At 72.6% G+C, this 57,671-nt stretch carries 42 protein-coding genes and 1 tRNA gene (1 of these 43 running past the window's edge); 9 read left to right on the top strand and 34 right to left on the bottom strand.

The annotated features are described in order from the left end of the window. The 9 genes from E1287_RS16305 to E1287_RS16265 all read right to left on the bottom strand — a co-directional run. Nucleotides 1–1,281: the 5' portion of an aldehyde dehydrogenase family protein gene (locus E1287_RS16305; protein WP_131965797.1), read on the bottom strand. 183 nt of this gene lie to the left of the window's left edge; 1,281 of the gene's 1,464 nt are visible here — the first part of the coding sequence; the start codon lies at nucleotides 1,279–1,281; the stop codon falls past the left edge of the window. Further along, complete coding sequence (locus E1287_RS16300; RefSeq protein ID WP_131965796.1) at nucleotides 1,278–2,699, bottom strand: MmgE/PrpD family protein; 1,422 nt, start codon at nucleotides 2,697–2,699, stop codon at nucleotides 1,278–1,280. The genes E1287_RS16305 and E1287_RS16300 overlap by 4 nt, the downstream gene beginning before the upstream one ends. Beyond that, complete coding sequence (locus tag E1287_RS16295) at nucleotides 2,699–4,456, bottom strand: thiamine pyrophosphate-binding protein (protein ID WP_243719074.1); 1,758 nt, start codon at nucleotides 4,454–4,456, stop codon at nucleotides 2,699–2,701. The genes E1287_RS16300 and E1287_RS16295 overlap by 1 nt, the downstream gene beginning before the upstream one ends. 71 nt (nucleotides 4,457–4,527) lie before the next feature. After that, nucleotides 4,528–5,964, bottom strand: coding sequence for an MmgE/PrpD family protein (locus E1287_RS16290; RefSeq protein ID WP_131965794.1), 1,437 nt, complete (start codon nucleotides 5,962–5,964; stop codon nucleotides 4,528–4,530). Between the two features lie 2 nt (nucleotides 5,965–5,966). Then, nucleotides 5,967–7,592, bottom strand: a complete 1,626-nt coding sequence (locus E1287_RS16285) for a hydantoinase B/oxoprolinase family protein (RefSeq protein WP_165969031.1) — start codon at nucleotides 7,590–7,592, stop codon at nucleotides 5,967–5,969. Between the two features lie 2 nt (nucleotides 7,593–7,594). Then, nucleotides 7,595–9,676 carry a hydantoinase/oxoprolinase family protein gene (locus E1287_RS16280; RefSeq protein WP_131965792.1) on the bottom strand — a complete coding sequence of 694 codons (2,082 nt, stop codon included), beginning with the start codon at nucleotides 9,674–9,676 and terminating at the stop codon, nucleotides 7,595–7,597. Then, entirely contained in the window at nucleotides 9,673–11,046 is a 1,374-nt protein-coding gene (locus E1287_RS16275; RefSeq protein ID WP_131965791.1) for an MmgE/PrpD family protein, read from the bottom strand. Before E1287_RS16275 ends, E1287_RS16280 begins: the two co-directional genes overlap by 4 nt. After that, a complete protein-coding gene (locus tag E1287_RS16270) occupies nucleotides 11,043–12,185 on the bottom strand; it encodes an acyl-CoA dehydrogenase (protein WP_131965790.1) in 1,143 nt (380 codons plus the stop codon). Before E1287_RS16270 ends, E1287_RS16275 begins: the two co-directional genes overlap by 4 nt. Continuing rightward, nucleotides 12,170–14,278 (bottom strand): acetate--CoA ligase family protein, encoded by a 2,109-nt coding sequence (locus E1287_RS16265; protein ID WP_165969030.1) that lies wholly within the window; start codon nucleotides 14,276–14,278, stop codon nucleotides 12,170–12,172. Before E1287_RS16265 ends, E1287_RS16270 begins: the two co-directional genes overlap by 16 nt. A 202-nt stretch (nucleotides 14,279–14,480) precedes the next feature. Between E1287_RS16265 and E1287_RS16260 the strand changes: the two genes are divergently transcribed. Beyond that, nucleotides 14,481–15,158 carry a GntR family transcriptional regulator gene (locus E1287_RS16260; protein ID WP_131965788.1) on the top strand — a complete coding sequence of 226 codons (678 nt, stop codon included), beginning with the start codon at nucleotides 14,481–14,483 and terminating at the stop codon, nucleotides 15,156–15,158. Between the two features lie 72 nt (nucleotides 15,159–15,230). Here the strand turns inward: E1287_RS16260 and E1287_RS16255 are convergent, their stop codons facing one another. The 10 genes from E1287_RS16255 to E1287_RS16215 all read right to left on the bottom strand — a co-directional run bounded on the left by E1287_RS16255 (nucleotide 15,231) and on the right by E1287_RS16215 (nucleotide 27,297). Next, the gene (locus E1287_RS16255; protein WP_131965787.1) at nucleotides 15,231–16,328 is read right to left on the bottom strand and encodes an extracellular solute-binding protein; all 1,098 of its coding nucleotides are present in this window, start codon (nucleotides 16,326–16,328) and stop codon (nucleotides 15,231–15,233) included. Then, nucleotides 16,325–17,488 (bottom strand): ABC transporter ATP-binding protein, encoded by a 1,164-nt coding sequence (locus tag E1287_RS16250; RefSeq protein WP_131965786.1) that lies wholly within the window; start codon nucleotides 17,486–17,488, stop codon nucleotides 16,325–16,327. The genes E1287_RS16255 and E1287_RS16250 overlap by 4 nt, the downstream gene beginning before the upstream one ends. 34 nt (nucleotides 17,489–17,522) lie before the next feature. Continuing rightward, complete coding sequence (locus tag E1287_RS16245) at nucleotides 17,523–19,280, bottom strand: iron ABC transporter permease (RefSeq protein WP_165969029.1); 1,758 nt, start codon at nucleotides 19,278–19,280, stop codon at nucleotides 17,523–17,525. Further along, entirely contained in the window at nucleotides 19,277–19,525 is a 249-nt protein-coding gene (locus E1287_RS43740; RefSeq protein WP_165969028.1) for a type II toxin-antitoxin system HicB family antitoxin, read from the bottom strand. The genes E1287_RS16245 and E1287_RS43740 overlap by 4 nt, the downstream gene beginning before the upstream one ends. Nucleotides 19,526–19,556: 31 nt before the next feature. Next, nucleotides 19,557–20,876: a Rieske 2Fe-2S domain-containing protein gene (locus E1287_RS16240; RefSeq protein ID WP_131965784.1), complete on the bottom strand. Its 1,320-nt coding sequence runs from the start codon at nucleotides 20,874–20,876 to the stop codon at nucleotides 19,557–19,559. 144 nt (nucleotides 20,877–21,020) lie between these two features. After that, on the bottom strand, nucleotides 21,021–23,123 hold the full coding sequence (locus E1287_RS16235) for a xanthine dehydrogenase family protein molybdopterin-binding subunit (protein ID WP_131965783.1): 2,103 nt from the start codon (nucleotides 23,121–23,123) through the stop codon (nucleotides 21,021–21,023). Next, the gene (locus tag E1287_RS16230) at nucleotides 23,120–24,106 is read right to left on the bottom strand and encodes a xanthine dehydrogenase family protein subunit M (protein WP_131965782.1); all 987 of its coding nucleotides are present in this window, start codon (nucleotides 24,104–24,106) and stop codon (nucleotides 23,120–23,122) included. Before E1287_RS16230 ends, E1287_RS16235 begins: the two co-directional genes overlap by 4 nt. A 73-nt stretch (nucleotides 24,107–24,179) precedes the next feature. After that, a complete protein-coding gene (locus E1287_RS16225; RefSeq protein ID WP_131965781.1) occupies nucleotides 24,180–24,686 on the bottom strand; it encodes a 2Fe-2S iron-sulfur cluster-binding protein in 507 nt (168 codons plus the stop codon). Nucleotides 24,687–24,706: 20 nt separating this feature from the next. Next, nucleotides 24,707–26,470: a selenocysteine-specific translation elongation factor gene (gene selB / locus E1287_RS16220; RefSeq protein ID WP_131965780.1), complete on the bottom strand. Its 1,764-nt coding sequence runs from the start codon at nucleotides 26,468–26,470 to the stop codon at nucleotides 24,707–24,709. Between the two features lie 29 nt (nucleotides 26,471–26,499). After that, nucleotides 26,500–27,297 (bottom strand): IclR family transcriptional regulator C-terminal domain-containing protein, encoded by a 798-nt coding sequence (locus tag E1287_RS16215; RefSeq protein WP_131965779.1) that lies wholly within the window; start codon nucleotides 27,295–27,297, stop codon nucleotides 26,500–26,502. 192 nt (nucleotides 27,298–27,489) lie between these two features. On the opposite strand from E1287_RS16215, the gene E1287_RS16210 reads away from it, so the two are divergent. The 3 genes from E1287_RS16210 (at nucleotide 27,490) to E1287_RS16200 (ending at nucleotide 30,498) form a co-directional block, all read left to right on the top strand. Continuing rightward, nucleotides 27,490–27,780: a hypothetical protein gene (locus tag E1287_RS16210; protein ID WP_131965778.1), complete on the top strand. Its 291-nt coding sequence runs from the start codon at nucleotides 27,490–27,492 to the stop codon at nucleotides 27,778–27,780. A gap of 99 nt (nucleotides 27,781–27,879) precedes the next feature. Beyond that, nucleotides 27,880–29,160, top strand: a complete 1,281-nt coding sequence (locus E1287_RS16205) for a hypothetical protein (RefSeq protein WP_131965777.1) — start codon at nucleotides 27,880–27,882, stop codon at nucleotides 29,158–29,160. 51 nt (nucleotides 29,161–29,211) lie between these two features. Continuing rightward, entirely contained in the window at nucleotides 29,212–30,498 is a 1,287-nt protein-coding gene (locus E1287_RS16200) for an extracellular solute-binding protein (protein WP_131965776.1), read from the top strand. Between the two features lie 82 nt (nucleotides 30,499–30,580). On the opposite strand, the gene E1287_RS16195 is transcribed toward E1287_RS16200, so the two are convergent. The 10 genes from E1287_RS16195 to E1287_RS16150 all read right to left on the bottom strand — a co-directional run bounded on the left by E1287_RS16195 (nucleotide 30,581) and on the right by E1287_RS16150 (nucleotide 39,312). Further along, nucleotides 30,581–31,852 (bottom strand): hypothetical protein, encoded by a 1,272-nt coding sequence (locus E1287_RS16195; protein WP_131965775.1) that lies wholly within the window; start codon nucleotides 31,850–31,852, stop codon nucleotides 30,581–30,583. Nucleotides 31,853–31,921: 69 nt separating this feature from the next. Continuing rightward, the gene (locus E1287_RS16190; protein WP_131965774.1) at nucleotides 31,922–32,206 is read right to left on the bottom strand and encodes a hypothetical protein; all 285 of its coding nucleotides are present in this window, start codon (nucleotides 32,204–32,206) and stop codon (nucleotides 31,922–31,924) included. Continuing rightward, a complete protein-coding gene (locus E1287_RS16185) occupies nucleotides 32,203–33,171 on the bottom strand; it encodes an FAD-dependent oxidoreductase (RefSeq protein ID WP_131965773.1) in 969 nt (322 codons plus the stop codon). Before E1287_RS16185 ends, E1287_RS16190 begins: the two co-directional genes overlap by 4 nt. After that, nucleotides 33,168–34,367: a sn-glycerol-3-phosphate ABC transporter ATP-binding protein UgpC gene (ugpC, locus tag E1287_RS16180; RefSeq protein WP_131965772.1), complete on the bottom strand. Its 1,200-nt coding sequence runs from the start codon at nucleotides 34,365–34,367 to the stop codon at nucleotides 33,168–33,170. The genes E1287_RS16185 and ugpC overlap by 4 nt, the downstream gene beginning before the upstream one ends. 2 nt (nucleotides 34,368–34,369) lie before the next feature. Beyond that, nucleotides 34,370–35,167 carry a carbohydrate ABC transporter permease gene (locus E1287_RS16175; protein ID WP_243719072.1) on the bottom strand — a complete coding sequence of 266 codons (798 nt, stop codon included), beginning with the start codon at nucleotides 35,165–35,167 and terminating at the stop codon, nucleotides 34,370–34,372. A gap of 48 nt (nucleotides 35,168–35,215) precedes the next feature. Next, complete coding sequence (locus E1287_RS16170; RefSeq protein WP_131965770.1) at nucleotides 35,216–36,208, bottom strand: sugar ABC transporter permease; 993 nt, start codon at nucleotides 36,206–36,208, stop codon at nucleotides 35,216–35,218. Then, on the bottom strand, nucleotides 36,205–37,485 hold the full coding sequence (locus E1287_RS16165; RefSeq protein ID WP_131965769.1) for an extracellular solute-binding protein: 1,281 nt from the start codon (nucleotides 37,483–37,485) through the stop codon (nucleotides 36,205–36,207). Before E1287_RS16165 ends, E1287_RS16170 begins: the two co-directional genes overlap by 4 nt. Nucleotides 37,486–37,532: 47 nt before the next feature. Continuing rightward, on the bottom strand, nucleotides 37,533–38,759 hold the full coding sequence (locus E1287_RS16160) for a hypothetical protein (protein WP_131965768.1): 1,227 nt from the start codon (nucleotides 38,757–38,759) through the stop codon (nucleotides 37,533–37,535). Between the two features lie 150 nt (nucleotides 38,760–38,909). After that, nucleotides 38,910–39,200: a hypothetical protein gene (locus tag E1287_RS16155; protein WP_131965767.1), complete on the bottom strand. Its 291-nt coding sequence runs from the start codon at nucleotides 39,198–39,200 to the stop codon at nucleotides 38,910–38,912. A 16-nt stretch (nucleotides 39,201–39,216) separates the two neighbouring features. Beyond that, a tRNA-Sec gene (locus E1287_RS16150) sits at nucleotides 39,217–39,312 on the bottom strand. A 120-nt stretch (nucleotides 39,313–39,432) separates the two neighbouring features. Between E1287_RS16150 and E1287_RS16145 the strand changes: the two genes are divergently transcribed. Then, complete coding sequence (locus E1287_RS16145; RefSeq protein ID WP_165969026.1) at nucleotides 39,433–40,890, top strand: MDR family MFS transporter; 1,458 nt, start codon at nucleotides 39,433–39,435, stop codon at nucleotides 40,888–40,890. On the opposite strand, the gene E1287_RS16140 is transcribed toward E1287_RS16145, so the two are convergent. Next, the gene (locus E1287_RS16140) at nucleotides 40,887–41,963 is read right to left on the bottom strand and encodes a permease (protein ID WP_131965765.1); all 1,077 of its coding nucleotides are present in this window, start codon (nucleotides 41,961–41,963) and stop codon (nucleotides 40,887–40,889) included. The genes E1287_RS16145 and E1287_RS16140 overlap by 4 nt on opposite strands. 68 nt (nucleotides 41,964–42,031) lie before the next feature. Next, complete coding sequence (gene selD / locus E1287_RS16135) at nucleotides 42,032–43,024, bottom strand: selenide, water dikinase SelD (RefSeq protein ID WP_131965764.1); 993 nt, start codon at nucleotides 43,022–43,024, stop codon at nucleotides 42,032–42,034. Between the two features lie 486 nt (nucleotides 43,025–43,510). On the opposite strand from selD, the gene E1287_RS16130 reads away from it, so the two are divergent. Both E1287_RS16130 and E1287_RS16125 read left to right on the top strand, forming a co-directional pair. After that, complete coding sequence (locus E1287_RS16130; RefSeq protein WP_131965763.1) at nucleotides 43,511–46,603, top strand: BTAD domain-containing putative transcriptional regulator; 3,093 nt, start codon at nucleotides 43,511–43,513, stop codon at nucleotides 46,601–46,603. Nucleotides 46,604–47,339: 736 nt separating this feature from the next. After that, the gene (locus tag E1287_RS16125) at nucleotides 47,340–50,147 is read left to right on the top strand and encodes a LuxR family transcriptional regulator (protein WP_207934246.1); all 2,808 of its coding nucleotides are present in this window, start codon (nucleotides 47,340–47,342) and stop codon (nucleotides 50,145–50,147) included. Nucleotides 50,148–50,242: 95 nt separating this feature from the next. Here E1287_RS16125 and E1287_RS16120 read toward each other — a convergent pair whose 3' ends face one another. Genes E1287_RS16120 through E1287_RS16110 form a run of 3 tightly spaced genes read right to left on the bottom strand, consistent with a single transcriptional unit; the run spans nucleotide 50,243 to nucleotide 52,742 of the window. After that, nucleotides 50,243–50,944: a thioesterase domain-containing protein gene (locus tag E1287_RS16120; RefSeq protein ID WP_131965762.1), complete on the bottom strand. Its 702-nt coding sequence runs from the start codon at nucleotides 50,942–50,944 to the stop codon at nucleotides 50,243–50,245. 40 nt (nucleotides 50,945–50,984) lie between these two features. Further along, nucleotides 50,985–51,188, bottom strand: a complete 204-nt coding sequence (locus E1287_RS16115) for an acyl-CoA carboxylase epsilon subunit (RefSeq protein ID WP_131965761.1) — start codon at nucleotides 51,186–51,188, stop codon at nucleotides 50,985–50,987. 9 nt (nucleotides 51,189–51,197) lie between these two features. After that, nucleotides 51,198–52,742 (bottom strand): acyl-CoA carboxylase subunit beta, encoded by a 1,545-nt coding sequence (locus tag E1287_RS16110; protein ID WP_243719070.1) that lies wholly within the window; start codon nucleotides 52,740–52,742, stop codon nucleotides 51,198–51,200. A 298-nt stretch (nucleotides 52,743–53,040) separates the two neighbouring features. Here E1287_RS16110 and E1287_RS16105 point away from each other — a divergent pair, with 298 nt between their 5' ends. Beyond that, nucleotides 53,041–53,802 (top strand): thioesterase II family protein, encoded by a 762-nt coding sequence (locus tag E1287_RS16105; RefSeq protein WP_131965759.1) that lies wholly within the window; start codon nucleotides 53,041–53,043, stop codon nucleotides 53,800–53,802. A 94-nt stretch (nucleotides 53,803–53,896) separates the two neighbouring features. Next, nucleotides 53,897–57,671 (top strand): type I polyketide synthase (locus E1287_RS45650; RefSeq protein ID WP_131965758.1); only part of this gene is annotated, 3,775 nt, incomplete at its 3' end.

The raw sequence follows: 57,671 nt of genomic DNA, 5'->3' as shown, positions 1-57,671 counted from the left end.
GTCGCGGGTGTAGATGCCGGCGGCTAGGCCGTAGTCGGTGCCGTTGGCGATTTCGAGCGCCTCGTCTTCGGTGGTGAAGGGGAGGACGCAGACGACTGGGCCGAATATCTCTTCGTTGGCTATCCGCATGTTTGGGCTTACGTCCGTGAACACCGTGGGCTGGACGAAGTAGCCGCGGGCCAGGTCGCTGTCTGTGTAGCGGCCTCCGCCGGTCACGGTGGTGGCGCCCTCGCGGCTGCCGGTGTCGATGTAGCCGAGGACGCGGTCTAGTTGGGTTTGGGAGATCAGCGGGCCCAGCATTGGGTCGCGCATGCCTGGGCCGACGGTCACCTTGGCGAGGGCGACGGCTACGCGGTCTAGCACGTCGTCTAGGGCGTCGGTGTGGACGAGTAGGCGGGTCGCGGCGGAGCAGATTTGGCCTGCGTTGTGGGTCATGGTGCGCAGGACGCTGGCGGCGACGGCGTCCATGTCGGCGTCGGGAAAGACGATGTTGGCTGATTTGCCGCCCAGTTCCAGGCCGACGGGGACGATGCGGTCGGCGGCCGTTTTGGCAACTAGGCGTCCTGTTTCGACTGAGCCGGTGAAGGAGATGCGGCGAATGAGCGGGTGCTCGACCAGGGCCTGGCCTGCTTCTTCGCCTAGGCCGGTGACGACGTTGAGGATGCCGGGTGGGAGGCCTGCCTCCAGGGCCAGTTTGCCTAGGCGGACGGCGGTTAGCGGCGTCTCCTCGGCCGGTTTGAGCACCACTGCATTGCCGACCGTCAGGGCGGGGGCGGCGGCGCGGGCGGCCTGGTTCAGTGGGGCGTTCCACGGGACGATGACGCCCACCACGCCGTACGGCTCCTTGGTGGTGACGGCCATGTGGTCGGCATCGAGGGGGAGGTGGCTGCCTTCGATCTTGTCGCAGATGCCCGCGTAGTACTCGAAGTAGCGGGCCGCGAGTTCGACGTCCCGTTTGCCCTGGCTGATCGGCTTACCGGAGTCGAGGGTCTCCAGCATTGCGAGCTGGTCTATGTCGTCCAGGAGGAGGCGGCCTAGGTGGGCGAGGGCGCGGCCTCGCTCGTGGGGTTTGCGGCGCGACCATTCCGGTGCTCGGTATGCCTGGTGGGCGGAGGTCACGGCGGCGTCCACGTCGGGGGCGGTGCCGCGGGGGACCTCGGCCAGCGGCTCGCCGGTGGACGGGTCGTAGGTGGTCAGCCACTCACCCGACCAGGCGGGGACGGCCTGGCCAGCGATGATCATGTTGTGGCGGTCGGGGACGACGGCCTGCGTGGCACTCATCTCGGGCTCCCTGGGGCGAAGGCGTCGACGTCGGCCATGGCGGCGGCGAACTCCGCGAGGGACGGGGCCGTCGCCAGACCGCGGAGGGCGTTCAGGAGCCGGTCGGTCTCCTTCGCGCCGGTCGCGGCCCGGGCGCAGTCGCGGAACTTGGCGGCGATGTCGTCTGGGGACATCGGGTTGCCGGGGCTTCCGACGTTGTGGCGGAGGTGTTCCTCGTGGCGGGTGCCGTCGTTCAGTTCGACGCGGACGCCACCGGGGAACGCGGCCGGGTATTCGGCGTACTCCACGACCTCGTAGTCGACGCGGCGGGCCACGTCCAGGACGGCGGGGTCGGACAGGCGCCCGGCGCGGAAGCCGTCCACGCCGAGTGCGCCGTCCACGACCGTGAGGGCCAGGACGAAGGGAAGGCTGAAGCGCGCGTCGTAGATGGTGCGTGGTGTGTGCTTGTCCGCTAGGGGCTCGCAGACCAGGTGCAGGTAGGCGGAGGGGACCAGTGCGGTGAATCGGCGGACGTCTTCGGGATCGAGGGCCAGGCGGTCGCGGAGTGCGCGCCAGGCGTCGACGCTGGCGTGGGTGCAGTGACCGGCCGGATAGGGCTTGGTGGAGACGTCGGTTCCCGTCCATTGCCGGCCGAGGTCGGTTAGGGCGTCATCCTTTACTTCCACGGCGGCGAACGCCTTGAGGAGACCGGACGGGCCTTCCAAGACGGTGGCCGGGCCGGTGGCGCCGTGCCGGGCGAGTTTCGCGGCGGTGACCGCGCCCTTGGCGGCCCAGCCGGGATGCATCTGCTTGGCGTCGGAGCCGTCCGAGAAGAACTCCATCAGGCCCGAGGCCATGCTCCCGGCGAGGCCGGCGGCGCTGACGGCCTCCGGCATCGGGAGGTTGAGGAGCCGGGCCGCGACCGCGGTGGCCGGAATGATTCCTAGGACGGACGTCGGGTGAAAGCCGCGTTGCTGGAGTGGCTTGCCCGGCGCCAGGGCGCCCAGGCGGGCGGCGAGTTCGTAGCCGATGGCGGCAGCGGCCAGGACGTCCCGGCCGGACGCGCCTGTCTCCTCGCCGAGTGCGAGTGCGGTAGGGACGATCACCACGCTCGGATGGATCATCGAGGCGGTGTGCGTGTCGTCGTAGTCCATGCCGTGCGCGAGCATGCCGTTGGCGAAGCAGGCGTCGGCGGCGCGGGACCGCCGTCCGCCCGAACCCCAGATCGAGGCGGGGCCGGGCGCGGGTTCCGCCAGTGTCAGTCGCGTGGCGGCCGTCGCGCCGAGTCCGAGGCCGGCGCTGGCCAGGGCCACGCCGACCGTGTCGGTGAAGCGGAGCGACGTCCATTCGAGCAGTTCGTCGGGGACGTCGCCGGACGGGAAATCGAGGGCGAAGTCGAGCATCCGCTCGGACAGAGTCGGTTCCCGGGGGCCGCCCATCAGACGGGTGGGTGCGCTAGGCCGCGCTCGGCGAAGTCGGACGGGTACCGGTAGTGGACGGCCCGGTAGCCCTCGCTCTCCGGGTCGATGTCCACGTCGATGACCGTGGGGGCGCCGCTGCCCAGGGCCTTGCGGAGCGCGTCCTTGATCTCGCCGGGCGCGCGGACGCGGATGCCCTGGGCGCCCATCACCCGGGCCCAGTCCGCGAAGTCGATCTCGTGCCGCTTCCCGTCGCCGATGTCGACGTAGTCGGTCAGCGAGTGGCGGCCGTAGATCTTCAGCATCTGCTCGCGCTCGATCTGGAGCGTGCCGTTGCTGAGCACGACCACGACGATCGGGACGGCCTGTTCGACGGCCGTGAGCAGGGCCGAGCCGGTCATCGTGAACGACCCGTCGCCGAGGACGGCGATGGTGGGCTGGTCGGGGCGGGCCAGCGCGGCGCCCACCGCGCCCGGGAGCGTCCAGCCCATGCGGTGGAAGAAGCCGGAGTGGATGTAGTGGCGGCTCAGGGCGCGCAGGAACGGCGGGCCGAAGGAGAGGGAGTGGCCGGTGTCGAACAGGACGGTGGCGTCCGGGGCCTGTTCGGCGACCACGTCCGATAGGTCGGAGAACACGCGCGCGTAGCCCATCGGGGCGGCGTCCGAGGTGCGCAGCGGTGCGACCTCCGACTCCCATTTGGCGCGGAGTTGCCCTAGGCGCTCCAGCCAGGCTGTGCGGTCGGCTTGGGGGTGCTGCTCCAGGGCGGTGGCCAGCGCAGCCAGGGCTGTTCGGGCGTCGGAGACTATGGCGACGTCGGTCGGGTAGACGCGGGCGAGTTCGCCGTCGTCGATGTCGATGTGGACGAGCTTGGTCGAACCCGGGATGTCGTGCAGCGTCCAGCCGCCGGTGTCGATGTCGCCGAACCGGGTGCCGACGCCTATGAGGACGTCGCATTCGCGGGCCGCCTGGTTGGCCTGGAGCGTTCCGGCACGGCCGACGCAGCCGAGTGAGAGCGGATGGTCTTCGGGGATTGCGCCCTTACCGGGCGTCGCCGTCTCGACCGGGATGGAGAAGCGTTCCGCCAGGTCGGCCAGTTCCTTCCAGGCCCGCGCGTTGTGGATGCCGCTGCTGACCGACAGGAGGGGCCGTTCGGCGGACGCGATCAGCTCGGCCGCCTCGTCGAGGGCCTGCGGGTCGGGGCCCGGGCGGGCGATCCGCGTCCAGCGGGCCAGGTCGGGGACGCCGCGCACCTCGATCTCGGTGTGCTGGATGTCGAACGGGAGCTGCACGACGACCGGGCCGGGACGTCCGCTGATCGCGGTCTTGTAGGCGCGGAGCACCATTTCCAGCGCGTTGTCGGGGCGGGTGACGCTGAACGACGCCTTCGTCAGCGGCTTGAGCGTGAGCGGCCACTCCTCGGGGCCGTAGCGGTAGACCTCCTCGATGCCGCCGCGCCCGTACCACTGCGTGGCTCCGCCGCCCGCCAGCACCAGCAGGGCCGATGAGTCGAAGAACGCGGAGGCGACGGCGGGAGTGATGTTGGCGCTGCCAGGGCCGACCGATGTGGTCACCACAGCCATCGGGGGCTCGCGGCGGCTGCGCCAGTAGCAGTCCGCCATGTGGACGGCGTGGTCCTCGCTGCGCGCGGCGATGGTGCGGATCCCGGTCTCGTGGACGAGCGAGTCGAGGAGCTTCCAGTTGCCGTGGCCGTTGTAGCCGAAGCAGAACTCCGTGCCCGCCGACTCCAGCGCCTTCGCGATCACCGTGGCCAGTTGCATCCGCACCGCGACGCACCTCCGCTTCCCGACGACTGAGCAAACAGAGAATATTGTATAGACAATTGAGCGTTCTAGACAGGGGCACGGGGAAGGACGCCGAGGAGGGCGCTCATCGACGGGAGCGACGGCACCGCGCGGATCGTCTCGACGGCCGCGTCCGCCCCGTCCCAGGCGGGCAGCGCGAACGCCGCGCAGGCTCGGAACTTTGCCGCCACGTCCGCGAAGTCCATGGGCGCCTGGGGGTGTCCCTTCACGACGGTCGCCCGTTTCGTGATCGCGTTGCCGTCGCGCAGCTTGACCGTGACGTGTGCAGGCATGGGTAGTGAGCCCCGGTTCGCTGCCCGCTCTCCGTCCAGGTCTGGCTTGATGACTACGCGGTCGACGACGTCCAGTACGCGCGGGTCGTCTAGCGCCGCCGGGACGAAGTGCTCCGGGCCGACGCGGTTGTGCACTGCGGCCACCGCGACCGCGTACGGCATGCTGAACTGGGCCGCCGCCTGCGTGGCCGGACGGCGTTTCGCGTCGTCGGGCGCGCAGGCGAGGTCGTACGCCTCGCGGTCGGTGACGTCCACCTCGATCGCTTCGATCCGGTCGGCCGCCCCGTTCGCCCGGCCGTCCAGCTCCCCCATCGCGTCCAGGGTCGCCGAGATGGACGTGTGCGTGAATTTGCAGCACGGGTACAGGGGCTTGATGCTCGACTCCAGCACCCGCCATTCGGTGCCGAGGCCGGCGGTGATCTCGTCCGGGGCGTACCGGCCCCGGTGGTTGGTGAAGTAGTAGCCGAACCTGCCCTCAAGGACGTCGATGTCCGGTGCGGAGCCGGTGACGCCGCGTTCGGCCATCACCGCCGCCAGCACGCCGGCCTGCGCGGAGAGCCCCTGGCCCAGGCTCACCGTGTGCGCTCCGGCCAGGAACGCCTGCTGCTTTCCGCAGAGCATCGACAGCGCGATCCCCATCGCGTGACGGGTCCGTTCCTCGGACAATCCCATCAGGCGGGCTGACGTCAGGGCTGCGCCGAACGTCCCGCACTCGTACGTCCTGGACGCGCCGGTGACGCTGAACGACTCGCGCGGCGCCAGGGCCGTCCGGCACACGGCTTCCGCGCCGATGGCGATCGCGGTCAGGAACTCGCGGCCGCTCACCGTCCGGCGGCCGGACGCCTCCACCGCCTCCGTGACGGCCAGCGCGGCGGGCACGACGCTCCCGCTGACGTGGCAGAAGGCGTGTTCGAGGACGTCGTCGAGGTCCCACGCGCGAGCGCAGGTCGCGTTGGCCAGCGCGGCGTGGTGGAGCGGGACGCGCGCCCCCGTGGCATGGACCGTGGCCTCCGGACGTCCGCCCCAGTAGGTCACCAGGTCGGCGACCTGGCGTGCCCCGTCCGCCGACAGTCCGGCGGTCTGCGCGGCGAGGGTGTCGAGCAGGGCCAGCCGCATCCGGTCCATGACCTGCGGCGGGGGTGTCGTCGCCGGGTCGCGGGCCCAGGCGATCAGCGCGTCGGTCGAGCCCATGGTCACTCCGCGGGGACGAGGCCGTCGGCGATGTCCGCCGCGACGAGGCGCGGGTCCCGTTCCTCCGGGTCGCCGTAGCCGCCGCCTCCGGGGAGCTCGAAGGCCAGCACGTCGCCCGGGCCCAAAGTGACCTGGCTGCCGATCCCGATCCGTTTCCCGTTCAGCTCGACCCGGGCCGCGAAGCTTCCCTCGCCGCCGAGCGCGCCCCGCACGGGGACGCCGAGCCGTCCGCCGCGCAGCCCGGCCAGGACCGTGCCGCGCGGGCCGAGGTCGCCGTCGAGAACCTCGATCTCCACGCGCTGGCCCAGGCCGCCTCGGTACTTGCCGCGTCCGCCGGAGCCGGGCAGGAGGGACTTGCACCGGATGAGCAGGGGCGCGTCGCTCTCGATGATCTCCACCGGGATGTTCGCGCAGTTGGCGGGGAACGAGATGCAGCTCAGGCCGTCCTGCGTGGCCAGCGCGCCCATGCCGCCGTGCATGGTGACGATGGTGAAGAACGTGCCGCCGTCCGCCCGCTCCCCCACCAGGTTGCAGTAGGCGAGCGGGGTGGCGCCGGACGGCGCGAGGATCCGGTCCGGGACGATCCCGCTCAGCGCCTCCATGATCAGCTCGGGCAGCATGTGCGCGATCATCGTCCGGCCCCAGGTCGCGGCCGGCCGGTGCGGGTTCAGCACGCTGCCCTCCGGCGCGACGATCCGGACCGGGCGGAGCGAGCCGCCGTTGTTGGGGACGAGGGGGTCCAGCAGGCATTTGAGGATGTAGAAGGAGTACGACCGGGTCATGTTGAGGGTGACGTTGACGGCCCTCGGCACCTGGGCTGTCGTGCCGGAGTAGTCGAGGACGAGCTCGTCCCCCGCGATGGTCAACCGCAGCGCCACCCGCACCGGGTCGGCCAGGCCGGGGACGTCGAGGCAGATCTCGCTGGACGCCTCGCCGTCCGGCAGAGCGGCGATGGCGGCGCGCATGCTCGCTTCGGACCGGCCGGTGATCTCGCCGCTTAGCGGCTCCAGGGCCGCCAAGTCGTTCTCGGCCATGAACGCGGCGACCCGCTCCACCATCAGCGCGTTCGCCGAGACCTGGGCGCGCAGGTCGCCGACGACCTTGTCCGGCTCGCGGACGTTGACGCGGATGAAGTCGAACACCATCGTCGGCTCGCCCCGCTCGTAGAGGAGGGTGAGCGGGATCTTCAGGCCCTCCTCGTACATGTCGCGGCTCTCGATCGTGGCGTGCCGTCCGCCGACGTTGAGGTGGTGCGCCGAGCACGCGACGTACCCGGCCAGGCGGTCCCGGTGGAAGATCGGCGCCAGGACGGTGATGTCGATCAGGTGGCCGCTGCCCGTCCACGGGTCGTTGAGGATCAGGACGTCGCCGGGCCGCAGTGTCTCCATCGGGTATTCGGCCATCGCGTTCGGGACCACGAACGGCAGCACGCCGAGCAGGCCGGGCGTCGACCGCGAGGAATGGACGAGCATCGTCCCCTCGCTGTCGAACACGACGCAGGCGTAGTCGAGGAAGTCGCGGATGACGCTGGAGAAGGACGCGCGCACCAGCGCCGTCGCGGCCTCGTCGGTGATGCTCTGCAGCCGCCGCCACGAGGTCTCCACGCGGACGGGATCCGGCACGGCCACGGTCAGGCCCCTTTCACATCGATGCTGATGATGCCGAGGTCGCCGATGGCGGCGGTGGCAGCGCGGTCGAGGACGGTGGTCGTCTCCCGCTCCTGGACGAGGGCCGGCCCGGCCACCGTCATTCCGGGCTCCAGCAGCGCCCGGTCGTACACGGGGCAACGGGTCGGCCCTTCGGGGAAGTGCACTTCGCGGTGGCCTTTCAGCGCTTCCGACGCCGCGCGTCCTGTGGCGGTTGGAGTCGGGAGGCGGACGGTGTCGTCGTCGCCGGTGAGGGTGGCGCGCAGGCGCAGGTTCATCGTCTCCACGGCCACGTCGTCGTAGGAGCGGCGATAGCGGCTCTCGTACGCGGCCTTGAACTGCGCGGTCACCTCGTCCGGCGACAGGGCGCGCCAGTCGTCGCCGCCCGGCAGGCCGACGCTGACCTCGAACCCCTGGCCCACGTAGCGCATGTCGGCCCAGCGGGTGTAAGTGACGCCGTCGCCGTCCGGCAGGAATTGCGCCGCCGACTTCTCCATCTGGCGGAACAGGTCGTCCATCAGGTTCAGGTCGAGCCTGTCGGTCTTCACCTTGTAGGTCTGCGACGTCTCGAAGGTGGCGGGGGCGAGGATGAGGCCGAGCGCCGACATCACCCCGGCCGCCGGAGGGATCAGCACGCGCGGGCTGCCCAGCTTCCGCGCCAGCCCGACCGCGTGCACCGGCCCGGCCCCGCCGTAGGCGACGACCGGCAGCCGGGACGGCTCCACGCCCATCTCCGCGAGGTGGACGCGGGCGGCGGCCACCATCGACTCCTCCGCCGCCTCCCGGATCGCGTGCGCGGTCGCGACGGCGTCGAGCCCGAGCGGTTCGCCGAGGGCCGCGACCGCGGCGGCGGCCAGGTCGGCGCGCAGCGGCATCTCGCCGCCGAGGAAGTGGTCCGGGTCGAGGTGGCCGAGGACGAGGTCGGCGTCCGTCACGGTCGGCCGGTCGCCGCCGCGCCCGTACGCCGCCGGACCGGGCACGGACCCCGCCGAACGCGGGCCGACCTTGATGAGACCGAGGCTGTCGATGTGCGCGATGCTGCCGCCGCCGGTGCCGATCTCCAGCAGGTCGAGCACCGGCGTGCAGACCGGGATGCCGGAGCCTGGACGGAAATGCGCGGTGCGCGCGACCTCGTAGTCGTGGGTGACGGCCGCCTGGCCGTCGACGACCGCGGCGACCTTCGCGGTGGTGCCGCCCATGTCGAAGGCGAGCAGATCGCCGATCCCGGCGTGCGCGCCGATCCTCGCCGCCGCCATCACGCCCCCGGCCGGGCCGGACTCCACGACGCGGACCGGGAACGTCCTCGCGACCTCCAGCGGGATGACGCCGCCGGTCGACTGCATGACGTAGAAGTTCCCGGCGAAGCCGCGCTCGTCCAGCGCCTCCCGGAGCCGTCGCAGATAGCCCGCCAGCAGCGGCTGGACGTAGGCGTTCGCGACCGTCGTGCTCGTCCGCTCGTACTCGCGCACCTCTGGCAGCACCTCGGACGACAGCGAGACCCACAGGTCGGGACGGCGCTCCCGGACGATCCGCGCCACCTCCCGCTCGTGGTCGCCGTCGGCGTAGGAGTGCAGCAGGCAGATCGCCACCGACTCGACGTCCTCTGCGGCGAACTCGTCCACGATCGCGCGGACCTGGTCGGCGTCGACCGGGACGAGCTCCCGGCCGCTCGCGTGCAGCCGCTCCCGGACGCCGCGCCGCAGCCGCCTCGGCACCAGCGGACGCGGGAACGCGAGCTCCAGGTCGTAGGCGTCGTAGCGGACCTCGCGGCGGATCTCCAGGACGTCCTCGAACCCCTCGGTCGTGAGGAGCGCGGTGGTGCCGCCGGTGCGCTCGATCAGCGCGTTGATCACGAGGGTGGTGCCGTGGGCGAGGATCTCCGTCCGCTCCAGCAGGCCGGGGTGCGCGGCGCGGAGCACGTCGATGCCTTCCACGACGGCGCGGGACGGGTCGTCCGGGGTGGTGAGGCGTTTCTCCAGGGTGATCTGGCCTGTCTCTACGTCCAGGACGACGAAGTCGGTGAACGTGCCGCCGATGTCGGTGCCGATGCGGGAGGTGTCGGTCATGCAGGTCCTCCGAGGGATCCGAGGCCGTGGGTCAGGGGGGCGAGGTCGGTGAACGCCCGGGCGGCGCGCAGCACCTCCTCGGACCTGGCCGGTCCCAGCACGGGCGTGCACAGGGTGCGGAACTTCGCGTCCAGGGCGTCGTCGTCCAGGGGGTTGGACGGTTCGCCGTAGGGCTGGTCGACGCGGAGGCGCAGGTCGGGCGCCCCGTCCCGGCGGATCCGCACGGCGGCCGGACGCTGCGCGGGGTAGAGCCGGTCGAAGTCCTTGTCGGCACTGACGTGGACGGCCACCATCAAGCGGGTCACGTCGGGCGCGGCGCGGCGTTCGGCGGAGAATTGCGCGAGGCCCAGCTCGCCGTCGCACAGGGCCGCGGCGATCGTGTACGGCATGCTCATCTGCGCGCCGAGCATCGTCCCGGCGTCGGTTCCGTCGTAGCGGGCGGCGACCGAGTACGTCCCCACCTCGACGGCCGTGACGGTCTCGGGCCGGAGATCGTGGTCGGCGCGCAGCTTCAACACGGCGTCCACCGCGCCGTGCACGTGTCGGCAGCACGGGTACGGCTTGACGGACGTCCGCCGCATCGCCCACCGCGAACCGAGGCCGCCGAGCAGCACGTCCGGGTCCCAATCGTTCTGGGCGAAGGCGGCGAAATAGCCTTCCGGGCCTTCGAGGACCGTGGGCGGCCCGGCAAGTCCCTCAGCCGCGAGGAGGGCGGAGAGGAGGCCGTCGCGGGCGGCCATCCCGGCGTGCAGCCGCTTGACCGGCGAACCGTGCCGGAGGAATTCCGACAGGCCCCCGGCGTGCGAACCGGCCAGGCCGAGGGCGCTCGCGACGTCCTCCGCGGAAAGGCGCAGCAGCACCGAGCATCCCGCCGCCGCGCCGAAGACCCCGGCCAGCGGCGTGTTGTGGAATCCGCGCCGCCAGGTCGCCGGGTGCGCGGCGGCGGCCACCCGGCATGCCACCTCGACGGCGACGGCGACGGCCGCGAGCGTCCGGGCGGGTTCGGAGCGCTCCTGCTCGGCCAGCGCCAGCACCGCCGGGAGCGTGGACGAGCTGGGATGGGACGCGCCCGGCGTGTAGCCGTCGTCCAGTTCGAGGGCGTGCGCGGCCGTGCCGTTGGCGATCGCCGCCCCGGCCGCGGAGGCGAGCCCCTCCCCCACGATCGTCGCCTGCGAGCCGGGATAGGCGTCCAGGACGTGGCGGCGCACCGTCGCGGCGACCGGGAAGGTGGCGCCGACCACGGTGGCCGCCAGGTAGTCGACCACCAGTCGCCGGGCCGCGTCCGCGACGTCCGCGGGCAGCGGCGCCTCCGCGACGGTGGCCGTCCAGCGGGCGATCTCCCGGGTGGCGCCGTCGGCGTCGCCCGTCATGACGGCACGCGCTGGCTGAAGCGGCGGTCGAAGATGCCCTCGGCGAGCCGGTTCCGCAGCATCTCCACCGTCCCGCCGGCGATCATCCAGCCGCGGATCCTGCGGACCATGTACTCCAGCGGCAGCTCGGTCGAGTACCCGGACGCGCCGAGCATCTGCAGCGCGTCGTTCGCGACCCGGAACGCCGCCTCGTTGGCGTAGAGCTTCGCCATCGTCGCCTCCATCGGGTCCGGGGGCCCGGCCGCCGCCCCGGCGGCCGCGCGGTAGACCAGCAGGCGAGCGGCTTCGAGCTGGACGTACATGTCGGCGAACTTCCATTGCAGTCCCTGGAACTCGCAGAGCGGACGTCCGAACTGCTCGCGGGTCTTGGCGTGCTCCACCGCCCGCTCGAACGCCGACTGCGCCAGCGCCAGCGCCCGGACGGCGTTCCCGACCCGCTCGATCCCGAAGACGGTCATCAGGCGGCGCAGCGCGTCGTGGTCGGCGAGGACGTTGTGCCGGGGCACGCGGCAGCCGTCCAGGTACGAGGTGCAGTGCGGCTCGCCGGACATGTAGTGCTCGGTCGCCCCGCGCGTGAAGCCGGGCGCGTCGGCCGGGACGACGACCGCGCCGATGTCCCGGCCGGACGGCCCGAACCGGCACCACAGCACGAGATGGGTGGCCTCCGGCCCGTGCGACGTCCAGCATTTCTGGCCGTCGAGCACCACCTCGTCGCCGTCGTACCGCGCGGTCGTGCGCATCTCGGTCAGCGCCGAACCGGCGCCAGGCTCGCTCATCCCGGCCGAGATGAGCGCCTCGCCGGACAGCAGGCGGGGCAGCAGCTCGGCCTTCAGCTTCGCGGAGCCGAGCATGGCGACCTGGCGGATGGCGCCGAAGTTGGTGGCCTGGACCGCGTCCCCGCTGTGCGGGCAGACCTTGCTGACGGCCTCCATGACGAGGACGGCGTCGAGCAGCGTGCCGCCCTGGCCGCCGTCCTTCTCGTCGATCATGATCCCGGTGAACCCGGCGGCGGCGAGGTCGCGGGCGCTGTCCCAGGCGAACCCGCTGCGCCGGAACGCCTGCGCGGCGAACCGGTCCTCGGCGAGCCGCCGAGCTGAATCGCGCAGGGCGCGCTGCTCCGGCGTCAGTGTGAACTCCATGAGCCCTCCCTGAGCTTGCCTGCCGCGCGCACCACCGCGGCAAGGGCGTCCATCGTGCGGTCGGGGGCGTCCAGGACCGGGATCCCGGCAGCCGCGTACGCCGCCATCCCGGCGGGCGCCAGCGACTCGGCGCCGAAGCGGGCCACGTACAGCGGGATCGAGATCCGCTGCCGGACGGCCACGACCACCTTCGCGGTCAGCTCGGCGCCGGGGTCGGCGTTGGTGGTGAGCTGCACCAGCGCGGCGTCGTAGCGGGAGTCGTCCAGGGCGTGCTCCAGCACCTCGCCGAGCACCTCGGGACGGCCGATGATCTGCGCGCTCATGTCGAGCGGGTTGACCGGGGCGACGAAGTCGGGCAGCACGCCCGCGACGCGCTCGCGGACGCCGTCCGGGAACGGGGGCAGCGCGATCCCGCCCGTCTCGGCCCCGTCCGCGATGATCGTGCAGGCGCCGCCGGACGCCGCGACGGCCAGCAGCCGGTTCCCGCGCGGCAGCCCGCCCGACGAGGCGAGGATCAGCGCGTCCTGCAGCACCCGGAGGGTAGGCACCCGGGTGGCGGACGCGGCGTCCAGGACGGCCGCGCGCAGCCGGTGCGAGCCGACCAGCGCACCGGTGTGGCTGCGGGTCGCCGCCCGCGCGCCCTGGCTGCGGACCATGTTGAAGGCGAACAGCGGCTTGCCGCGGGCGGCCAGCTCGCGTCCGGCGCGGATGAGCCGGTCGCCGTCGGTGACGTTCTCCAGCAGCAGCCCGACGACCTCGGTCTTCGGGTCGTGCGCGAGCCACTCCAGGTAGGCGGCGACGTCCAGGTCGGCCTCGTTGCCGAGGTGGACCCAGCGCGACAGCCCGACGCCCTGCTCCATCAGCCGGGACGCGACGCAGCTGCCGAGCGCGCCCGAGCTGCTGATCAGCGCGACCCCGCCCGCCGCCAGCTCGTCGGCCTCCAGCGCGCCGGACAGCGACGCCGCCATCCCCGTCTCCGGGACGACGACGCCCATCGAGTTCGGCCCGGCCAGCGGGATGCCCGCGTCGTGGAAGATCGCGGCGACCTCGCGCTGGAGCCGCTCGCCGTCCGGGCCCGTCTCGGCGAACCCCGAGCTGTGCACGATCGCGGCGCCGGCTCCCAGCGCGGCGGCCTCGCGGGCGACGTCCGGGACGGCCTTGGCCGGGACGGCGATGCAGACCAGGTCGGGGACGCCGGGGACCGCGGCGAGGCTCCGGTGGCGCGGGCGGCCGCCGATCTCGCCGCCGGAGGGGTGGACGGCGTCGACCCGTCCGGTGAAGCCCTTCTCGGTCAGGTAGCGGTAGATCCGCGCGCCGGTCTTCGCGGGGTCGTCGGAGACGCCGACGACCGCGATGTGGCGGGGTCGCAGCAGCGGGTCGAGCCGCGCCGGTCCGGCGGGCCCGGCGCGGGCGGCCGGGCGCCGGACGGGCGGCGCGTCGATCGTGGCCATGCGGGCGTCGACGGCGATCACGCCCTCGCCGAGGCGACCCATCAGCACCGGGTTGAGGTCCAGCTCGCCGATGTCGGGACGACGCTCGGCCAGCTCGGACAGTGCGACGAGGAGGTCGACCAGCGCGGGGACGTCCAGCGCCGGAGAGCCTCGGTGCCCCGCGAGGAGGCGGTGGAGGGGGTGCCTGCGGACGAGGTCCTCCGCGGCGGCGCGGTCGAGGGGGACGAGCGCGTCCACCGCGTCGGCGACGACCTCGGTGTGGATGCCGCCCGTCCCGACGACGACCACGGCGCCGACGCCGGGCTCGCGGCGCAGGCCCGCCAGCATCTCGTGGCCCTCGTGCTGTCGCTGGACGATCAGCGGCAGGGCCCGCGCGCCCAGCCGGGAGAGCAGGCCGGCGGCGGCCGTCCGCACCTCGCCGGGGCCGTTCAGCCCGAGGACGACGCCGCCGTCGTCGGTCTTGTGCTCCAGGCCGCCCGCCTTCAGCACGAGCCGGGCGCCGGGCTGGGCGCCTTCTGGAGTGCCGAGCCCGGCGGCGGCGCGGGCGGCCTCGTCGGCGTCGGCGGCCAGTCGCGACACCGCCACGGGAATCCCGGCCTGAGCCAGCAGCGTGAAGAGCTCCGGCTCGGAGAAGTCGAGCATGCGAGGACCTCGTTCTGTGCGCGATGTCGTCTCTAGACTATATTCTATGTGATCGGCGCGGCCATGCGTCAACGAGCCGAGCTGGGCAGGGTTCATCACGAAGGAAACGGAAGAGCGTTCCGGGACGTCCAGGGAATGGGCTCGTCTGGACACTCAATAGACTATTATCTAGATAGCTGCGTTGACCCTCGGAGGAAACACGATGTCAAGAGCGCCCGAACCGGCGGCGTCCGCGGAAAGCGGCCCCCCGCTGAGCAAGACCGCGTACGTCCTGGAGCGCCTGCGCCGGGAGATCGCCGACGGGGTCATCAAGCCCGGCACGAGCCTCCGCCAGACCGACGTGGCCAAACGATACGGCGTCAGCCCGACGCCCGTGCGCGAGGCGTTCCGCCTGCTGGAGGCGGAGGGGGCGCTGGAGTACGAGTCGCACCGCGGCGCCACCGTCAAGGACATGTCGCCGCAGGAGGTGGAGGACCTCTACCTCCTGCGCTCGGAGGTCGAGGGCCTCGCCACCGCGCTCGCCGTCGAGCGGATGGACGACACGGCGATGAACCGCATTCGCGACGCCCACAAGGAATTGCTGGACGCCATCGAGGCCGGCGACGAATCGCGGCTTTCCGTCCTGAACCGCACGCTGCACTTCGCCATCTACGAGGCGGGGTCGTCGCTGGTGGCACTTCAGGCCGCCTCCCTGTGGGCGTTCATCCCGCCCCGGATGACCATCTGGAAGGACGCGAAGAACGCGCAGTCGCTGTCCGACGACCACGACCGGATCATCGACGCGCTCGACCGCGGCGACCCCTACGACGCGCGCCGCTTCATGGCCGAGCACATCCTGCACGCCGCCCGGCTGCGGCAGAACGCCCCCTCGCCGGAGTGACCCCGGCCGCTCCCCCGCCTGACCCCGAGTCGCCGGCCCGAAACCCCGCCCCGGACCGGCGACCCGGACCCGCTATCTGAATATCGGGTTGAGCTGCTTGATCAGGCCGCTCTGCGCCTTCGTGTACTCCGCGGGCGGGATCTCCGGCCAGAACGTGAACTCGCTCATCGCCGGCATTCCCTTGGGCGGCGCGGCGCCCGGCATCACCGACGCCTTGAACATGTGCTTGGCGATCGCCTTCTGCACCTCGGGCGTGTACCACCAGGAATAGAACAGCTTCGCCGCCTCCGCGTGCGGCGCGCCCTTGATGATCCCCATGCAGTTCAGGTGCTTGAGGTTGCCGCCGCCCGTAGGCAGCACCATCCCGATCGGCGCGCCCTTCGCCTCCGCCGCCAGGAACTGGTCCGTCGCGGACGGGACGGCGATCGACGCCTGACCCTGCGCCAGCCGGTCCACCAGCGCCCGGGTGCCGGGCACCAGCGTCGGCTCCTGCGCCGCGAGCTTGTTCACGAAGTCCATCGTGAAGCCGTTGGCCAGCATGTACTGGACGATCTGCGCCCCGTGCCCGGGCTGCAGCGGCGAGTTGAGCGCGATCTTCCCCTTCCACTTCGGGTCGAGGAGCTCGTTCCAGCTCTTCGGGGCCTCGTCCTTCTTCACCTTCTGGGTGTTGTAGCCGATGCCGAGCACCGACAGCTCGCTGCCGAGCGCCTGCCCCTTCTCGCAGGTGAACTCCTCCGGGACGCTCTTCGCCGTCGGCGGCTCGTACGGCTGGAGCCTGCCCTGGCTGGAGTGCCGCTCCAGGTCGGTGACGGCGACCTCCAGCAGGTCGCCGACGTGCCGGTTCGCCGCGAACTCGTGGTCGAGCCTGCTCGCGAGCTGCGCGCCGAAGCCCGCCTGGGCCTGCACCTCGATCTCCGGGTAGCGCTTCTCGAACAGGTCGAGGACGGGCCGCGCGCTGCCGCCGCCGAGGGTCTCGCTGTAGATGACGAGCTTCTTGTGACCGGCCTTCTTCGCCGCCTCGTAGAGGGCGTCCAGCTGCTGCTGGTTCGCCGTCCCGCCGAGCCCCTCGGGGGTCAGCTCGGCGGCGTCGTCGCCTCCGCCGCATGCGGAGGAGGAGGCGGCGAGCAGCGCCGCCGCGATCAGCCCGCTGAGCAGCCGTTTGCTTCTCATGGAGAACCTACCCTGTCGAGATTGTCCTGTTTCCCCCTGGTGGTCGGCTCGGGCGCCTCGTCGTCGGCGTCCAGCACGACGATGCTCTCCGCCGGGATCCGCAGCTCCACCGCGTCCCCCGGGCTCACCGTCCGTCCGGCCGGATCGGGATCGGCGCCGCGGACCCGCAGCACCGTGCCCGCGACCTCGACGAGGTGCTCGATCTGCCCGCCGAGGTACATCGAGTCCCTGACCCGCCCGCTGATCGTGTTCGTCCGGTCCCCGGGCCGCTCTTCTGCGGGCAGGACGCTCAGCGCGGTGCTGCGCACGCAGAGCCGGACCCGGCCGCGGCCGGCCGGTCCGCCGAAGCACTGGAGCGCGACCTCGCCGCCGTCGAGGCGGGCGATCGCCCTGTCCCCCGCGCGCTCGACGATGTCGGCGTCGAAGAAGTTCTCGTAGCCGACGAAATCGGCGACGAACCAGTTGCGCGGACGCTCGTAGATGTCGCGCGGGGTCCCCACCTGCTGGACGCGGCCGTCCTTCATCAGGACGATCCGGTCCGACAGCGACATCGCCTCGACCTGGTCGTGCGTCACGTACACGGCCGTCGTGCCCAGCTCGCGCTGGAAGTCGCGGATCCCGACCCGCATCGTGGCGCGGAGCTTGGCGTCCAGGTTGGACAGCGGCTCGTCGTACAGCACCACCCTCGGACGGCTGACCAGCGCGCGGGCCAGCGCGACGCGCTGCTGCTGCCCGCCGGACAGCCGGGTGACCGGACGGTCCGCCAGCGCGGCCAGCCCCACCAGCTCCAGCGTCTGGCCGACCCGCCGCTGCACCTCCGGACGCCTGACCCGGCGCCGCCGCAGCGGGTAGGCGACGTTCTGGAAGACGTCCATCTGCGGCCACAGCGCGTAGCTCTGGAACACCATGCCCATGTCGCGCTTCTCCGGCGGCACGAAGATCTGCTCCGGGACGGACGTCACCGCGTCCCCGCCGATCGTGATCTCGCCCGCGTCCGGTTTCTCCAGCCCGGCGAGGCATCGCAGCGTGGTCGTCTTCCCGCAGCCGCTGGGGCCGAGCAGGGTGAGGAACTCGCCCTCCCGCACCGAGAGGCTGACGTCGTCCACGGCCGCGAGCGCGCCGTAGCGCTTGCCGAGCCCGTCGATCTCTATGCCGGCCATGTCGCCTCCCCTGTCGTCGCGTGATCGTGGTCTTTCATGACGCGGGCCCCCGTCCGAGGCGGCGGAGGAGCAGGCTCGCGGTCCAGCCGACGGCGAGGACGACGATGAAGCTCGCCATCATCACGCAGAAGGCGGCTCCGGCCTGCCCCGCGTCGCCGCTCTGGTACAGCGAGTACGCCTTGACCGGCAGGGTCTGGTTGTCGGGCGAGGCGAGCAGGATCGGGACGTCCAGGTTCCCGGCCGACAGCACCGCCGCGACGAACCAGCCGACGAGGAAGCTCGGCAGGATCAGCCGTCCGGTGATGACGACGAGCGTCCGGGCGGCGGACGTCCCGCAGATCCGGGCGGCCTCCTCCAGCTCGGTGCCGATCTGCGCGATCGAGCCCTCCGTCGCGCGGCTGGTGATCGGCACCGAGTGGACGGCGAGCGCGATCACGAGGATCCAGATCGTGGAGTACAGCTCGCGGAGGCCCGGCACGGCCAGGTACGCCCAGAGGATGGCGAGGCCGACGGTGATGCCGGGCAGCGCCATCAGGATCCAGACGCCCATCACCGGGACGCTCCGGAACCGCGACCTGCTGTTCTTGCCGACGTAGGTGACCACCACCGCGATCGCCGTCCCGATGAGCCCGGCGACACCGCTGACGATCAGCGTCGTGACCAGCGCGGACATGGTCTCCGGGTCGTCCAGCACGGCCGTGTAGTTCGCCGTCGTCAGGTTGCTGTAGACGCCGAAGAACGGCTGCAGCGACCCGAGGACGAGCTGGCCGACCGGCAGTAGCACCGCGAGCAGGGCGTACAGGACGATCACCGCCGTGCACGCGTACTTCCACCGTCCGATGTCCCAGCGGGCGCGGTCGTCCGACTTGCCGGTCACGGTGACGAACGACCGCTGCCCGAGCAGCCTCCGCTGGACGAGGACGAGCCCGATGACGATCGCCACCAGCAGCATCGACAGCGCGCTCGCGCCCGCGTAGTCGGACGGCGTCACCGCCGTGACGTGCGACAGGATCTCGGTCGGGAACACGTGGATGTCCGCCGGGAGGCCGAGCAGGAGCGGGATGTCGAGCAGGCTCAGCCCGGCGGTGAAGCCGAGGATCGCGATCCCGGTGATCGCCGGGGCCAGCACGGGCAGCTCCACGCGCAGGACGGTCTGCAGCCGTCCCGCGCCCGCTATCCGGGACGCCTCCTCCAGGCTCCGGTTGAGGCCCATGAACGAGCCGAGGAAGAGGAAGTAGACGATCGCGGTCAGCTTCAGCGAGGTGACGCCGATGATCCCGTACCACGACTCGACGTTGACGACGGAGTCGCCGGGGAGCAGCGGGAGCTGCCGGTAGCCGGTGTTGATCAGCCCGGCGGGGTCGCGTCCCAGCATCCCCCAGCCGATCGTGAAGAAGATCGTCGGGGTGGCGAAGACCAGCACCATGATGGGCGTGACGAGCCGCCGCAGCGGCGTCGTCGTGCGGGTCACCACCCAGGCGAAGAACGCGCCCATCGTCAGGCACAGGACCTGGACGGCGCCGGAGTACAGCGCCGAGTTCTTCAGCGTCCCCCAGACCTTCGAGTCCTTGTAGGCGCCGGTGACGCCGTCCGCCGAGAAGTCGCCCGGCAGGCCCGGCGCGGCGGTGCGGAACGCCCCGAAGACGAGCATCAGGAACGGGTAGATGAACAGGAACCCGACCACCAGGACCAGGAGCAGCACGACCAGCGTGTCCGCGGGCAGGAACCGGCGCCGCAGCCGGACGATCCGCCCGGCGCGGGCCGCGCCGCCCGGCAGGGTCCGGGCGGTCACGGGCCGCCCCCCGGCCGGAGGGCCGCCCGAGGGGTCGGGACGGGACGGCCCTCCCGCACCAGCTTCCGGATGTACTCCTCGCGGAGCTCTTCGAGCCTGTCCAGGGCGTCGAACGGCGACCTGGCCTCGGCCACGCAGCCGGGAAGCTCCTCGTACTCCAGGCGGCAGACCCATTCGCCGTCGCGTCCCCGCACGGCGACGACGTCCAGGATGTAGGGGATGGCCAGGTAATCGTCCACGTTCATCACGGGACCGCCTTCTCTCGCCGGGCGCCGGTCAGATGCCGCCCGCGACGGACGGGTCGAGCTCGGGGTGCTCGACCCTGGCGCGGCGCAGGTTCCGGGTGCGCTCGACCCAGTCGGCGTCCTTCGGCAGGACGATGCCGCCGGAGCGCTGCTGGTAGACCTCGGGGTCGTCCACGCCGGGCGGGGTGACGCCCTGCTCGGCGAGGGCCTTCGCGGCCGCGATCAGCCGCCGCCGGACCCGGATGATCATCATGTCGGAGCTGCCGAGCCGCTCCTGGGTCCGGTCGTAGATCGGGCCCATGCTCTCCGTCACGGCGACGTCCTGGGTGGAGATGTACTCGATCCCGGTGTAGCTGTCGCCGCGCCGCTGGGCGTCGCGGTCGATCAGGTAGTCGTTGTCGGCGTCCTGCTCCAGGCGGAACCGGCCGAGCCAGCCGGTGGTGTTGGGCTTCTGCGGCGGCAGCTTCCCGGTGATCCCGACGCGCTGGCCGCGCGGCGCGAGGTAAGTGCGCTTGAGGCCGACGCTGAACTGCAGCGTGTGGTGGTCGTCCATCGGGACCCACGCCCGGACGCCGACGCGCAGGCCGAGTACCCCGGTCGGGGTCATCGTGTAGAAGGGGAAAAGGAAATGGCCGATGCGCCAGTAGTAGTCGTCGTCGTTTCCGGCCGGACGGTACGCGCCGTACGTCGTGCCGAAGTCGGTGTCGAGCACTTTGTAGCGGGGCGCCTGGTCCTGCAACGCGAATTGCAGGAACGTTCCTTCGCCGACCTCGTCGGGCGAGCCGTGGCCGGTGTGCAGGAAGCCGACGTGCGAGGTGTCCAGGTCGCCTTCCAGCACCTGGAGCCAGTTGCAGTCGCGGTAGCTGGCGAACGACTCCCGGTTCTCCACGTCGTCGTCGAGCTGCTCGAAGTCGGGCAGCGGCGGGGGCTCCTCGCGCGGGCCCAGGTACGCCCACACGATTCCGCCGCGCTCGGTGCACGGGTATCCGCGAGGCTTGATCTTCCGCTTGAAGTCGCTTTCGGGCGGCTCGCTCGGCATGTCCACGCAGGCGCCGGTGACGTCGAATTTCCAGCCGTGGTAGACGCAGCGGAGGCCGTTTCCCTCGTTCCGTCCGAAGAACAGCGAGGCGCCGCGGTGCGGGCAGTTGTCGGGCAGCAGCCCGATCCGTCCGGACGTGTCGCGGAAGGCGATGAGCTTCTCGCCCAACAGCAGGACGCGGACGGGATCGCCGTCCGGTTCGGGCAGTTCACGTGACAGCAACGCCGGCACCCAGTACTCGCGCATCAGCGTGCCCATCGGCGTTCCCGGGCCCACGCGGGTGATCAGGTCGTTGTTCTCCTGGCTCAGCACTGCCGGCTCCCTCCCAGTTCGCGGTCCGTGCTCCCCCGTGAACTCCGGGCCCCCTCCCGGCAAGCTCAATGCACCATAGGCTACAGTATATAGAGTTTGCGGAACAAGGCTCTTCGGGCACGTCCGCCACGGCGGTCCCGCACGTCAGCGCAGGAACGCGTCGGGCGTGAGGGGAAGGTCGCGGACGCGGACGCCGGTGGCGTGGAACGCCGCGTTGGCGATGGCCGCCGGGACGCCGACGATGCCGATCTCGCCGGCGCCCTTCGCGCCGAGCTCGTTGTAGTGCGGGTCGGTCTCGTCGATCCAGACCGCGTCGACGTCATGGACGTCCGCGTGCGCGGCGATGTGGTAATCGGCCAGGTCGCGGGTGACGACCTGGCCCGGGCCCGGGTCCATGACGGCGTGCTCGTGCAGCGCCGCCGACAGGCCCATCACCATCCCGCCGACGAGCTGAGAGCGGGCGGTGCGCGGGTTGACGACCCGCCCGATGGCGAACACGCCGAGCAGCCGGGGCACGCGGATCTCCCCCGTGTCCGCGTGCACTCTGACCTCGGCGAACTGGGCCCCGAACGCGTGCAGCGCGACCTTCCCGGCGCCCGGGACGCTTTCGCCCGTCGCCCCGGCCTCCGCGCCCTCCGCCGGGGCCACGCCGTACTTGTCGCGGAAGGCGCGGGCGGCCGCGATGACGGCGGAGCCCCAGCCGCCCAGGCCCATCGACCCGGCGGCGGGGGCGGCGGCGGGCAGCGTGCTCTCGCCGAGCCGCAGGTCGACGGCGTCCAGAGGGACGTCCAGGGCGTCGGCGGCGATCTGCGTCAGGGCCGTCCGGGAGCCGGTGCCGATGTCGGCCGCGGCGATCTCCACCCGGTAGCGGCCCGCGGCTGTCGCCCGGATCATGGCGCTCGACGGGCCGATGATCGGATAGGCGGGGTAGGTGGCGGCGGCCACGCCGGTGCCGACCAGCCAGCCGTCGTGCAGGCGGGTGCCGGGGGACGGGTCGCGGCCCGTCCAGCCGAAGCGGCGGGCGCCTTCCCGCAGGCAGGCGACCAGGTTGCGAGTGGAGTACGGCAGCCCGGTCTCGGGGTCGCGGCCGGGCTCGTTGCGGACGCGCAGCTCGATGGGGTCGAGGCCGCAGGCGCCGGCCAGCTCGTCCATCGCCGACTCCAGCGCGAACATGCCCGGCGCCTCGCCGGGCGCCCGCATCACCGTCGGGACGGAGACGTCCAGCGCGGCCAGCCGGTGCGTGGTGCGCCGGTTCGGCGCGGCGTACATGGTGCGGGTCGCGAGCGCGGTCTGCTCCGCGAACTCCACGAGCTTCGAGGTCCCGCCGACCGCGTCGTGGGCGATGGCGGTGAGCCGTCCGTCCGCGTCCGCGCCGAGCCTTACCCGCTGGACGGTCGACGGCCGATACCCGGACCCCGCGAACGTCTGCCGACGGGTCGGCGCGAACTTCACCGGGCGGCCCTCGACCGTCCGGGCGGCGATCGCGACGAGGACGTGATGCGCCTTCGGCCGCAGCTTGCTGCCGAAACCGCCTCCGACGTGCGGGGAGACGACCTCGACACGGCCCGGCGGAAGGCCGAGGACGGCCGCCATGACCTGCCGCATCCGGATGACGCCCTGGGTGGAGTCGTACAGGGTGAGGCGGTCGCCGTCGCCGTCCCGGTCCCAGCGGGCGACGGCGGTCTGCGGCTCCATCGGGACGTGGTACTGGATCGGGGTGGTGTAGGTCAGGTCGAGCGCGACCGCCGCTGCCGCCATCGCCGCGTCGACGTCGCCCGCGACGGTGTCGGTCTCCAGCCCGGTGGTCAGCGTGCCGGGCGCGTAGAGGTCGTCGCGGCCGGGGCCCGGCTCGACGTCGTGCGGCCGGACGTCGTACTCCACCCGCACGAGCCCGGCGGCCTGGACGGCGATCTCCGGGCGAGACGCGACGGCCGCGCCGATGAGCTGGCCGCGAAAGGCCACCTCGTCGGACTGCAGCACCCACAGTTCAAGGTTCTCGTCGGACGCGAGCCGGGGCGCGTTCTCGTGCGTGAGGACGGCGACGACCCCGTCCAGGCGTTCTGCCGCGGCGGTGTCGATCGCGGTGATGCGGCCGCGCGCGATCGTCGCGGTCACGGCGGCGAGGTACAGCGGGGCCTCGACCGGCTGGTCGTAGGCGTACGGGGCCGTGCCGGTGACCTTCGCCCGTCCCTCCAGGCGCGGCACCGGCGCGCCGATCGTCCGGCTTCCCGGAGGCGCGCTGGTCATCGGGCGTCCGGCCGGGCCAGGTCGCGCAGCACCGCCGTCAGGGTGTTGCGGGCCATCGGCACCTTGAACGCGTTGCCGCGCAGCGGGCGGGCGGCGGACAGCTCGGCGTCGGCGGCCGTCCGGAAGGACTCGTCGGTGGCGGGGGCGCCGCGCAGCGCCTCCTCGGCCCGCGTCGCCCGCCACGGCCGGTGCGCGAGGCCGCCGAACGCGATGCGCACGTCGCGCACCGAGCCGTCGTCGGCGAGGTCGAGCGCGGCGGCCACCGAGACCAGCGCGAACGCGTACGACGCGCGGTCGCGGACCTTGCGGTAGGAGGACCGGGCGGCGGCGGGCTCCGGCAGGTCGATCGCGGTGATCAGCTCGCCGTGCGCCAGGACGGTGTCGCGCTCGGGCTCGTCTCCGGTATAGAGGTCGGCGACTGGTATCGCCCGCTCACCACTCCGGCCCTGCACCCGGACGACGGCGTCGAGCGCGGCCAACGCCACCGCCATGTCGGACGGGTGCACCGCCACGCACCGTTCGGACGCCCCGAGGATCGCGTGATGGCGGGTGTAACCGTGCAACGCCGCGCAACCAGAGCCGGGTTCGCGCTTGTTGCACGCGAGGGTCACGTCCTGGAAGTAGACGCAGCGGGTGCGTTGCAGCAGGTTGCCGCCGATGGTCGCCATGTTGCGCACCTGCCCGGACGCGCCCGCCAGCAGCGCCCGCGCGAGCATCGGGTAGCGCCGCCGGACCACCGGGTCGGCGGCGGCATCGGCGTTGCGGACGGTGGCGCCGATGCGCAGACCGCCGCCGGGGAGCGGCTCGATCCGGTCGAGGGGCAGCGCGGTGACGTCGACCAGGAGGGCGGGGCCCGCGACGCCCAGCTTCATGAGATCGACCAGGTTCGTCCCGCCGCCGAGGAAGGCGGCGTCCGCGCGGGACGCCACCATCGCGACGGCCGCGCCCGCGTCGGCGGGACGCTCGTAGCCGAACGGGTTCACCCGGCTCTGCCTTTCCGGGGGGCGACCCCCAGACCCCCGAGACGGTGGCCCGATGATCCTCGCTCCGCTCCGGTCATCGGGCCACTTCACGGATCGCGGCGAGGATGTTGGGGTAGGCGCCGCAGCGGCACAGGTTGCCGCTCATCCGCTCGCGGATCTCCTCGTCGTCCAGGACGATCGGGCCCTCCAGGTCGTCGGTGACGTGGCTCGGCCCGCCCGCCCGCACTTCGTCGAGCATGCCCGCGGCCGAGCAGATCTGGCCTGGAGTGCAGTAGCCGCACTGAAAGCCGTCATGGTCGATGAACGACCGCGCCAGCGGATGCAACTCGCCGCCCGAGGACAGCCCGGTCGCGGTGGTGATCTCCGCTCCGTCGTGCGCCACCGCCAGGGCCAGGCACGCGAGGACGCGCCGTCCGTCCAGCAGGACGGTGCACGCGCCGCACTGGCCGTGGTCGCAGCCCTTCTTCGGGGACGTCACGCCGAGGTGGTCGCGCAGCGCGTCCAGCAGCGTGGTCCGCGTGTCGACGGTCAGCGTCCGGCGCTCGCCGTCGACCGTCAGCATGATCGTCCCAGTGGACATAGGACACAGAATATAGAGCGTCAGCCTGTCGGGTCGAGGGTCTCGTGCCTGTCGTCCTCGGTGCGGCGGGTCAGGCCGCGGGCGGCCAGGAGCTCCAGCAGCGGGACGGCCACGCGGCGGGTCGTGCCCATCGCCTGCCGGGCGTCGCTCAGCGTGAACGGCTGGGGCAGCGCGGTCAGGACGTCGAGGGCGCGGCGGTCGACGTCCGGCAACAGGACGATCCCCGGCGCGACACGCAGCAGCCGGCCGACGCGTTCGGCGGCGGCCAGCTCGGCGCTGCCGAGCCCCAGCTCGGCCAGGCGGCCGGCGTTCGGGGCGCCGAACGGGTCGGCGGCCAGGTCGCGTTCCAGCACCTCGACGGCCTTGTCGAGCGCGGGCGGCAGCCCCGGCTCGTGGCCCGGCGGGGTGAGCAGGCCCGATTCGCAGGCGAGGCCCGCGTGGCGGGCCAGCTCAGGCACCAGGGCGGGATCGATGCCGAGGCGGCGCGCGGCGGCGGCCACCGGCATGCCGGGCTCCAGCGGGTGGCCGGCGCGGTGGCGGCGTTCGGCTTCGGCCAGGTCAGCGGCGTATTCGGCCCAGCGGGCGTCGTCCGTCCACCAGTCGCCGTGCCGGGGCTCGCCCGGCGCCGGCAGGCCCATCGCGGCCAGTTCCGCGCCGCGCCGCAGGCCGCGGCGGAGGTGGCCGGACGCGACGTCGCCCGCCGTGCGCATGCCCGCCAGCTCGGCCGCCCGCGCCTTGGCCGCGCCGCGCCTGGTCAGCGGGGGCGGGTCGACGTCGAGGACGACGAGCCCGGCGGCGATCCGGCGGCGTCCGGGGTCGCGGAGGACGGCGCGGTCGCCGTACCGGAGCGGCAGCGGCCGGTCGAACCGCAGGCGGCCGTGCCCGTCCCCGAGCGGGCGGAGGCGGCAGGCCACGGCGGCGGTGCCGATGTGCATGATCAGCCGCTCCGGCGGCGGCGTCGTGGACATCGGCCGCAGCTCCACGTCGGCGGAGTCCGCCATCCGCCAGGCGCCGGGGGCGAGCAGCGGCAGCCCGCGCGGGACGTCGGCGCGGTCGACGCCGCGCAGGTTCAGCGCGACCCGCGCGGTCGCGGTCACCCGGTCGCACGGCTCGCCGAGCGCCTCGATGCCGCGCACCCGCACGGACCTGCCCTCGGTGTTGAGAAGCTCATCACCGACTTCGACCGTCCCCGCGCCGAGCGTGGCGGTGACGACGGTGCCCGCGCCGCGGATGGAGAACGACCTGTCGGCCCACAGCCGGACGGGCGCGGCGGCGTCGGGTGCGGGCAGGCCCGCGACCAGGTCGGCGATGGCCGCGCGGACGCCGTCCAGCCCGTCCCCGGTGATCGCGCTGACCGCGACGGCCGGCAGGTCGCGCAGCGTGCTTTCGGCCATCCACTCGTGCGCCTCCTCGATCGCGGGCGCCGGGTCGGCCAGGTCGGAGCGGGTGACGACGAGCACGCCGCGGGACACCCCGAGGGCGTCGAGGGCCTCCAGGTGCTCGGCGCTCTGCGGCATCCAGCCCTCGTCGGCGGCGACGACGAACAGGACGGCGGGCACCGGTCCCACCCCGGCGAGCATGTTGGCGACGAACCGCTCGTGCCCGGGGACGTCGACGAACGCGACCTCGCCGGCGCCGGGCAGGACCGTCCAGGCGAACCCGAGGTCGATGGTGAGCCTGCGGCGGCGCTCCTCGGCCAGCCGGTCGGGCTCCATCCCGGTGAGCGCGCTGACCAGCGTGGACTTGCCGTGGTCGACGTGCCCGGCGGTGGCGATCACGTGCATGTCCTCGTCCTTCCCGGACCCGGGCCCGGTCAGCCGCGCGCGGCGCGCAGATCGGCCTCGATCCTGGCGGTGGCGTCCAGCAGCGGCGGCAGCAGCTCGCGGCGCATCCTCGCGGCGGGGGTGCGGCTGGACGCGGTGGAGAGGTTGGCGGCGGCCACCACCCTGCCCGTGGCGTCGCGGATGGGCGCGGCGATCGAGCGCAGGCCGTCCTCCAGCTCCTGGTCGACCAGCGACCAGCCCTGCTTGCGGACGCGGTCGATCTCGCGGCGCAGGACGGCCGGGTCGGTGGCCGTGCGGCCGGTGAGGGGGCGGTGCGCCGCTCTGCCGAGGCGTTCGTCCAGCTCGGGGTCGGGCAGCGCGGCGAGCAGCACCCGGCCCATGGACGTGGCGTAGGCGGGGAAGCGGGTGCCCACGCTGATCGCGACCGTCATGATGCGCGAGGTCGGGATGCGCGCGACGTAGACGATGTCGTCGCCGTCCAGCACCGACACCGACGACGACTCGTGGACCGCCGCCACGAGCCCCTCCAGGTGCGGCTCGGCGACCTCGGGCAGCGACAGCGACGACAGGTAGGCGTAGCCGAGCCGCAGGACGCGGGGCGTCAGCGAGAACCGGCGGCCGTCGCTGCGCACGTAGCCGAGGTCGGCGAGGGTGAGCAGGAACCGCCGCGCGGCGGCCCGGGTGAGGCCGGTGGCGTGCGCGACCTCGCTGAGCGTCAGCTCGGGCGCGGACGCGTCGAACGCCCTGATCACGTTGAGGCCGCGCTCCAGGGACTGGACGAAATGCGGCTCCCGGACCCCGGCGCCCGTCTCCTCGCTCGCTGTCATCGGCTCATCGCAGGGTGGCGGTTCCGTTCGGATGATGAACAAGTGTGCTTGATCCGAACGGTAGCCCGGAGTGGATGTCAGGTCAATGTATCTGTTGACAACCTCAACACCTCGACGGAGAATCGCCATGCGAACAACTGTTCTTGATACGAACGATCGCGGCGAGACCCGCAGCTCAGGAGAGATGTCGTCATGGCCGGTAAGATCACGGTTCTCCATCCCGAGGGCAACGCGCCCACCGTCGGCGGCAAGTCGCTCGCCCCGCGCCCCGACACCCTGGACGGCAAGACCGTGTTCCTCGTGGACGCGGGCTTCGAGAACTCCGGCGACCTCATCGAGCAGCTCGGGGCATCGCTCCAGGAGCACCGCCCGGACATCACGACCGTGACCGTCCATCTCTCCACGCCGTTCGACCCGGCGCCCGAGCTGTACGCGCGGATCGCGGACGAGGGCGACGCCGCGGTCCTCGGCGTCGGTCTTTGAAGCGGCTGCGCGCCGGCGGTCGCCGGCCACGCCACGCGGCTCGAATCCGAGTACCGCATCCCGACCGTCTCCGTCCACGCCGACGCGTTCGCCCGGCTGGTGGCGTCCACCAGCAGGCTGGCGGGCGTCCCCACCCTGCGGCACGCGTTCGTGCCCTCCCCCGTGCCCGGCCGCACCGCCGGGGAGCTGCGCGGATACGTCGAGGGTGACAACCCCGTCTCCGGCAACCCGTTCGCCAGGGACCTCTTCGACGGGCTGACCAGGCCGCTGGACGAGGCCGACATGGCCGGGGCGACGTTCGAGCAGGCCAGGTCCCGGCTGCTGGAACCGGCCACCGAGGACGACCTGCACGCCCTCTTCCTGGAGAACGGCTGGACGGACAAGCTGCCGATCGTCCTGCCCACCGAGGAGCGCGTCGCCGCGATGCTCGCGGGCACCAGCCACGCGCCCGGCGAGGTGGTCGGCAGGCTCCGCGCCGCCTCCACCCGCGACTACTGGGAGTTCACCGTCGAGCAGGCCGCGGTCAACGCGGTCATGGCCGGGGCCGCGCCCGAGTACTTCCCCGTGATCCTGGCGCTGCTGGGCAGCGGCTACTCGGCACGGCACAGCAGCATCTCCTCGATGTCGGAGGCCGTCGTCGTCAACGGCCCGATCCGCGACGAGATCGGCATGAACTCCGGAATCGGCGCGCTCGGCCCGTACAGCAGGGCCAACGCCACCATCGGACGCGCCTACGGCATCGGCTCGCAGAACCTGCAGGGCGGCTCGGCGCCCGGGATCAGCTACATGGGGTCGATCGGGAACCCGTTCTCGTTCACCAACCTCACGTTCGCCGAGAACGAGGAGCGCAGCCCCTGGGAGCCGTACCACGTCCAGCACGGCTTCGCCCCCGGCGACAGCACGGCGACCGTGTTCCGCGGCGTCCGGACGATGATCAACGCGCCGAGCGGGATCCGCGACGACTGGCGCGACCACGCCCGGACGATCTTCAACGCGACGCGCGCGTCCGGCGGGGCGGTGCTGCTGCTCGACCCGCTCGCCGCGCAGAACCTCGTCGAGCACCAGGGGTTCGCCCGCAAGGCGGACCTCATCGAGTGGATCTCCGACGCCGGGCGGCTGCCCGCCCGCCGGTGGTGGGCGCAGGGCCTGCAGGAGCTGTTCTTCGGCTACCGCGCCGAGGCGGGCGAGGAGCCGTGGGCGAGCTACCGGGCCGCCGCGCCGGACGAGGAGGTCCGCATCAACGTGCCCGAGGACGTCCACGTCATCGTCGTCGGCGGCCGCAGCGCCGCCACCTGGAGCGTCCTCGAAGGCATGGCCAACGGCACGAGGCTGGACCGCTCGCTGTCCGGCCGGACCGTGTCCGTGGACGAGTGGCGCTGATCGCGGAGGGTGTGCGCACCCGTGAGAGGCAACCGGCAACTGGGAGGACCAATGGAAGGCAATCGGCGGAGCGGGCGGGGCGGACGGAGTCTCGCCCTCGTCGCGGGGGCCTCCGCGGTGATGGTGGCCGCCGCCGGGTGCGGCGGCTCGGGCGGCGGCTCCGGCAACGCGTCGCTGCGGATGTACGCGTCCCCGGCCGTCAAGGACGGCCTCGACCCCATCGTCAAGGAGTTCAACGACGCGAACGCGCCGCGCATCAAGATGACCGTGCAGTACGTCCCCGCGCCGAAGATCGGACCGGCGACGACCACCGAGCTGCAGGGCGGCAACCCGCCCGACGTCCTCAACATCTCCCCCGGGTCGGGCGGCGGCGCGACCGGGCTGCCGCTCCACAAACTCGCCAAGGCCCGCCGGCTCGCGGACGTCACGAAGAAGCCGTGGGCCAAGGACGTCCCGGCGCTGCTGGCCCCGACCGTCACCTATGAGGGCAAGGTGTACGCCCTGGTCGTCGGGGTGTCCACGCACTTCATGGACTACACCGTCACCGAGCTGAAGGACTGGAGGCTGAAGCCGCCGAGCACGTTCGACGAGCTGCTGAAGCTGTGCGGCGAGATCCGCAAGCATGACAAGTACGCGCTGGTCCCCGGCGCGGCGGACCAGGCGGGCAACCGGATGCTGCTGCAGTCCTTCTCCGCCGCCAACGTCTACAGCGACGACCCGAAGTGGGACGAGAAGCGCGCCGCGGGCCAGGTCAAGTTCCAGACCACGCCCGGCTGGCGGCAGACGTTCCAGCAGATCGTCGACATGATCAACGCGGACTGCTACTACCCCGGCGGCGCGGGCCGCACCACCGAGGAGGGCAAGAACCTCCAGATCAAGAGCGACAAGGCCACGATGGGCATCGGGCCGTCGACCGCCTCGTCCTACGTCACCCGGCGCAACCCGGCGCGCAAGTGGGCCGCGGTACCGGTGCCGGGACGCAAGCAGAGCATCCTCCCGCTGGAGGTCAGCGGGCTGTCGGTGGCGGCCAAGGGCGACAACGTCGAGGAGGCGACCAAGTTCCTCGACTTCGTCGCGCAGAAACGCGACCTGTACGCCGAGAAGACCGGCGCGTTCTCCCCGGCGCAGATGGAGCGCGGCGAGCTGCCCGACTTCCTGAAGCCGCTGGAACCGCTGGCCAAGCAGGGCCGCTACAGCCTCGGCGCCAGCACGATGTGGCCGTCGGACGCGCCCGCCCAGGCCGCCTACAAGACGATGGCGGGCCTCTACAACAAGACCCGCACCGTGGACGACGTCCTCAAAGCCATGGACGAAGCCTGGGAGGCGACCTCTGGCTGACGTCCCGGAACGGCCGTGATCGCCGAGCCGACCGCGCTGTGGCTCGGCGATCACGGCTGTTCCTCTCTCAGCGCCGGGGTTCTCAGCGCCAGGGGTCGACCCGGACGGTCGTCTCGTAGCGGGCGGCGATCAGCTTGGACGCGTTCGCGGTCCCGCCGCCGATGACCGCGATGTTGATGTCGCCCGCGTCGTAGATCTCGACGGGCTCGTCACCGGACGCCTTGTACCTCGTGGCGTGCGGCTCCTCCCCCGCCAGCGCCAGCGGACGGAGGATGGCCCGCACCACCCCGTTCGACCAGTACTCGCCCGCGGACATCCGGCCGTTGCGGGCCAGCCACGCGCGGACGTCGTCCTTACCGGGGAACCCGGCCTCGACGAAGTCGTGCGCCGCCGTCGGGTCCATCACCACCAGCGGCGCGAACGCCGGATCGCAGGCGCGCAGCGCGCCGCGCAGGATCTCCTCCCAGTGCCTGCGGCGCGGCGAGGCGCCGGAGATCGTGTACCAGCCGCCGAGGAACAGGCTGACCGCGCTCTCGTCCGGACGGAGACCGTGCTGGACGTGCAGCGGCTCCCACGGGCTGGCCTCCTCGTTCTCGGGGAACGCGGCGGTGTAGGCGTAGGTGTTCCCGAGCGTGCCCATGTACGTCTCGCCGGGCACCGACCCGCCCTGGAGGTTCTGCGACAGCAGCCCGTACGCGCGTCCGATGGTCGCGTTGGCCCTGCTGTAGGGGCCCATCGCGCCCATCCCGGTGTTCATCCCCGCCTCCAGCCTGATCGGGCCGTTGACGATCGCGATCGCCGCCATCGACGTCAGGCTGCTCATCCGCGCGGTGACGCCGCTGGACGCCAGCGCCAGGATGATCGGGAAGTGCTCGGGCCCGGCCCCGGCCATCACGGCGTTGACGGCGACCTTCTCGACGGTGAACTCCCACCGCTCCCGGAACTTGGCGGGGGCGAGGCGTCCGACGACCTCGTCCGGGCGGCGGGACGTGCCCGTGAGCATCTCCCGGACGCGCTCTTCGGTCGGCAGGACGATCGGCAGGCCGTCCGTCCAGCGGTTCTCCAGGAACAGCGCGTGCGCGGACGGCTCGTCCGCGGCCTCGACGAGCTGCCGCCGCGGCCGCTCGTACGAGCTTCCCTTGAGGTCCTCCTCGTCCAGCCGCCCGGCGAGAGCGTCGAGCAGCTCGTCCATGAACGGGCGGCCGGTGACGGCGTCCGTTCCCTCGATGTACTCGCTGAGCTCGGTGGCCGACCGCCCGGAGATCGCGCCCGGAAGGTAGGCCTGCCGCATGCGCGGCATGCCCTTCGTCCTGGCGACGTTCGCGGCGATCCTGCGGAACTGCCGCGAGTGCACGCCGACGGTGGGTACCCCGGAGCGTTCGAGCTCCGCCGCTATCCCGACGACCGTCGGGGCGCAGGTGCTTCAAAGGCCGAGACCGACGACGGCCGCGTCCCCGGCCGCCTCGATCTCCGCCCGCATCGCCGGGGAGTCCTGCCCGAACGCCTCGGTGGCCACGATCCGCGTCTCCACCCGCGGCCGGTTCTCCTTGAACCAGGCGGCGAGCCGCTCCATGAACACGTCGGTGTTGTCGAACGGCGCGATCACCAGGTAGACGACCTTGCCGTCGAGGGTCTCCAGCCTGGGCGCGAGGGACCGTCCCTCCACCTTGGGCGGGTAGCCGCGCGGGTCGTACACGCTGATCGTCATGCGGAGGCTCCTCTCGGCTGGGGGACCGGCCAGGCGCGGCCGGGGTCGGCGAGGTAGCGGTGCGCGGCGAGCGCGGCGGTCGCGCCGTCGCCGGCGGCCGTGACGGCCTGCGCCGCCGAGTCGGTCCTGATGTCGCCGGCGGCGAACACTCCGGGGAGGACGGTGCGCATGGCGCCGTCCGTCGGCACCCGGCCGTCGCCGTCCAGCGGGAGCAGGTCGCGCAGGACGTCGGTACGCGGCCGCAGACCCACATAGACGAAGACCCCGGTGACCTTCTCTTCCGCGGTCTCGCCGGTGCCAGTGTCCTTGGTCCGAACGCCCGAGACGACCGTGTCGCCGAGGATCTCCTCGACGACGGTGGAGTGCCGCACCTCGATCGAGGCGTGCTCCAGCACCCGTTTCGCGTAGGTGTGCTGCCCGTCGAGGCTCTCGCCGCGATGCAGCAGCAGCACCCTGCCCACATGGTTGGTCAGCTCCAGCGCCTCCAGCAGCGCGGAGTCGCCGCCGCCGACGACGGCGACGGTGTTGCCGCGGTGCAACGGCCCGTCGCAGGTCGCGCAGTCGGACACGCCGTGGCCGCGCAGCGGAGCCTCACCCGGGACGTCCAGCTCGCGCAGCGCCGACCCGGTCGCGACGACGACGGCGCCGGCGCGGGTCTCACCGTCGCCGGTCGTGGCCGTCCATGCGCCATCGGACGGGGTCAGGCCCTTCAAGGCGCTCGTCACGAACTGCACGCCCGCGTCCTGCGCCTGCTCCTGGATCATCGGGCACAGGTCGAAGCCCGCCACGCCCTCGGGGAAGCCGGGGAAGTCCTCGATCCTGCCGACGCTGAGCAGGTGGCCGCCGCCGATGTCGTCGCCGAGCAGCAGCCCGGTCCGGCGGCCGGCGCGGGCGGCGAACAGCCCGGCGGTCAGCCCCGCCACCCCGCCGCCCGCGACCAGTACCTCGAAATCCTCGCTCGTCATCGGATCGCCTCACCGGTCTCGGGATCGAAGAAGTGCAGGTCGGACGGGTTCACCGGGATGTCGACGGTCTCCAGCGGCTTCACCGTCGACGACGGCGAGAACCGCGCGTAGACGACGGCCTTGCCCGGCGTGGAGGCCCCGGTCTTCTGGCCGTTCTGCGGCCGCCGGATGTTCTCCAGCTCGGGGTCGGCGGCGACCGGCTCGCCGGGCACCTCGACCTGGATCAGCCGCTCGTGCCCGAGCATCTCCACGACGGTGACCTCGCCGCGCAGCCGTCCGGACGCGGCGCCGTCCCCGTGCCTGGCGTGGACGGGCGCGTCGGTGAGCTTCTCCGGACGGACGCCCACGACGATCTCCGACCCGGCGAAGCGCTCCAGCGCCCCGTGCAGCTCCTTCGGCGCCGGTATCCGCTGGTCGCCGACCACGCAGTGCAGGTCGCCCGGGCCGTCCGCGACGAGCGGGCAGCTCAGCAGGTTCATGCCGGGCGAGCCGATGAACGTCGCGACGAACATGTTGCTCGGCCGGTCGTACACCAGCTCCGGAGTGCCCTCCTGCTGGAGCAGCCCGTTGCGCATGACGGCGATGCGGGTGCCCATCGTCATGGCCTCGACCTGGTCGTGGGTCACGTAGACGGTCGTGACGCCGAGCGTCCGCTGGACGGTGGACAGCTCGGCCCGCATCTGCATGCGGAGCTTCGCGTCCAGGTTGGAGAGGGGCTCGTCCAGCAGGAACGCCTGCGGCTTGCGGACGATCGCCCGCCCCATCGCGACCCGCTGCCGCTGCCCGCCCGACAGCGCGCGCGGCTTGCGGCGCAGCAGCTCGCCCAGGCCGAGCAGGCGCGCGGCCTCCTCCACCCGTTCCTTGATCTCCTGCTTGCGCTTGCCCTCGCACTGCAGCGGGAAGGCGATATTGTCGTAGACGGTCATGTGCGGGTAGAGGGCGTAGTTCTGGAACACCATCGCGACGTCGCGCTTTCGGGGCTCCACCCGGTTCACGACCGTCCCGCCGATGCTGATCTCACCCTCCTCGATGGTCTCCAGCCCGGCGATCATCCGCAGCGCGGTGGTCTTGCCGCAGCCGGACGGCCCGACGAAGATCATGAACTCGCCGTCGGCGATCTCCAGATTGAGGTCGCGGAGCGCGCGGGTACCGCCGGGGTACACCTTGCCGAGCCCGCGAATGTCGATCGTTCCCATATTCAGCCTCGAATTCCGCCGGCCAGGCCCCGGACGAACTGCCGCTGCGCGACGATGAAGACGCACAGCATGGGGAGAATGGCGATGGTCGCGCCCGCGAACACAAGGTTCCACTGGGTGTAGTTCTCGTTGACGAACGAATTCAGCGCGATCGGCAAGGTGCCGATCGAGCTGCCGCTCATGAAGATGAGCGCGAGGAAGAAGTCGTTCCACACGATCAGCCCGGACAGCATCGCCACCGTCGTGGTGATCGGTCTCAGCAGCGGGATGACGACCTTGAAGAACGTGCGGAGCATCCCGGCGCCGTCGACCTGCGCCGCCTCCTCGTACTCGGTGGGCAGCGCGCGGATGAACCCCACGTACAGGAACACCGCGAACGGCAGGATGCCCGCCGTGTGCAGGATGATGATCCCGTGGTAGGTCGCCAGCAGCCCGGCGCTGCGCATCACCACGTAGATCGGCACCAGCCCGAGCGTCGCCGGCATGATGAACCCGATGACGAACAGCACGTAGAGCCCGTTGCTCAGCCTGGACGTCCGCCGCGCGATCACGTACGCCGTCAGCGACGACACCAGGACCAGGCAGACCACGCTCCCCACGGTGATGATCACGGTGTTGAGGAACGCGCGTCCCATGCCGCCGGTCGTGCCGCCGCTGGACCACGCGTCGGCGTAGTTGCCCCAGTTCGGGTCCGCCAGCGGCGGCTTCAGCGGCTCCAGCGTGAGCTGCTGGTCGGTCTTGAGCGAAATGGCGATCAGGAAATAGAGCGGCATCGCGAACAGCAGCGCCGCCAGTATCATCACCACCTCACGGACGAATGACCGCGACGTGTACCGGAAGGCACCCATTCACAACCGCCTTTCCCGGCTTCGCTGATACATCATGTTGGCGATTCCCAGAATGGAGATCAGCACGGTCATCACCATCGCGATGGATGCGCCGAACCCGAACCTGCCCTCGACGAAGGTCTGCTGGTACACCTGCGTCGCGAGGGTCTCGGTGGAGTACACGGGGCCGCCGCCGGTGAGCGCGAACACCTGGTCGAAGACCCGCAGCCCGGAGATCAGCATCAGCGTGGAGACGATGGTGAACGCGGGCGCCAGCAGCGGCAGCGTGATGCGGCGCAGCCGCATCCACAGCCGCGCCCCGTCGATGACCGCGGCCTCCTCCAGCTCGTCGGCGACGCCCTGCAGCCCGGCCAGGTAGATGATCATCGCCTGGCCGGCGTGCTGCCAGACCATGACGACCAGCACGCACCAGATCGCCGTCGACGGGTCGCCCAGCCACTCGCGGCGCAGGCCGTCCAGGCCGATCCCGCCGAGCACCCGGTTGATCGCGCCGTCGTAGGTGAACATGTACTGCCAGATGTAGGACACGGCCAGCGGGCTGAGGACGGCGGGCGCGAAGAACACCATCCGCAGGAAGTTGCGGGACTTCAGCGTCCTGTTCAGTGCGAGGGCCAGCACCAGGCCCACCACGTTGACGAGGACGAGATAGGACCCGGCCAGCACGAACGTGTGCAGCAGCGCGCCGCGCTGGACCGACGAGTCCATGATCTCGCGGAAGTTGTCCCAGCCGACGAACGTGGCCGTGTTGAAGCCGTCCCAGTCGGTGAACGCGTAGACGCCGCCCGACAGCGGCGCGAGGAAGTGCATCCCGATCAGGAACGCGATCCCCAGCATCGCCAGGAACCACGGCGGCTTGCGCGCGCCCCCGGCGGGCCCGGCGTCCCGGCGCCGCCGCCACCAGCCGCCTTCGCGTTTCTCTTCGGGACCGCCGGCGGCTACCAGGGGCGGCAGCGCCGACGTGTCCGCGTGCTTCTTCGTGATCCTTTCCGTCATTTGCCGTTGTCCCAGGCCTGGTCCATCGCCTTGAGAATGTCGTCGACGGTCCGGGTGTTGTTGTGCAGGCCCGTCATGTACTTGTAGGCGACCTGGGCGGGGGCCTCGGTCGGCCACATGGTGCTCGCGGCGAGGCTGAACCTGCCCTGCTTGGCCAGCGGCTCCAGCGGCTTGAGGAAGTCGGGCAGCTCGCCCTTCGCCATCATCGCCGGGGAGAACGCCCCGCTGTTCTTGGAGTAGACGTCGCGGTGCGCGGCCAGGTAGTCGAGGAACGCGATCGCCTCGTCCACGTGCTTGGCCCGCTTGGCGACCGAGATCCCCGAGACCTCCAGCGGCAGGTTCGGGGTGGCGGTGTCCCCGGCGGGCACCGCGGCCGCCGCCCACTTGCGGTCCGGGTTGGCCTTGGACAGGTAGGCCGCCGCGATCGACGGGCCGATGCCCATCGTCGTCTTCCCGGACGCGCCGAGCTTGCGCGCCTCCTCCGTGGTGCGCCCGGCCGAGCCCGGGTAGTAGCAGTCGTGCGTCACCAGGTCCTGGACCTGCTGGAACGTCTTCTTCCAGCCGGGTGACGTCTGGAACTTCACCTGGCCCGCGGCCCGCTTCTCGTCCCAGTCCGGCTCCAGCGCGTAGACGTTCGCGGCGCTGAACACCTGCATCCGCATCCGGTTGCCCGCCATGTCGGCGGCGCCGGACGCCATCGCGTACATGCCCTTCGACTTGATCATGCCGCACATGTCCAGCAGCTCTTTGAACGTCTTCGGCGGCTCGACCTTCCACTTCTCGAAGTCGGTGGTCGTGTAGTTGAGGAACTGCGTGGAGACGCCGAGGATCAGGCTGTAGGTCTTGCCCTCGAACTGCGCCGTGGGCTTGAGCAGCTCGGGCAGGTCGGTGGCCCACGGCCGGGCGGACAGGTCGGCCAGCCGGTTCGCGTCGGCCAGCCGGTGCACCGACAGCCCGTTGGAGCCGCCGCCCGAGCCGGGGCTCGCCACGATGAGGTCCGGCGGGTTGCCCGCCTGCATCATGGTGGTGGTGACCTGGCCGACCTTGGCCGACGGGATGAACTCCGCCTTGATCTTGATCTTCGACTGGCTCTTGTGGAAGCCGTCGATGAGGGCCGAGAAGGCGGGCTCGGTGGTCGTCGTCGAGTACATCCGCAGGGTCACCGTGCCGCCGGACGAGCCGCCGTCCCCTCCCCCGCAGGCGGCGGCCGCCAGAAGCAGCGCTCCGGCACCGGCGCCGGCCGTCCAGCCGAGCCGTGTTCGTCGGTGGTGTCTCATCTTCCTTCACCTTCCGTGCGGGGTGGGCGCCGGTCGTTCAAAGGGGGTCATCGCCAGGGGTCGATCGCGAGGGTGCGGCCGGAGAGCGCGCTGCCGAAGCGGCGGTTCGCCCACCCTTCGAGCACGCTCCAGACCGCCACGGTGCGGCCGCCGGCCACGACGACGTGGACGTCGTCGGGCTCGTTGACCGGGATCAGCTCGTCGGGCCCGGCCTTGAGGTAGGTCGCCCAGGGCTCGACGCCGTCACGCGCGCGGTTGCCGTAGAAGATGTCCTGGAGCGCCTGCCCCCACCAGCGCCGCGCGGGCATCCGCGCGTTGGCGGCGATCCACTCGATCAGCGCCTTCTTCTCCGTGAAGCCCTCGCGCTCCGCGAGGGCGCGCGCGGCCAGCGGGTCGGCGAGCAGGATCGCGCCGCCGCCCGCCCGGATCGAGCCGAACAGCACCGACGCGCGTTCCCGCCAGTCCTCGCGCACCCCGCTCGGCGCGGTGATCAGGGACCGGACGGGCGCGAAGATCGTCACCGCGCTCTGGCCCGGATCGAAGCCGTACTGGACGTGGTAGGGCTCCCAAGGGCTGTTCTCCTCGTCCTCGGCGAACGTGAGGCTGGTCAGCGAGAAGGGGCTGCCGATCGTCCCGACGTAGCTGACGCCCGGGACCGAGCCGCCCTGCAGGTTCTGCGACCCCAGCCCGAACGACCTGCCGATCGTGGAGTTGGCGTGGTTGTAGGGGCCGAGCGCGCCGATCCCGGAGTTCATCCCGAGCTCGTGCCGGACGGGTCCGTTCACCATCACCATCTGGCCGATGGACGAGATGCTGCTGTGCCGCGCGGTGTAGCCGCTGGCCAGCAGCGCGAGGATGACCGGGAAGTACTCCGGCCGCGCCCCGGCCATGACGGCGTTGACCGCGGCCTGCTCGACGGTGAAGGACCAGAAGTCGCGCGACGTCGCCGCCCGGATCTTGCCGACCACCTCGTCCGGGGCGTGGCTCGTCCCGGCGAGCATGGCCGCCACGCGCTCCTCGGTCGGCAGCACCACGGGGAGCGAGTCGGTCCAGCCGTTCTCCTGGAAGAGCCGCTGCAGGTTCTCCTCGGTGTCGGGCTCGATCAGCCGGTCACGGGTCCGCTCGAAGGCGACGCCGGCCATGTCCTGCTCGCTGAGCGGCCTGGTCAGGGCGTCGATCAGCGCGCGGGAGACCTGCTCGCCCGACAGCGGGTCGGCGCCCTCGATGTAGGCGCGCAGCTCGGCCGGGGTGCGGCCGGGCACCGGCGCGGGCACGAACGCGTGCCGCAGCCCGGGGACGCCCGCCAGCCTGCTGGTGGAGGTGACCAGCCGGGCGAACGACTCGGCGTGGACGCAGACGGTGGGGACGCGGTACTCGGATTCGAGGCGCGTGGCGTGGCCGGCGACCGCCGGCGCGCACGTGCTTCAGAGGCCGACGCCGAGGATGGCGGCCGAGCCTTCGTTCCTGATCCGCTCGTACACGTCCGGGACGGGGTCGAACGGCGTCCGCAGATGGACGATCTCGGTCGCGACGTCGGGGCGGCTCTCCCGCAGGGACGCCTGGAGCTGGGCCATGAAGTCGCCCGAGTTCTCGAATCCGACGTCGACGAGGAAGAGGGTCGTCCCGTCGAGGCCGGTGGGCCTGGGGGCGAGTGACTTCCCGTCCACCGCGGGGGCGCTGCCCTCGGGGTTGAGAACTGTGATCTTGCGGCTCATCTGAGCTCCTCTTCGGTGGCGGAGGCGGACGGGAATCGAACCCGCCAGGCCCGGTGGTCCGGGCCTCTGCGGTTTTGAAGACCGAGCCGGTCACCAGACCGGATTCGCCTCCCAGGCGCGTCGGACCCAGGATCATATACGAAATCATCCATGTCAATAGAAAATAGAGTATGTCGTATGTTGATCTCGTGATCTGGGTGGCCGTATGTTCTTGCTGAGCACACTCGTACGAATGACGAACGCGCGCTCCGATGTCCGCGGACGCCCGTGGATCGTCACCGCCGTGCTGCTGTTCGGCACCTACGCGGTGGCGATGAACCTCACCGTCCTCGGCATCGCGCTGCCGCCGATCGCCGCCGACCTCGGCGCGGGCGCCCGGATCAGCTCCGACTGGGTGATCGGCGCGTACTTCGTGGCGATCGTCGTCGTCCAGCCGGCGGTGGGCGGGCTCGGCGACCGGTGGGGGCGGCGCCGCGTCTACAACCTGTCGATCGCCGCGTTCGCGGCGGGCTCCGTCCTCTGCACCGTCGCGCCGACGATGACGCTGCTGATCGGCGGCCGGATCGTGCAGGGCCTCGGCGGCGGCGCGATCATGCCGCTGGCCACCGCGATGGTGTACGAGATGTTCCCGCCGCACCGCCGGGGCCTCGCGCTCGGCGTCTGGGGCATCGCGATGATGGCCGCGCCCGCGCTCGGGCCGCCCGCCGGCGGCTGGGTGGTGACGGCCGCGAGCTGGCGCTGGATCTTCCTGCTGCTGACCGCCGTCGCGGTCGTCGGGCTGCTGCTCGGCCTCGCCTTGCTGCACGACACGGGACGGCGCGCCGCGCGTCCGCTCGACTGGGGCGGGTGGGTGCTCGCCGCCGCCGGGGTCATCACCCTGGTCCTGGTGTCGCGGCACGTGCCCGAGCACGGGCTGACCGCGACCGGCCTGGGGACGGCGGCGGCCGCGGTGGCGGCGCTCGCCGTCCTGGTGCGCCGGTCGCTGCGGCGGCCCGACCCGCTGATCGACTTCCGCATGTTCGCGTTCCCGATCTTCACCGCGGCGATGATCGTGATCTTCATCAACGCGCTCGCGCAGTACGCCAGGCTGACCTACCTCCCGGTCGAGTTCCAGGTCGTCCGGGACATGACGGCGCGCGACGTCGGCCTGCTGCTGTCCCCCGCCGCGATCGCGGTGGCCGTGACGATGCCGCTCGGCGGCTGGCTGGCCGACCGGATCGGCTCCCGCGTCCCGGTGCTGGCCGGCCTGGTCTGCATGGCCGTCCCGACGTTCGCCCTGGCCCGGCTGAGCCCGGACACGCCGGTGCGCTGGATCGTGGCCGTGCTGGTCGTCCAGGGGCTCGGGATGGGGATCTCGATGATGCCGACCACGGTCGCGGCGATGAACGTCCTGCCGGGACGGTTCGTCGCGCAGGCGTCGTCGCTGACGGCCCTCAACCGCCAGATCTCCGGCGCCGTCGGGACGGCCTTCCTCGCCGCGCTGCTGGTCGCCGCACTGGGCTCGGTGTCGCCCGAGGGCCCGCTCACGGCGGCCGAGACCGCCCGGGCGCAGGACGCCTACAACCACATCTTCCTCGCCACGACCTGCGCCCTCGCCGCCGCCGTCGTGCCCGCGCTCTTCCTGCCCGGCCGCCGCCGCATGCGCTGCCTCCAGCGGCAGCGGGCCGCCGAGCAGGAACTGGGCGGCTAGCTGATCGCCCAGAGCAGCGCACCGGCGAGCAGCGCGCACCCGGCGACCGAGGCCGCCATCGCGAGCGTGACGCGCCAGGACAGCGCGCGTCCCACCATGACGATCGACACCAGGCTCAGCGCGGGCAGCGCGATCAGCAGCGCCCCGGCGGCGCCCGCGCCCACGCCGAGCAGCGTGAGGCCCTGCACGATCGGGATCTCGCCGGCGGTCGGGATCACCGCGAGCGTCCCGGCGACCGCCGCGAGGACGACGGCCAGCACGCCCCACTCGGCGGCCGACCCGTCCAGCGGGAACAGCCAGCCGCGGAAGGCGCCGAGCGCGAACACCACGACCAGGTATTCGGGGACCAGCGTGACCGACATCCGCAGCAGCGCCCGCCCGAACCGGCGCGGCGCGTCCCGAAGCGCGACGTCGCCCGGCTCCTCGCCGGCCGCGTCCGGGACGGGCACGTCGGCGCCGCGGGGCGCGAGCCTGCTCACCAGCGCGGTCACCACGAACACCAGCAGGGCGCCGACGGCCAGGCGGGTGAACGTCCATTGCCACGGCGCGACGAACGCCAGGAACACGAGCACGGCCGGGTTGAGCGTCGGGTTGCCCACCCAGTAGGCGAGCGCCGCCGGGGTGGACGCCCCGCGCCGCCGCAGCGCGGTGACCACCGGCGCGGTGCAGCAGGTGCACATCATGCCGGGCAGCGACAGCAGCCCGCCGACGAGCGAGTCGCGGTACGGGCCGCGCCCCCTGCCGAGCAGGCGCAGCAGCCAGCGGCGGGTGACCAGCGCCTCCACCGCCGCCGCGACGATCAGGCCGACGACCATCGCCTTCCACACCGAGGCGAAGTAGGACCCGGTGAACTCCCAGCCGCCGGACAGCGAGGGGCCCGCGCCGGCGTCCCCGGCCTTGTCGAGGATGGAGCCGCCCGACCATTCGGGGGTGTCCAGGAGCCCGCCGACCTTCTCGGTGTACGGCAGCCATTTCGCCCACAGCAGGCCCGCCGCCGCGATCGCGCCGAAGAGCGCGAGCGCCGCCCAGGGATTCCACCGTCCCGGAACCCGTACCGCATCCTGACCGGCCAACTGGCACCTCCACAGGGGGGATTGTTCGTACAGCGCACGTGTGAACGAGTGAAGAACCGCGGCCGGGCTCAGCGGACGACGAGGCTGCGGTCGCCTGCGGCGACCAGCTCTCCCACGATCGGCGCGCCCGGCACCTCGCCCGCGACCAGCAGCCCGCCGGACGTCTGCGCGTCGGCGAGCAGCAGCCGGGTCTCGTCGTCGGCGGAGCCGAAGTCGGTGTGCGGCGCGACCCAGTCGAGGTTGCGCCGGGTGCCTCCGCTGACGAAGCCGTCGCGCACCGCCTCCCGCGCACCGTCCAGGTACGGGACGGCCCCGGCGTCGATCACCGCCGAGACGCCCGAGGCGCGGGCCAGCTTGTGCAGGTGCCCCAGCAGGCCGAACCCCGTGACGTCGGTCGCGCAGGTGGCGCCGGCCTTCAGCGCCGCGTCTGCGGCGTCCCTGTTCAGCTCCGTCATGACGGCCACGGCCTGCTCGAACACCTCGCCGGTGGCCTTGTGGCGGTTGTTCAGCACGCCGAGCCCGAGGGGCTTGGTGAGCGACAGCGGCAGCCCCGCGCGCCCGCGGTCGTTGCGCAGCAGCCGCCCGGCCTCGGCGATGCCCGTGACCGCCATGCCGTACTTGGGTTCGAGGTCGTCCACGCTGTGGCCGCCGCCGAGGTGGCATCCGGCGAGGACGGCGACGTCCCGCCCGCCGCGCAGCACCTCGCGCGCCAGCTCGAACGGCAGCACCTCGCGCGGCCAGGCCAGCAGGTTCACCGCGACCAGCGGGCGGCCGCCCATCGCGTACACGTCCGACAGGGCGTTGGCGGCGGCGATCCGTCCCCAGTCGTACGGGTCGTCGACGACGGGCGTGAAGAAGTCCGCCGTCGCCACCACCACGGTGTCGCCGGAGATCCGGACGACGGCGGCGTCGTCCCCGGAGTCGAGCCCGACGAGCAGATCCCCGCTCGCGTCGCCGGCGGCGCCGAGGCCGGCCACCACCGCCTCCAGCTCCCCCGGCGGGATCTTGCAGGCGCAGCCGCCGCCGTGCGCGTACTGGGTGAGCCGCCGTCCGAACCGCATCGTCGCCGCCCATCATCTACAGGAAATATTCGATACAATGCTGTATAGGATACCCCACCAGGCCGTCGCCGCCGGGTCCTCGCACCGGCACGGTTCCCCGGACCGGCCGCTCGACTCGCCCCGTCCGGCGACAGTCGCGTCACGCCGCCGATCGCTCACGCCGCCCGGACGGTGCACGCCAGGCCCCCGGCGCTGACCAGAAGCGGACGTAACGGCACAGGACGGGCGGCAAACGGGGCCGCCGACGCGCGAGCCGCGAGCCCGCCGCGCCGGTCGCGATCGGGCCGCGCGCCTGCGGATGCCCGTGCCGCGAAGATCGGCGGCGCGGGCCCGGACCGCGCCGGCGACCGTCCGGACGGTGATTACGGCACCGCCATATAGGCCGACACATCATGATTTTTACCAAGATCGACATCGCTGACGTGTTATACAAAGGTGGAGCCGCGACACGGGGACGCGGACGGGGTGCGAAAACGTGGGTTGACGATGGCGGACGAGAAGCCCGGCCATGCCGGCGAGACGGTTCGCTTCGAGGTCCTGGGGCCGATGCGGATCGAGCGCGACGGGGGCGTGGTGGCGCCGCCCCGCTCGCCGATCCTGCGCGGGATCCTCGGCGCGCTGCTCGTCGCCGGGTCCCGGCCCCTCACCGCCGCCCGGCTCATCGACCTCGTCTGGGAGGACAAGGGCGAGCGGGTCGCGCCCGGCGCGGTGCAGGTGGCGGTGTCGCGATTACGCGGCTGGCTCCGCCGCACCGGCCCGGCCGGGGAGTCGTCGTGGACGCTGGCGCACGACGGCAACGGCTACCGGCTCACGGTCCCCGAGGGGACGGTGGACCTCGGCCGCTTCCGCGCCTCGGTGAAGCGGGCCGGCGCCGCCGGCGACGTCGCCGAACGGCTCCGCCTGCTCACCTCCGCCCTCGCACTGTGGCGCGGACCCGTGCTGGCGGACCTGGACGCGGTCGACCTCGCCGACCCACTGTTCCGCGCGGTCGACGACGAGGTGCAGACGATCGCGATGGCGCTGGCCGACGCGGCGCTGGCGGCCGGGCGGCCCACCGGGGTCATCGACCGGCTCTCGGCGCTCGCCGAGGCGTACCCGCTGCACGAGGGCATCGAGGGCAGGATGCTGGAGCTGCTCGCCCACGACGGCCGCGCCGCCGAGGCCCTCGCCCGCTACCGGATGTTCCACGAGCGCGTGGTGGAGGAGCTCGGCGTGGAGCCGGGCGAACGCGTCCACCGCGCCTACCTCGCGGCGCTGAGCCGCGACCACGAGCGGCCGCCCGTCCCGGACACCGCCGCCGACACCGGCGCCGCGACCGCCTCCGTGCCCGTGCCCGCGCAGCTCCCGCCGGACGTGTCCGACTTCGTCGGCAGGGCCGAGCAGGTCGCGACGCTGTCGCGGGCGCTGGCCCGCCGCCGGGCCCCGTCGCTGACCACCGTCTCCGGGATGGGCGGCGTGGGCAAGAGCGCGCTGGCCCTGCACGTCGCGCACCGGATGAAGGCCGAGTTCCCGGACGGGACCCTGTACGCCCGGCTGCGGACCGCCAACGGCGAGGGCGTCGGCGCCGCCCGGATCCTGGAGGGGTTCCTGCTGGCCCTCGGCGTCGCCGGACGGGACGTCCCGCGCTCGGCCGAGCACCGCGCCGCGCTGTGCCGGAGCCTGCTCGCGAACCGCCGGGTCCTGATCGTCCTCGACGACGCGCTCAGCGAGCGGGACGTGCGCCCGCTGCTGCCGAGCTCCCCCGGCTCGGCCGTCATCGTCACCAGCCGGGTGCCGCTCGCCAGCCTGGAGGGCGCCGTCTCCGTCGACCTGGACGTGCTCACGCCCGAGCAGGCGCTGGAGCTGCTCGGCGCGATCGTCGGGTCGGCGCGGGTCGCGGCCGAGCCGGAGGCGGCGGCGGAGATCGTCCGGCTCTGCGCGTACACGCCGCTGGCCGTCCGCATCGCGGGCGCCCGGCTGTCCGGCCGGCGGCACTGGCCGCTGACCCGGCTCGCCGCGTCGCTGCGGGACCGGCACCGGCGGCTGGACGAGCTGGCCGTCGGCGACCTCGCGGTGCGGGCCTGCTTCGAGCTCAGCTACGCGAGGCTCCCCGCCGCGACGCGCCGGCTGTTCCGCCACCTGGCGCTGCTGGAGGCGCCCGACGTCAACGACTGGGTCGCGGCGGCGCTGCTGGACGTCCCCCTGGACGTCGGCCGGCACCATCTGGAGGCGCTGGTGGACGCCCAGCTCCTCACCGTCGCGGGCTCCGGCCCCGGCGGGGCGATCCGCTACCGGTACCACGACCTCGTGCGGATCTACGCGCGGGAGCTCGCGGAGGAGCACGACCACGCCCTGACGCGCACCGCGGCCGTCCGGCGGGCGCTCGGCGCCTGGCTGGGCCTCGCGGAGCGCGCCGCGGAGCGGGTGCCCGGACACTGCTACGCGTTGATCCACGGGACGGCGCCGCGCTGGCCGCTGCCGGGCCCGGCGGCGGCCGAGCTGCTGGACGACCCGATGGCCTGGTTCCACGCCGAGCGCGACGCGCTGGCCGCCGGGGTGTTCCAGGCGTGCGCCCTCGGCCTGGACGAGTTCGCCTGGGACCTCGCGGCGTCCCAGGAGAAGTACCTCGACCTGCGAGGCATGGCGGCGGACTGGCGGCGGATGAACGAGCGGGCCCTCGACGCCTGCCGCCGGGCGGGCAACGTGCTCGGCGAAGCCGTCATGGTGCGCGGGCTGATGGAGGTGAAGACCTGGCTCTCCTCCGACCAGTCCGGCGAGGCGATGGTCAACCTGTTCAGGCGGTCGCAGGAGCTGGTGGGGCTGTTCGAGCGGGCCGGGGAGCCGCGCGGCGTCTCGGATGCGCTGGTGATGCGGAGCTGGGGCCTGCTCGCGATGGGCGAGGACGCCCGGGCGATGGAATCGGCGCGGGAGGCGCTGGACATCGCGAAGGAGAGCGACCACCCCGGCGGCGAGGCCCGCGCCCACCACATCATGGGGCTCGCGCACGGCGTGCGGAACGTCGACGCCGCCGCCGCCGAGCTGACCCGCTTCCTGGAGCTGGGCCGGCTGCTCGGCAACCCGCGGCTCGAGGCGACGGCGATGCAGTTCCTGGGCGTCGCGCGGTACCTCGGCGGCCGCGTCACGGAAGGGCACGACCTGCTCGTCCGGTCGCTGGAGATCTGCCACAGCCACCAGGACCGGTACTCCGAGGCGTTCTCGCTGCTCTATCTGGCCAAGCTCTACAGCGCGACGGGCGACGAGCGGGCCCGGCCCGCCGTGGAGGCGGTCATGTCCATCAGCCGCCGGTTCGACATGGTCCACCACCTCGCGGACGCGCTGACCGTGCTCGGGGAGCTGGAGCTCGCGTCCGGCCGTCCCGCGTCGGCGGTGGAGTGCCTGGAGGAGTCGGTGACCCTGTGGCGCAAGCGCGGCTGGCAGTCGTTCCTCGCGGGCGCGCTGCGGGCGCTGGGCCACGCGTGCCGGGCCGGCGGCGACGAGGACGCGGCGCGCAAGGCGTGGCGGGAGGCGCTCGGGCTGTTCGAGCGGCTGGACGACGCCGACGCGGTGGCCGAGGTCGGCGCGCTGCTGGACGACGGCTGACCGCCCCGGAGGCCCGTGTAAGCGATCTGTAAGCGGCCGGCGCGATACTGATCTCGTGTCCTCCGCCAACGACTCCACCGGACGGGTGCCCGCGCGTCACAGGCGCGGCGCCGACGGGTGCGGCGCGTTCGAGCGCCGCCCGGGGTCCGCGGTCCCGCCGCCGGAATCGAGCATTTCCGACTGATCAGCCGGCCCCGCCATCGCCGTCCGCTTGCCCGAATAATGCGGCCGGACGAGTTTAGCGACCCCGCTTGAATTTCGCATTTCATTTGCGACCTGCCGGGGCGCCACGTGCGCATCCTGAATGATGTGAACATTCTTCAAATTACTGCCGACAGTTCGGCGTCGCCGCGCCGCCGCGCCGTGTTCCAGCACGCTGCATTCGGGCTTTCAAGATTGGCGTCCGGCCGTTTCCGGCCACCTTCGCCTCCCGGTAGCGACCCCGAGAGCTGGGAACATGTGCGGAAATTGTAAACGCTCCACCACTTCCCGTGATCGGGATCATGCCACGCGGGCACGCATCGAGAATGGCCACTCACAGCGAGTCATTAATGGCTTCCGGCCGCCCGGAACGGTGGGGTGACCTGCTCCGTAAACGACCATTTCAAGACCATGAACAAAACCCCTAAGGGGGTCTAGGGGTGTTCCCAACATAGCGCCGCCAGAATATGCTGCGCGACGAACGACATGGAAACGCAAATACCGTAGCTTGCAAGGGGGAAGCGCAACGGTGTTGGTGGAGCGAGAAGAGACACTCACGCTGCTCGACGATCTGCTGACCGAGTCGGCACACGGAAAGGGGGTCGTGGCCGCGATCAGCGGGTCGATCGCGATGGGGAAGACATCCCTGCTCAACGCCATGATGGCGCGGGCGGAGCGGGACGGCGGGCTGGTCCTCGGGGCGGTCGGCTCGCGCGACGAGAACAGGAGGTCCTACGGCGTGCTGGGCCAGCTCCTGCACGCCGTCGAGCCGGACCGGCTCACCGGCGACCACCTGCCAGGGCTGCGCTCGGGGGCGGGGCCCGACCTGGATCCGGCGGACGTGCACGGCCGGCTGCTCGCCGTCGCGCGCGAGCTGCACGGGCTGATCATCGAGCTGGCCGCGGACCGGCGGCTGCTCATCGCCGTGGACGACATCCAGCACGCCGACATCGCCTCGCTCTGGTGCCTGCGGCATGTCGCCGAGCGCCTGACCTCGGCTCCGGTGACGCTGGCCTTCACGCGCGGGGCGCTCATCGACGAGCGGCCGCCGCCGATCCTGCACGACCTCCTCTACTGGCCGAGCGTGCGGCGGATCCACCTCGAACCGCTCTCGCCGGACGGGATCGCGGACCTGCCGTCGGCCCGGCCGTCGTGCGTCCACTCCGACCGGCTCATCGCCGAGATCCACTCGCTCAGCGCGGGCAACCCGCTGCTGGCGCGGGCGCTCATCGAAGAGCACAGGTTCTGCGCCGACTACGCGGAGCCGGGCGCCCGGCCGCGCGCGGCCGGCGCCGCGCCGGGCGAGCTGCCCACCGGGCACACCTTCCACCAGGCGGTCCTCGCCTGCATGCACCGGCTGGGCTCGGGGGCCGTCCGGCTGGCCCGCAGCATCGCGCTGCTGGACGGATCGGCCAGCACCCTGCTGCTGAGCCGGCTGAGCGGCATCGACGCCGAGCTCGTCGAGCGGTTCGTCCGGGCGCTGACGACGATCGGCGTGCTGCACCGGACGAGGTTCCGGCACCGGGCCATCCAGCAGTCGATCCTCCAGGAGATCCCGCTCGGCGAGGGCGCCGCGCTGCGGCACTGGACGGCCCGGCTCCTGCACGAGGACGGGGCCCCTCCGCACACGGTCGCCCCGCTCCTGCTGGACGCGGGCCCGCTGCGGGAGGACTGGGTGCCCGCGGTCCTGCGCGGCGGCGCGCGGCAGGCCCTCACCGACAACGACGTCGCCCGGGCGCTGCGGTACCTGGAGCTGGCCGGCGAGTGCTGCGCGGACGAGGCCCGGCGGATGTCCGTCCGGGCGGAGTTCGCCGGCGTCCAGTGGCAGCTCAGGCCCGCCACGTCCGACCAGCATTTCCTCGCCCTCAAGGGCCCGATCCTCGACGGGACGCTGACCGGCGCCGACGCCCTCCAGGCGGTCCGGGGCATGCTGTTCGGCCTCGACGTCGACGACGCGCTGGAGGCCATCGACCACCTCAACGTCCAGGACGGGGAGGACGCCGTGCTGGAGGCCGAGCTGCGCGGCACCCGGCTGTTCCTCGCCACCGAGTTCCCCGGCGCGCTGGACCGGACGGCCCGGCCGCTCCCGGCCGCCGCCGTCTCGGTGACGGCGCCGGCGGAGGTGCGCGCCGCGCACGCCCTGGCGCTGGTGCTGGAGCGGGGCGCCGACGAGTACGCGGTGGCGCTCGCCGAGCAGGTGCTGCAGAGCGGCCGGATACGGCCGTCCTGGGTCGTCAAGGCGTTCCCTTCGGCGCTGATGGCGCTGGTGTACGCCGACCGGCTGGAGGCGGCCTCGGACTGGTGCGAGCGCCTGATGGCGGAGGTCGAGGAGCACGACGTGCCCGCCTGGCGCGCGGCCGCCGAGGCGCTCACCGCGGTGGTGGCGCTCCGCCGGGGACGGCTCACCGACGCGGTCGAGCACGGCGAGGCGGCGTTCGCGGCCCTGGTCGAGCACAAGTGGAACATCGCCGGGGCGATGGCCCTCGCCACGCTGATCGAGGCGCACACCGCGCAGGGCGACCACCAGGCGGCGGCGCGTTACGCGGCGCTGGAGGCGCCGCCGGCGCTGTTCCTCAGCCGTGCCGGGCTGCACTACCTGTACGCGCGCGGCCGCCACCATCTGGCGACGGCCAACAACTACATGGCCCTGTCGGACTTCCTGGAGTGCGGCAAGCTCATGCGGCACTGGGACATCGACACGCCCGCGCTCGCGCCGTGGCGGCTCGGCGCCGCCGAGGCGTGGCTGGAGCTGGGCGACCGGCCGCAGGCGGCACAGCTCATCGACGAGCAGCTCACGCGGACGGACCCGGCCCTCGCCCGCTCACGCGGGATGGTGCTGCGCGGCCTGGCGGCGGTGCGGGCGCCCGCGAAGCGGCCCACCATCCTGCAGGACGCGCTGCAGCTGCTGGAGAGCAACGGCTCCTGGTACGAGGCGGCCTGCGTCCTGGCCGACCTGAGCGACGCCTACCAGTCGCTCGGGGAGAAGGCCAAGGCCAGGACGATCGCGCGCCGGGCCTGGCGGATCGCCAAGAGCTGCCACGCTGAGGCGATGTGCCAGACGCTGCTGCCGACCTACTCCCCCGGCGCCGCGGGCACGGGCGAGCCGGGCGGCGGCGCCGACACCGACTACACGACGTTCGCGCGGCTGAGCGACTCCGAGCGCCGCGTCGCGGTGCTGGCGGCGCAGGGCTACACCAACCGCGAGATCGCTGACAAGCTCTTCATCACCGTCAGCACGGTGGAGCAGCACCTGACGCGGGTCTACCGCAAGATGGACATCAGGAACCGGGAGCAGCTGCTGACCAGGATCCATCTCGACAGCAGTTCCAAGGCCGTGTCCTGATCCGTTCGTTCGTCTCTCTTTCGAGCCGTCCGCCTCCAGGGTGAACGGGCCTCCCGGCCCGCGTCTCCCTGGGGGCGGTCGGTTTTCCGGGACGATCACGAGTCCCCGCGGCGGCGATGGCGGCTGATGTCGATGACCTCGGCGCCGAGCACGCGCTGCAGGAAGCCGGTCACGCTGGTGACCACGTCCGCGAGGTTGTCCTCCAGGAACAGCGCGCCGCCCGGAAGCATCTTGATCTGGAATTCCCGTTCGGTGTGCTCCCGCCACACGAGGACGTCGCTCACGTCCGCCCGCGCGTCGTCCTCGCCGCCCAGCGCCAAGATCGGGACCTGGACCCGGACCCGCTCGTCGCAGCCGCAGCCCGCGTCCGCGCCGGGGGCGCCCGGGACGACGTCCGCGCCGCCTCCCAGGCGGCACGGCGCGGGGCAGCCGGAGGCGACCAGCGCCATCGGGTCGATGCCGCGCTCCCGCTCCAGCCTGACCGCCATCTCGAAGCCCAGCACGGCGCCGGCGCCGTGCCCGAAGAGCAGGACGGGACGGTCGGTCCGGCCGCGGACCTCGTCCACGAGACGGACGGCGCGCTCCCGCAGGCACTCGCGCACCGGCACCCAGGGACAGACCCACCGGTCCGGGTACTGGACGGCGAGGACCTCGATCGACGGCGCCAGCGCCTCGGCGAACGCGCCGAAGAACCCGGCCGGACGGTCCACGTCCGGCAGGCACACCATGAGCGCTCTGCTCCGGGTGCTCGGGCGGAACCGCAGGAGGGTCGGCTCCGCGGGCGTGTTCCCGGACATGGGGAGAATCCTCACGTGTGACGGTCCGTGCGATGGGCGGTCAGCCGGAGGTCCAGGCGCGCGGCGAACGGTACGGGCGCGGCGACCAGCGCGGCGCGGGCCGCGCCCGCGTCGCTCCGGCGCCGTCGGCGGCGGTGCGTCCCCTGCCCGCCACGGCCAGCAGCGCCACGACGACCGCCGCGATCTCCTCGTCGCCGGGTTCCCCGCGCACCACGCGCAGGACCGGGTTCCTCTCCGTCTCCATGCCGGGCCGTCACATCGGGAGGTTGCCGTGCTTGCGGGACGGCAGCCGCGCCTCCTTGCCGCGCAGCATCACCAGCGCGTCGATGAGGACGGCACGCGTGTCGGCGGGGTCGATCACGTCGTCGACCAGGCCCCGCTCGGCGGCGTAGTACGGGTGCATGAGCTCCTGCCTGTACTCCTTGATGCGCTGCGCCCTGGCCTCGTCGGGGTCGGGCGCGGCGGCGATCTCCCGCCGGAACACGACGTTCGCGGCGCCCTCGGCGCCCATGACCGCGATCTCGTTGGTCGGCCACGCGAACGACAGGTCGGCGCCTATCGACCGGGAGTCCATCACGATGTACGCCCCGCCATAGGCTTTGCGGAGAATCACCTGAACGCGCGGAACGGTCGCGTTGCAGTACGCGTACAACAGTTTCGCGCCGTGTCTGATAATGCCGCCGTGTTCCTGGTCCTTGCCCGGGAGGAAGCCCGGAACATCGACCAGCGTGACCAACGGAATGTTGAAGGCATCGCACGTCTGGACGAATCTCGCCGCCTTTTCCGAGGCGTGGATGTCCAATACTCCGGCCATCGCGGACGGCTGGTTGGCGACGATCCCGGTGAGCTGGCCGCCGAGCCGGGCCAGGGCGCAGACGACGTTGGCGGCCCACCGGGAATGCAGCTCGAAGAACTCGCCGCCGTCGACGAGCTCCTCGATCACCGCGCGCATGTCGTAGGACCGTTTCGGGTCCGGCGGGACGAGGTCGAGCAGGGCCTCGGTCCGGCGGTCCGGCGGGTCGTCCGCCGGTCCCGGGGGCGGCAGCTCGCGGTTGTTGGACGGCAGCAGCGACAGCAGGTACCTGACCTCCTCCAGGCACTCCTCCTCGTCGTCGCAGACGATCGTCGCGGCGCCCGACACCGACCCGTGGACGTCGGCGCCGCCGAGCCCGTCATGGGAGACCGCCTCGCCGGTCACCGCCTTCACCACGTCCGGTCCGGTGATGTACATCTGCGAGGTGTCGCGGACCATGAACACGAAGTCGGTGAGCGCCGGCGCGTAGGTCGCCCCGCCGGCGCACGGCCCGAGGATCACGCTGATCTGCGGGATCACGCCCGACGACCGGACGATCCGGCGGAAGATCCCGCCGTATCCGGCGAGCGCCGTGACGCCCTCCTGGATGCGGGCGCCCGCGCCGTCGTTCAGGCCGACCAGCGGCGCGCCGGCCGACTCGGCCAGGTCCATCACCTTGTGGATCTTCTCCGCGTGCGCCTCGCCGAGCGATCCGCCGAAGATCCGGAAGTCGTGCGCGTAGGCGAACACGGTGCGGCCCATGACCTTCCCCCACCCGGTCACCACGCCGTCGGTCGGGGGGCGCCGGGCCTCCAGCCCGAACCCGCTGGAGCGGTGCCTGCGCAGCTGCTCGATCTCGCGGAACGTGCCGGGGTCGAAGAGCCTCTCCAGGCGCTCGCGGACGGTCAGCTTCCCGCGGGCGTGCTGCCGCTCGGTCGACTCGGGCGAGGGACCCTGCTCGGCGACGTCCTTGACGCCGTGCAACTCGGCGACGCTCGACCGCATATCGAGAGGCCGTTCCGCCGCCGCGGCCCCGGCGATGTCCGGGGCGCCGTTCACGCCCACCGAATCCGCGTCCGCAACTATGGTCATACAACCTCTCCTCGACGGTCACTTTGGCCGGGGAACTTCGGGCCAAGGCGTATCCAGCCGATTCCAAGGTCACCCGGCGGCGCCCGCGAATTCAACCCCGTGGATTCTCTTAGGGGAGCTTAGGGGTTGGGCGGAATACGGCACGGCGGCATGATGATCCGATGCCACCCTCCTTTCATTCGCGGGTGAAGAACGGGAGAAGATGACGACGATGGCGCATTCGAGCACGGTCGGCGACACGTGGGTCCGGCGGTTCCACGAGGACCCCGGCGCGGCGGCGCGGCTGGTGTGCTTCCCGCACGCCGGCGGCGCGGCGAGCTTCTTCTTCCCCGTCTCGGCGGCGCTGCGGCCGCGGACGGAGGTGCTGGCCGTCCAGTACCCGGGCCGCCAGGACCGGCGCGCCGAGGCCCCGATCACCGACATCGGGACGCTCGCGGACCTGGTCTTCGACGCGCTGCGTCCCCGGCTCGACGACCGTCCCGTCCTGTTCTTCGGCCACAGCATGGGCGCGATCGTGGCGTTCGAGGTGGCGCGGCGGATGGAGCGGGAGGACGGCCGCTCGCCGGCGGCGCTGGTCGCCTCCGGGCGGCGCGCACCGTCCCGGCGACGCGAGGAGAGCGTCCACCTGCGCGACGACGACGGCCTGATCGCGGAACTGAGGCGGCTGAACGGCACCGGCGGCGCGCTGCTGGAGGACGAGGAGCTGATCCGCATGTTCCTGCCGGCCGTCCGCGGCGACTACGAGGCGATCGAGACCTATGTCTGCCCGCCGGGCCCGCCGCTCAACTGCCCCGTCACCGTGTTCGTCGGCGACGACGACCCGCACGTGACGCTGGACGAGGCGCGGGCGTGGCGCGAGCACACGACCGGCCCGTTCGGCATGCAGGTCTTCGAGGGCGGCCACTTCTACCTGACCGCGCGTCCTCAGGAGACGCTCGCACGGCTCTCCGACGTCCTGTCGGCGCACACCTGACGCGAGCGCACCCCTACCGCTGGCACGTTCCCGGACGCCGGCGCATTCCAGGTCACAGCCAGGTCCGTTCATAGTGAGGGAGGCGCGCGGCGCCATGACGAGTCATTCCGGCCGTGCCCCGTCCACCGTTACCGCGGCGGAGCACGAGGCGATCGCGATCATCGGCATGGCGTGCCGGCTCCCCGGGGCGCCCGATCCGGGGGCGTACTGGCGGCTGCTCCGCGCGGGCGCCGACGCCGTCGCCGAGGTTCCGGCGGACCGCTGGGACGCGGCCCCCGAGGAGCGCAAACGGCCCGGCGTCCGGTACGGCGGGTTCCTCGACGACGTGGCGGGGTTCGACGCCGGCTTCTTCGGGATCTCGCCGCGTGAGGCCGCCGCGACGGACCCGCAGCAGCGGCTGACGCTGGAGCTCGCCTGGGAGGCGCTGGAGGACGCGGGCATCGTCCCCGCGGCGCTCGCCGGCAGCGGGACCGGCGTGTTCGTCGGCGCGATGTCGAACGACTTCGCGGCGCTCGTCCAGGACCCGGAGTCGGTGACCGCGCACACCCTCACCGGCACGCAGCGCGGCATCATCGCCAACCGCGTCTCGTACACGCTCGGCCTGCGCGGACCCAGCCTCACGGTGGACTCCGCGCAGGCGTCGGCGCTGGTGGCGGTGCATCTGGCGGCCGAGAGCCTGCGGAGCGGCGAGTCGGAGCTCGCGCTCGCCGGCGGCGTCAACCTGAACCTGGTGCCCGGCGGCGCGGTGACGGTGGCCGAGTTCGGCGGGCTGTCGCCGGACGGCCGGTGCTTCACCTTCGACGCCCGCGCCAACGGGTACGTCCGCGGTGAGGGCGGCGGCGTGGTCGTCCTCAAACCGCTGGCCCGTGCCGTGGCGGACGGCGACGACGTCCACGGCGTGATCCTCGGCAGCGCGGTGAACAACGACGGCGCGACCGAGGGGCTGACCGTGCCCAGCGCGGAGGCCCAGGCCCGCGCGATCCGGCTGGCGTGCCGCCGCGCCGGCGTCGGCCCGGCCGCGCTCCAGTACGTCGAGCTGCACGGCACCGGCACCCCGGTCGGCGATCCGCTGGAGGCGGCCGGGCTCGGGAGCGCGCTCGGCGACGCCGCGGGCCGCCCGGCCGTCGCCGTCGGCTCGGCCAAGACGAACGTGGGCCACCTGGAGGCGGCCTCGGGCATCGCCGGGCTGATCAAGGCGGTGCTGAGCATCCGGCACCGGGAGATCCCCGCCAGCCTCAACTTCGCGACGCCGAACCCGCGCATCGACCTGGACGCGCTCGGGCTGCGGGTGCAGCGCGAGACCGGGCCGTGGCCGCGTCCGGACGAGCCGCTGCTGGCCGGGGTCAGCTCGTTCGGCATGGGCGGCACCAACTGCCATGTCGTGCTCGGCGACCCGCCGCCGTCCCCGCCCCGCTCAGGGACCGGGCCCGGCGGGACCGGCGCCGTCGTCGCGTGGCCGGTGTCCGGGCGGACCGAGGCCGCGCTGCGCGCCCAGGCGGGGCGGCTCAGGGCGCATCTCGACGGGCCCGCCGACGCCGACGACCTGGATGACGTCGGCTGGACGCTGGCCGCCGCCCGCACCCACTTCGAGCATCGTGCCGTCGCGCTCGGCGCCGGCCGCGATGACCTGCTGGCCGCGCTGGACGCGATCGCGACGGGAGCCGACTCCGCCGATGTGGTGCGCGGCGCGGCCGTCGACGGCGGCAAGGTCGCGCTGCTCTTCCCCGGCGTCGAGGACGGGGCCTTGCTGGACGGGACGGCGCGTGACCTGCTCGCATCGTCGGAGGTGTTCCTGGAGCAGATCGAGGCGTGCGCCGCCGCGCTGGACGTCCACACGGGCTGGTCGCTGCTGGACGTGCTGAACGGTGTCGCTGGAGCGCCGTCGCCCGACGACGACGCCGTCGCCGAGCCGGTCCTGTTCGCCGTCACGGTCGCACTGGCCCGGGTGCTGGAGTCGCTGGGCGTGCGGGCGGACGCCGTCCTCGGCCACGGCCGGGGCCGGATCGCCGCCGGGTGCCTCGCGGGCACGCTGACCCTGGACGACGCCGCCCGGCTCGTGGCGGCGGGCGGCGACGCGCCGTCCGGGCCCGTCCCGTTCGAGGCGGCGGTGCGGGACCTGGCCCGCGACGGTCACCGGACGTTCGTCGAGGTGAGCCCGCGGCCCGTCCTGGACGCGATCGTCCGGGAGGCCCTCGACGGCGTCACGGACGAGCACGACTCCCTCGTGGTGGGTTCGCTGCGCCACGGCGAAGAGTCGTGGCGCGCGCTGCTGGAGACGGTGGCCGCGCTGCATGTCCGCGGGGTCCCGGTGACCTGGCCCGCGGCGTCCGAGGGACGGCGGGCCCGCCGTGTCGCGCTGCCCACGTACGCCTTCCAGCGCGAACGGCACTGGCCCGGCGAGCGCGCGGACGCCGTTGATGGCTCCGGAGTTGCGTGGACGCCGCGGACGCCGGACCCGTCCGGCGCGGAGGAGCGGCAGGCGATGCTCGACCTCGTCCGGACGCACGCGGCCGACGTCCTCGGCCACGCCGCCGCCGGTGCGGTGGGTGCCGGGCACACCTTCAAGGACCTCGGCGTGGACTCCGCGCTCGCCGTCGAGCTCGGGGAGCGCCTGGCCGAGGTCACCGGGCTGCCGCTGCCGGCCACGGCCGTCTACGACCATCCCACCCCGGCGAAGCTGGCCGAGTACCTCCGTGACCGGCTCGGTGCGGACGCGGGCCCGGTCGCGGCGCCGGCCGCCATGAGCGCCGACGAGCCGATCGCCATCGTCGGGATGGGCTGCCGCTATCCCGGCGGCGTCACCAGCCCGGACGAGCTGTGGCGCCTGGTCGCCGACGGCGTGGACGCGATCACCGATTTCCCGGACGACCGCGGCTGGGACATCGAGGACCTGTACGCGCCCGAGCCCGGCGTGCCTGGGAAGAGCTATGTCCGGCGCGGCGGCTTCCTCGACGGCGCCGACCGGTTCGACGCGGCGTTCTTCGGCATCGGCCCCCGGGAGGCGACGGCGATGGACCCGCAGCAGCGGGTGCTGCTGGAGGTCGCCTGGGAGACGCTGGAGCGGGCGGGCATCGACCCGCTGACGCTGAACGGGACCCGGACCGGCGTGTTCGTCGGGGCGATGTCCCAGGAGTACGGGCCGCGCCTGCACGAGCCGTCCGAGGGCGGCGGCTACCTGCTCACCGGGAACACGGCGAGCGTCGCGTCCGGGCGCATCGCGTTCGTGCTCGGGCTGGAGGGCCCGGCGCTGACCGTGGACACGGCGTGCTCGTCCTCGCTCGTCGCGATCCACCAGGCCGCCCAGGCGGTCCGCAACGGCGACTGCTCGCTGGCGCTGGCGGGCGGCGTCACGGTGATGGCGACTCCGGGCATGTTCGTGGAGTTCAGCCGCCAGCGCGGTCTGGCTCCGGACGGGCGCTGCAAGCCGTTCTCGGCTCGTGCCGACGGCACCGCGTGGAGTGAGGGTGCCGGGTTGCTGCTGCTGGAGCGGCTATCGGACGCCGAGCGCAACGGTCACCCCGTGCTGGCCGTCATCCGGGGCAGCGCGGTCAATCAGGACGGTGCCTCCAACGGACTCACCGCACCCAACGGGCCCGCCCAGCAACGCGTCATCCACCAAGCCCTCACCAACGCCCACCTCACCCCCCACGACATCGACGCCATCGAAGCCCACGGCACCGGCACCACCCTCGGCGACCCCATCGAAGCCCACGCCCTCCTCAACACCTACGGCAAACACCGCCCCCCAAACCGCCCCCTCTACCTCGGCTCCCTCAAATCCAACATCGGCCACACCCAAGCCGCCGCCGGCGTCGGCGGCATCATCAAAATGATCCAAGCCATGCACCACGCCCACCTCCCACCAACCC

The sequence above is a fragment of the Actinomadura sp. KC06 genome (assembly GCF_004348735.1).
Taxonomy (GTDB): domain Bacteria; phylum Actinomycetota; class Actinomycetes; order Streptosporangiales; family Streptosporangiaceae; genus Spirillospora.
The sequence above is the reverse complement of the archived record's forward strand: the minus strand, read 5'-3'. Positions and strand labels throughout refer to the sequence as shown.

Coding starts and splice junctions, on each gene's coding strand:
- E1287_RS16300 (WP_131965796.1), bottom strand. CDS start 2,699: ATGGGCGGCCCCCGGGAACCGACTCTGTCCGAGCGGATGCTCGACTTC.
- E1287_RS16295 (WP_243719074.1), bottom strand. CDS start 4,456: ATGCAACTGGCCACGGTGATCGCGAAGGCGCTGGAGTCGGCGGGCACG.
- E1287_RS16290 (WP_131965794.1), bottom strand. CDS start 5,964: ATGGGCTCGACCGACGCGCTGATCGCCTGGGCCCGCGACCCGGCGACG.
- E1287_RS16280 (WP_131965792.1), bottom strand. CDS start 9,676: ATGACCGACACCTCCCGCATCGGCACCGACATCGGCGGCACGTTCACC.
- E1287_RS16275 (WP_131965791.1), bottom strand. CDS start 11,046: ATGACGGGCGACGCCGACGGCGCCACCCGGGAGATCGCCCGCTGGACG.
- E1287_RS16270 (WP_131965790.1), bottom strand. CDS start 12,185: ATGGAGTTCACACTGACGCCGGAGCAGCGCGCCCTGCGCGATTCAGCT.
- E1287_RS16265 (WP_165969030.1), bottom strand. CDS start 14,278: ATGCTCGACTTCTCCGAGCCGGAGCTCTTCACGCTGCTGGCTCAGGCC.
- E1287_RS16260 (WP_131965788.1), top strand. CDS start 14,481: ATGTCAAGAGCGCCCGAACCGGCGGCGTCCGCGGAAAGCGGCCCCCCG.
- E1287_RS16255 (WP_131965787.1), bottom strand. CDS start 16,328: ATGAGAAGCAAACGGCTGCTCAGCGGGCTGATCGCGGCGGCGCTGCTC.
- E1287_RS16250 (WP_131965786.1), bottom strand. CDS start 17,488: ATGGCCGGCATAGAGATCGACGGGCTCGGCAAGCGCTACGGCGCGCTC.
- E1287_RS43740 (WP_165969028.1), bottom strand. CDS start 19,525: ATGAACGTGGACGATTACCTGGCCATCCCCTACATCCTGGACGTCGTC.
- E1287_RS16235 (WP_131965783.1), bottom strand. CDS start 23,123: ATGACCAGCGCGCCTCCGGGAAGCCGGACGATCGGCGCGCCGGTGCCG.
- E1287_RS16225 (WP_131965781.1), bottom strand. CDS start 24,686: ATGTCCACTGGGACGATCATGCTGACGGTCGACGGCGAGCGCCGGACG.
- selB (WP_131965780.1), bottom strand. CDS start 26,470: ATGCACGTGATCGCCACCGCCGGGCACGTCGACCACGGCAAGTCCACG.
- E1287_RS16215 (WP_131965779.1), bottom strand. CDS start 27,297: ATGACAGCGAGCGAGGAGACGGGCGCCGGGGTCCGGGAGCCGCATTTC.
- E1287_RS16210 (WP_131965778.1), top strand. CDS start 27,490: ATGGCCGGTAAGATCACGGTTCTCCATCCCGAGGGCAACGCGCCCACC.
- E1287_RS16200 (WP_131965776.1), top strand. CDS start 29,212: ATGGAAGGCAATCGGCGGAGCGGGCGGGGCGGACGGAGTCTCGCCCTC.
- E1287_RS16190 (WP_131965774.1), bottom strand. CDS start 32,206: ATGACGATCAGCGTGTACGACCCGCGCGGCTACCCGCCCAAGGTGGAG.
- E1287_RS16185 (WP_131965773.1), bottom strand. CDS start 33,171: ATGACGAGCGAGGATTTCGAGGTACTGGTCGCGGGCGGCGGGGTGGCG.
- ugpC (WP_131965772.1), bottom strand. CDS start 34,367: ATGGGAACGATCGACATTCGCGGGCTCGGCAAGGTGTACCCCGGCGGT.
- E1287_RS16175 (WP_243719072.1), bottom strand. CDS start 35,167: ATGATACTGGCGGCGCTGCTGTTCGCGATGCCGCTCTATTTCCTGATC.
- E1287_RS16170 (WP_131965770.1), bottom strand. CDS start 36,208: ATGACGGAAAGGATCACGAAGAAGCACGCGGACACGTCGGCGCTGCCG.
- E1287_RS16165 (WP_131965769.1), bottom strand. CDS start 37,485: ATGAGACACCACCGACGAACACGGCTCGGCTGGACGGCCGGCGCCGGT.
- E1287_RS16155 (WP_131965767.1), bottom strand. CDS start 39,200: ATGAGCCGCAAGATCACAGTTCTCAACCCCGAGGGCAGCGCCCCCGCG.
- E1287_RS16145 (WP_165969026.1), top strand. CDS start 39,433: ATGACGAACGCGCGCTCCGATGTCCGCGGACGCCCGTGGATCGTCACC.
- selD (WP_131965764.1), bottom strand. CDS start 43,024: ATGCGGTTCGGACGGCGGCTCACCCAGTACGCGCACGGCGGCGGCTGC.
- E1287_RS16130 (WP_131965763.1), top strand. CDS start 43,511: ATGGCGGACGAGAAGCCCGGCCATGCCGGCGAGACGGTTCGCTTCGAG.
- E1287_RS16120 (WP_131965762.1), bottom strand. CDS start 50,944: ATGTCCGGGAACACGCCCGCGGAGCCGACCCTCCTGCGGTTCCGCCCG.
- E1287_RS16115 (WP_131965761.1), bottom strand. CDS start 51,188: ATGGAGACGGAGAGGAACCCGGTCCTGCGCGTGGTGCGCGGGGAACCC.
- E1287_RS16110 (WP_243719070.1), bottom strand. CDS start 52,742: ATGCGGTCGAGCGTCGCCGAGTTGCACGGCGTCAAGGACGTCGCCGAG.
- E1287_RS16105 (WP_131965759.1), top strand. CDS start 53,041: ATGGCGCATTCGAGCACGGTCGGCGACACGTGGGTCCGGCGGTTCCAC.